The 55692-nt window shown below is 52.7% G+C and carries 58 protein-coding genes (2 of these 58 running past the window's edge); 35 read left to right on the top strand and 23 right to left on the bottom strand.

Annotated elements, in window-relative coordinates; all coding sequences use genetic code 11:
* Both JOE25_RS12660 and JOE25_RS12655 read right to left on the bottom strand, forming a co-directional pair.
* Nucleotides 1-510 carry the 5' portion of a Kdo hydroxylase family protein gene (locus JOE25_RS12660; RefSeq protein ID WP_209635704.1) on the bottom strand. It extends 393 nt beyond the left edge of the window, so 510 of the gene's 903 nt are visible here — the first part of the coding sequence; it begins with the start codon at nt 508-510; its stop codon lies off the left edge, out of view.
* Between the two features lie 342 nt (nt 511-852).
* Nucleotides 853-2403: a GGDEF domain-containing protein gene (locus JOE25_RS12655; protein WP_209635702.1), complete on the bottom strand. Its 1551-nt coding sequence runs from the start codon at nt 2401-2403 to the stop codon at nt 853-855.
* A 257-nt stretch (nt 2404-2660) separates the two neighbouring features.
* Between JOE25_RS12655 and JOE25_RS12650 the strand changes: the two genes are divergently transcribed.
* A complete protein-coding gene (locus JOE25_RS12650) occupies nt 2661-2855 on the top strand; it encodes a hypothetical protein (protein ID WP_209635700.1) in 195 nt (64 codons plus the stop codon).
* Between the two features lie 55 nt (nt 2856-2910).
* Here JOE25_RS12650 and JOE25_RS12645 read toward each other — a convergent pair whose 3' ends face one another.
* Entirely contained in the window at nt 2911-3327 is a 417-nt protein-coding gene (locus tag JOE25_RS12645; protein ID WP_209635698.1) for a VOC family protein, read from the bottom strand.
* Nucleotides 3328-3595: 268 nt separating this feature from the next.
* On the opposite strand from JOE25_RS12645, the gene JOE25_RS12640 reads away from it, so the two are divergent.
* The 4 genes from JOE25_RS12640 (at nt 3596) to JOE25_RS12625 (ending at nt 6571) form a co-directional block, all read left to right on the top strand.
* Complete coding sequence (locus tag JOE25_RS12640; RefSeq protein WP_209635696.1) at nt 3596-4369, top strand: SDR family oxidoreductase; 774 nt, start codon at nt 3596-3598, stop codon at nt 4367-4369.
* A gap of 53 nt (nt 4370-4422) precedes the next feature.
* Entirely contained in the window at nt 4423-5325 is a 903-nt protein-coding gene (locus tag JOE25_RS12635) for a LysR substrate-binding domain-containing protein (RefSeq protein ID WP_209635694.1), read from the top strand.
* 518 nt (nt 5326-5843) lie between these two features.
* Nucleotides 5844-6092 carry a GlsB/YeaQ/YmgE family stress response membrane protein gene (locus JOE25_RS12630; RefSeq protein ID WP_135317107.1) on the top strand — a complete coding sequence of 83 codons (249 nt, stop codon included), beginning with the start codon at nt 5844-5846 and terminating at the stop codon, nt 6090-6092.
* A 92-nt stretch (nt 6093-6184) separates the two neighbouring features.
* Nucleotides 6185-6571 carry a YidB family protein gene (locus JOE25_RS12625; RefSeq protein ID WP_209635692.1) on the top strand — a complete coding sequence of 129 codons (387 nt, stop codon included), beginning with the start codon at nt 6185-6187 and terminating at the stop codon, nt 6569-6571.
* 3 nt (nt 6572-6574) lie between these two features.
* Here the strand turns inward: JOE25_RS12625 and JOE25_RS12620 are convergent, their stop codons facing one another.
* Nucleotides 6575-7507 carry a LysR family transcriptional regulator gene (locus JOE25_RS12620; protein ID WP_209635689.1) on the bottom strand — a complete coding sequence of 311 codons (933 nt, stop codon included), beginning with the start codon at nt 7505-7507 and terminating at the stop codon, nt 6575-6577.
* 112 nt (nt 7508-7619) lie between these two features.
* Between JOE25_RS12620 and JOE25_RS12615 the strand changes: the two genes are divergently transcribed.
* Nucleotides 7620-8672: an SDR family oxidoreductase gene (locus tag JOE25_RS12615; protein WP_209635687.1), complete on the top strand. Its 1053-nt coding sequence runs from the start codon at nt 7620-7622 to the stop codon at nt 8670-8672.
* Nucleotides 8673-8780: 108 nt separating this feature from the next.
* On the top strand, nt 8781-9860 hold the full coding sequence (locus JOE25_RS12610; RefSeq protein WP_209635685.1) for an endonuclease/exonuclease/phosphatase family protein: 1080 nt from the start codon (nt 8781-8783) through the stop codon (nt 9858-9860).
* A 44-nt stretch (nt 9861-9904) separates the two neighbouring features.
* Here JOE25_RS12610 and JOE25_RS12605 read toward each other — a convergent pair whose 3' ends face one another.
* From JOE25_RS12605 to JOE25_RS12590, 4 genes are all read right to left on the bottom strand, one after another.
* Nucleotides 9905-10912 carry an NAD(P)H-quinone oxidoreductase gene (locus JOE25_RS12605; protein ID WP_209635683.1) on the bottom strand — a complete coding sequence of 336 codons (1008 nt, stop codon included), beginning with the start codon at nt 10910-10912 and terminating at the stop codon, nt 9905-9907.
* A 159-nt stretch (nt 10913-11071) separates the two neighbouring features.
* Nucleotides 11072-11281, bottom strand: a complete 210-nt coding sequence (locus tag JOE25_RS12600) for a hypothetical protein (RefSeq protein ID WP_061806577.1) — start codon at nt 11279-11281, stop codon at nt 11072-11074.
* Nucleotides 11282-11425: 144 nt separating this feature from the next.
* On the bottom strand, nt 11426-11542 hold the full coding sequence (locus tag JOE25_RS26675) for a FeoB-associated Cys-rich membrane protein (protein ID WP_209635680.1): 117 nt from the start codon (nt 11540-11542) through the stop codon (nt 11426-11428).
* 248 nt (nt 11543-11790) lie between these two features.
* The gene (locus tag JOE25_RS12590) at nt 11791-12159 is read right to left on the bottom strand and encodes a hypothetical protein (protein ID WP_209635678.1); all 369 of its coding nucleotides are present in this window, start codon (nt 12157-12159) and stop codon (nt 11791-11793) included.
* Between the two features lie 151 nt (nt 12160-12310).
* On the opposite strand from JOE25_RS12590, the gene JOE25_RS12585 reads away from it, so the two are divergent.
* The 3 genes from JOE25_RS12585 (at nt 12311) to dsrB (ending at nt 14220) form a co-directional block, all read left to right on the top strand.
* On the top strand, nt 12311-13177 hold the full coding sequence (locus JOE25_RS12585) for an ion transporter (protein WP_209635676.1): 867 nt from the start codon (nt 12311-12313) through the stop codon (nt 13175-13177).
* Nucleotides 13178-13461: 284 nt separating this feature from the next.
* Nucleotides 13462-13674, top strand: a complete 213-nt coding sequence (gene cspE, locus JOE25_RS12580) for a transcription antiterminator/RNA stability regulator CspE (protein ID WP_004946278.1) — start codon at nt 13462-13464, stop codon at nt 13672-13674.
* Between the two features lie 345 nt (nt 13675-14019).
* Nucleotides 14020-14220 (top strand): protein DsrB, encoded by a 201-nt coding sequence (dsrB, locus tag JOE25_RS12575; protein ID WP_209635674.1) that lies wholly within the window; start codon nt 14020-14022, stop codon nt 14218-14220.
* 234 nt (nt 14221-14454) lie between these two features.
* On the opposite strand, the gene rcsA is transcribed toward dsrB, so the two are convergent.
* Together rcsA and JOE25_RS12565 are read right to left on the bottom strand one after the other, a co-directional pair.
* Nucleotides 14455-15084, bottom strand: coding sequence for a transcriptional regulator RcsA (rcsA, locus tag JOE25_RS12570; protein WP_209635671.1), 630 nt, complete (start codon nt 15082-15084; stop codon nt 14455-14457).
* A gap of 734 nt (nt 15085-15818) precedes the next feature.
* Complete coding sequence (locus JOE25_RS12565; protein WP_209635669.1) at nt 15819-17234, bottom strand: pyridoxal-dependent decarboxylase; 1416 nt, start codon at nt 17232-17234, stop codon at nt 15819-15821.
* A 101-nt stretch (nt 17235-17335) separates the two neighbouring features.
* On the opposite strand from JOE25_RS12565, the gene JOE25_RS12560 reads away from it, so the two are divergent.
* Nucleotides 17336-18214 carry a LysR substrate-binding domain-containing protein gene (locus tag JOE25_RS12560; protein ID WP_209635667.1) on the top strand — a complete coding sequence of 293 codons (879 nt, stop codon included), beginning with the start codon at nt 17336-17338 and terminating at the stop codon, nt 18212-18214.
* Here the strand turns inward: JOE25_RS12560 and JOE25_RS12555 are convergent.
* Both JOE25_RS12555 and JOE25_RS12550 read right to left on the bottom strand, forming a co-directional pair.
* Entirely contained in the window at nt 18211-19596 is a 1386-nt protein-coding gene (locus JOE25_RS12555; protein WP_209635665.1) for a CoA transferase, read from the bottom strand. The two genes, JOE25_RS12560 and JOE25_RS12555, sit on opposite strands and share 4 nt — an antisense overlap.
* A gap of 105 nt (nt 19597-19701) precedes the next feature.
* Nucleotides 19702-21885 carry a glycoside hydrolase gene (locus JOE25_RS12550; protein WP_209635662.1) on the bottom strand — a complete coding sequence of 728 codons (2184 nt, stop codon included), beginning with the start codon at nt 21883-21885 and terminating at the stop codon, nt 19702-19704.
* Nucleotides 21886-22400: 515 nt separating this feature from the next.
* Between JOE25_RS12550 and JOE25_RS12545 the strand changes: the two genes are divergently transcribed.
* Nucleotides 22401-23099 carry an MgtC family protein gene (locus JOE25_RS12545; protein WP_037417310.1) on the top strand — a complete coding sequence of 233 codons (699 nt, stop codon included), beginning with the start codon at nt 22401-22403 and terminating at the stop codon, nt 23097-23099.
* 198 nt (nt 23100-23297) lie between these two features.
* A complete protein-coding gene (gene mgtA, locus JOE25_RS12540) occupies nt 23298-25997 on the top strand; it encodes a magnesium-translocating P-type ATPase (protein WP_209635660.1) in 2700 nt (899 codons plus the stop codon).
* Nucleotides 25998-26067: 70 nt separating this feature from the next.
* Here mgtA and JOE25_RS12535 read toward each other — a convergent pair whose 3' ends face one another.
* From JOE25_RS12535 to JOE25_RS12520, 4 genes are all read right to left on the bottom strand, one after another.
* Nucleotides 26068-26841 (bottom strand): DUF3307 domain-containing protein, encoded by a 774-nt coding sequence (locus JOE25_RS12535; protein ID WP_209635658.1) that lies wholly within the window; start codon nt 26839-26841, stop codon nt 26068-26070.
* Between the two features lie 2 nt (nt 26842-26843).
* Complete coding sequence (locus tag JOE25_RS12530; protein WP_209635656.1) at nt 26844-27440, bottom strand: SatD family protein; 597 nt, start codon at nt 27438-27440, stop codon at nt 26844-26846.
* A gap of 100 nt (nt 27441-27540) precedes the next feature.
* Nucleotides 27541-28017 carry a DMT family transporter gene (locus JOE25_RS12525; RefSeq protein WP_209635653.1) on the bottom strand — a complete coding sequence of 159 codons (477 nt, stop codon included), beginning with the start codon at nt 28015-28017 and terminating at the stop codon, nt 27541-27543.
* Between the two features lie 5 nt (nt 28018-28022).
* Nucleotides 28023-28487 (bottom strand): DMT family transporter, encoded by a 465-nt coding sequence (locus JOE25_RS12520; RefSeq protein ID WP_209635651.1) that lies wholly within the window; start codon nt 28485-28487, stop codon nt 28023-28025.
* Between the two features lie 103 nt (nt 28488-28590).
* On the opposite strand from JOE25_RS12520, the gene JOE25_RS12515 reads away from it, so the two are divergent.
* Entirely contained in the window at nt 28591-29508 is a 918-nt protein-coding gene (locus tag JOE25_RS12515) for a LysR family transcriptional regulator (protein WP_209635649.1), read from the top strand.
* Nucleotides 29509-29595: 87 nt separating this feature from the next.
* On the opposite strand, the gene JOE25_RS12510 is transcribed toward JOE25_RS12515, so the two are convergent.
* The gene (locus JOE25_RS12510) at nt 29596-29775 is read right to left on the bottom strand and encodes a hypothetical protein (protein ID WP_209635647.1); all 180 of its coding nucleotides are present in this window, start codon (nt 29773-29775) and stop codon (nt 29596-29598) included.
* 228 nt (nt 29776-30003) lie between these two features.
* On the opposite strand from JOE25_RS12510, the gene JOE25_RS12505 reads away from it, so the two are divergent.
* The 3 genes from JOE25_RS12505 (at nt 30004) to arsC (ending at nt 32146) form a co-directional block, all read left to right on the top strand.
* Nucleotides 30004-30336, top strand: coding sequence for a metalloregulator ArsR/SmtB family transcription factor (locus tag JOE25_RS12505; RefSeq protein WP_209635644.1), 333 nt, complete (start codon nt 30004-30006; stop codon nt 30334-30336).
* A 72-nt stretch (nt 30337-30408) separates the two neighbouring features.
* Entirely contained in the window at nt 30409-31692 is a 1284-nt protein-coding gene (locus JOE25_RS12500; protein ID WP_209635642.1) for an arsenic transporter, read from the top strand.
* Nucleotides 31693-31714: 22 nt separating this feature from the next.
* Entirely contained in the window at nt 31715-32146 is a 432-nt protein-coding gene (gene arsC / locus JOE25_RS12495; RefSeq protein WP_209635640.1) for a glutaredoxin-dependent arsenate reductase, read from the top strand.
* A gap of 194 nt (nt 32147-32340) precedes the next feature.
* Here arsC and JOE25_RS12490 read toward each other — a convergent pair whose 3' ends face one another.
* Together JOE25_RS12490 and JOE25_RS12485 are read right to left on the bottom strand one after the other, a co-directional pair.
* The gene (locus JOE25_RS12490; RefSeq protein WP_209635638.1) at nt 32341-33309 is read right to left on the bottom strand and encodes a Dyp-type peroxidase; all 969 of its coding nucleotides are present in this window, start codon (nt 33307-33309) and stop codon (nt 32341-32343) included.
* Between the two features lie 205 nt (nt 33310-33514).
* A complete protein-coding gene (locus tag JOE25_RS12485; RefSeq protein ID WP_209635636.1) occupies nt 33515-34741 on the bottom strand; it encodes a Xaa-Pro peptidase family protein in 1227 nt (408 codons plus the stop codon).
* 737 nt (nt 34742-35478) lie between these two features.
* Between JOE25_RS12485 and JOE25_RS12480 the strand changes: the two genes are divergently transcribed.
* The 10 genes from JOE25_RS12480 (at nt 35479) to sbmC (ending at nt 44455) form a co-directional block, all read left to right on the top strand.
* Nucleotides 35479-36567, top strand: a complete 1089-nt coding sequence (locus JOE25_RS12480; RefSeq protein ID WP_245209864.1) for an MFS transporter — start codon at nt 35479-35481, stop codon at nt 36565-36567.
* Between the two features lie 42 nt (nt 36568-36609).
* A complete protein-coding gene (locus tag JOE25_RS12475) occupies nt 36610-37467 on the top strand; it encodes a cupin-like domain-containing protein (RefSeq protein ID WP_209635633.1) in 858 nt (285 codons plus the stop codon).
* On the top strand, nt 37464-38687 hold the full coding sequence (locus JOE25_RS12470; RefSeq protein ID WP_209635631.1) for an aminotransferase class I/II-fold pyridoxal phosphate-dependent enzyme: 1224 nt from the start codon (nt 37464-37466) through the stop codon (nt 38685-38687). The genes JOE25_RS12475 and JOE25_RS12470 overlap by 4 nt, the downstream gene beginning before the upstream one ends.
* On the top strand, nt 38684-39547 hold the full coding sequence (locus JOE25_RS12465; protein WP_209635629.1) for an aldolase/citrate lyase family protein: 864 nt from the start codon (nt 38684-38686) through the stop codon (nt 39545-39547). The genes JOE25_RS12470 and JOE25_RS12465 overlap by 4 nt, the downstream gene beginning before the upstream one ends.
* Nucleotides 39544-40431, top strand: coding sequence for an acetylating acetaldehyde dehydrogenase (locus tag JOE25_RS12460; RefSeq protein WP_209635627.1), 888 nt, complete (start codon nt 39544-39546; stop codon nt 40429-40431). Before JOE25_RS12465 ends, JOE25_RS12460 begins: the two co-directional genes overlap by 4 nt.
* The gene (dmpG, locus tag JOE25_RS12455) at nt 40415-41416 is read left to right on the top strand and encodes a 4-hydroxy-2-oxovalerate aldolase (RefSeq protein ID WP_209635625.1); all 1002 of its coding nucleotides are present in this window, start codon (nt 40415-40417) and stop codon (nt 41414-41416) included. The genes JOE25_RS12460 and dmpG overlap by 17 nt, the downstream gene beginning before the upstream one ends.
* Nucleotides 41417-41418: 2 nt before the next feature.
* Complete coding sequence (locus JOE25_RS12450; RefSeq protein ID WP_245209892.1) at nt 41419-42369, top strand: ornithine cyclodeaminase family protein; 951 nt, start codon at nt 41419-41421, stop codon at nt 42367-42369.
* Nucleotides 42363-42872: a MaoC family dehydratase gene (locus JOE25_RS12445; protein ID WP_209635621.1), complete on the top strand. Its 510-nt coding sequence runs from the start codon at nt 42363-42365 to the stop codon at nt 42870-42872. Before JOE25_RS12450 ends, JOE25_RS12445 begins: the two co-directional genes overlap by 7 nt.
* Before the next feature lie 238 nt (nt 42873-43110).
* Nucleotides 43111-43953, top strand: a complete 843-nt coding sequence (gene kynA, locus JOE25_RS12440; protein WP_209635619.1) for a tryptophan 2,3-dioxygenase — start codon at nt 43111-43113, stop codon at nt 43951-43953.
* Between the two features lie 31 nt (nt 43954-43984).
* Nucleotides 43985-44455 (top strand): DNA gyrase inhibitor SbmC, encoded by a 471-nt coding sequence (sbmC, locus tag JOE25_RS12435; RefSeq protein ID WP_209635617.1) that lies wholly within the window; start codon nt 43985-43987, stop codon nt 44453-44455.
* Nucleotides 44456-44478: 23 nt separating this feature from the next.
* Here sbmC and JOE25_RS12430 read toward each other — a convergent pair whose 3' ends face one another.
* Nucleotides 44479-45411 (bottom strand): LysR family transcriptional regulator, encoded by a 933-nt coding sequence (locus JOE25_RS12430; protein ID WP_209635615.1) that lies wholly within the window; start codon nt 45409-45411, stop codon nt 44479-44481.
* Between the two features lie 98 nt (nt 45412-45509).
* On the opposite strand from JOE25_RS12430, the gene pcp reads away from it, so the two are divergent.
* Entirely contained in the window at nt 45510-46157 is a 648-nt protein-coding gene (gene pcp / locus JOE25_RS12425; protein ID WP_209635613.1) for a pyroglutamyl-peptidase I, read from the top strand.
* Nucleotides 46158-46199: 42 nt separating this feature from the next.
* Here pcp and JOE25_RS12420 read toward each other — a convergent pair whose 3' ends face one another.
* From JOE25_RS12420 to ydgT, 3 genes are all read right to left on the bottom strand, one after another.
* A complete protein-coding gene (locus JOE25_RS12420) occupies nt 46200-47234 on the bottom strand; it encodes an NADP-dependent oxidoreductase (RefSeq protein ID WP_209635611.1) in 1035 nt (344 codons plus the stop codon).
* A gap of 77 nt (nt 47235-47311) precedes the next feature.
* Nucleotides 47312-47731 carry a universal stress protein UspC gene (gene uspC, locus JOE25_RS12415; RefSeq protein WP_209635609.1) on the bottom strand — a complete coding sequence of 140 codons (420 nt, stop codon included), beginning with the start codon at nt 47729-47731 and terminating at the stop codon, nt 47312-47314.
* A gap of 150 nt (nt 47732-47881) precedes the next feature.
* Nucleotides 47882-48097, bottom strand: a complete 216-nt coding sequence (gene ydgT, locus JOE25_RS12410) for a transcription modulator YdgT (protein ID WP_012145712.1) — start codon at nt 48095-48097, stop codon at nt 47882-47884.
* A 1462-nt stretch (nt 48098-49559) separates the two neighbouring features.
* Between ydgT and flhD the strand changes: the two genes are divergently transcribed.
* The 7 genes from flhD to JOE25_RS12375 all read left to right on the top strand — a co-directional run.
* Nucleotides 49560-49910: a flagellar transcriptional regulator FlhD gene (gene flhD / locus JOE25_RS12405; RefSeq protein ID WP_209635607.1), complete on the top strand. Its 351-nt coding sequence runs from the start codon at nt 49560-49562 to the stop codon at nt 49908-49910.
* On the top strand, nt 49910-50494 hold the full coding sequence (flhC, locus tag JOE25_RS12400; RefSeq protein ID WP_209635605.1) for a flagellar transcriptional regulator FlhC: 585 nt from the start codon (nt 49910-49912) through the stop codon (nt 50492-50494). The genes flhD and flhC overlap by 1 nt, the downstream gene beginning before the upstream one ends.
* A gap of 216 nt (nt 50495-50710) precedes the next feature.
* Nucleotides 50711-51601 (top strand): flagellar motor stator protein MotA, encoded by an 891-nt coding sequence (gene motA, locus JOE25_RS12395; RefSeq protein WP_037418923.1) that lies wholly within the window; start codon nt 50711-50713, stop codon nt 51599-51601.
* Nucleotides 51598-52563: a flagellar motor protein MotB gene (gene motB / locus JOE25_RS12390; RefSeq protein ID WP_209635603.1), complete on the top strand. Its 966-nt coding sequence runs from the start codon at nt 51598-51600 to the stop codon at nt 52561-52563. Before motA ends, motB begins: the two co-directional genes overlap by 4 nt.
* Before the next feature lie 4 nt (nt 52564-52567).
* Nucleotides 52568-54550 (top strand): chemotaxis protein CheA, encoded by a 1983-nt coding sequence (cheA, locus tag JOE25_RS12385; protein ID WP_209635601.1) that lies wholly within the window; start codon nt 52568-52570, stop codon nt 54548-54550.
* A 31-nt stretch (nt 54551-54581) separates the two neighbouring features.
* Nucleotides 54582-55082: a chemotaxis protein CheW gene (gene cheW / locus JOE25_RS12380; protein ID WP_012145706.1), complete on the top strand. Its 501-nt coding sequence runs from the start codon at nt 54582-54584 to the stop codon at nt 55080-55082.
* Nucleotides 55083-55293: 211 nt separating this feature from the next.
* Nucleotides 55294-55692 carry the 5' end (the start) of a methyl-accepting chemotaxis protein gene (locus JOE25_RS12375; RefSeq protein ID WP_209635599.1) on the top strand. Its footprint extends 1272 nt past the window's final position, so the window shows 399 of its 1671 coding nt (coding positions 1-399); it begins with the start codon at nt 55294-55296; its stop codon lies off the right edge, out of view.

The following is a 55692-nucleotide window of genomic DNA, read 5'->3' as shown; positions in this document are numbered from 1 at the left end:
GTTCGGGTTGATGTTGGTAAAGATTCGCAGGATGCGTTCCCCGTGATTTGGACGAGAAGGGAAGGCATCAACGTGCAGCCGGCTGTCGTCTTTACGCCATGAACTGGTTGCACGCCAGGCCGAAACCGGATGCAGACGCAAGCTGTTGGTGGGCGAATGCAGCGTTTGCTGGTAGTGCGGCAATAACCCGGAGATCAACTGACGGCAGGACTGATAATAGCGTGCCAACAGTGCCTGGACTTGTGGTTGTTGTCCCGCGACCGCCACGCCGGATAATTTATCCCTTTCTGGCCAATAACTGATGTTTTTACGTTTGGCATCGACCAGTGTAGGGTCAAGTAACGTTATTTCCTCTGGCGATAATGAAAAAGCCAGCTCCGGTAAAAAGAGGATCTTACCTTGCTCCAGTGCCTCTACGGCGGAGAAGGAAAGGGATGAGGGAGCCATATCCCACTGCCGTTGTGGCAAGTTCATCACTGCCTGTTCAGGCGTAAGGCTATCCGCACGCATAATATCTCCTTGCGAAGGGTTGATGCTTTAATTGTTTTTACTTTGAAAGGAATTTATAACCAAGGGGGATTATTTCATTGGGTTTTATTAATTATTATTAATAGGAACGCGTTTTTAAGCGTAGCACTATTAAAATGCGGTAAATAGTAAACAGACATTAAACGAAGATGCCAAGCGCACGAATAGGTAAAAAAAGAGTGGCTGAGCGTTAATTCTTCCCATATAAAAACAAATCAAAAGGTTAATTATATTTTTTGTTTTTAATCAGTGGATTGTGTTTTTTTGGTGTGTTGGGCGGTTATTTTATCGCTGGGCCACCTCCTGCGGAGGCGGCCCAGAATGTTAAGCGGAATAAATGCAGTTTTTACCCTGTTCTTTGGCTTGGTACAGCGCACTGTCTGCCTGGTTGATAAAACCAATAGGTGTGTCGTTATACATATGCGGAACCTTGGCATAGATACCAATACTGATGGTGACGATGCCATGAGGGTTGCCCCGATGCGGTATTTTCAAATCACGCATTGCTTCGATAACGCGTTCAGCGAAGATAAACGCGCCTTGAGCATCGGTATCCGGCAGAATGATGCCCATTTCTTCACCACCGTAACGGGCCATAATGTCGTTACTGCGGCTGGCTAACCCTTTAAGCATCTGCCCGATCTGCTGCAGACACTGATCGCCGGCGACGTGGCCGTAGATGTCGTTATACTGCTTGAAATAGTCGATATCCAGCATCAACAACGCCACGCTGCGATAATTGCGTGAAGCGCGCATCAGCTCATTTTTTAACGCGATATCAAATTGACGGCGGTTGGCCAGGCCAGTCAGGCCATCCAGCAGTGCCAGCTCTTCCAGCGTGCGATTGATGCTGGTGAGCTGATCTCGGGTGCGCATGAGTTCAGCTTCGGTTCGTACGCTGTGATTGATTTGGCGCATCAGCACGAGGCCCAACGCCAGCAGAATAGCCAGTAGGGTGAACCCCCCCAGGGCAAATACGCCAGAGTCATTGCGCCAATCGGCCAGTGCATCTTCTTTCGACAAGCCCGCCGCAATCACCAATGGGTAACGGTTCACTCGCGAATAGCCATAAATCCGTTCCACCTTGTCGTAGCGCGAGATAATGGTGGCATTACCGAATTCGGAGTGCGGCAGAATTTCGCGAAACAGCACGCCATCAGAGATGTTCTTGCCGATGGAGGCAACGGAATAAGGGCGACGGTAGAGAATGGTGCCGTCCGCCAATAACAGGTTGAGTGATGCATCGCTGTTTAACGCAAAGGTATCGTAAAACTGGCGGAAATAATCGACGTACAGTGTGGCCAAGATTACCCCGGCAAAACTGCCGTCCGGGTTATTAAAACGCCGCGACACCGGGATGATTAAATCGCCGGTAGAACGGCTACGCACGACTTTACCGATATAGATCGTGTTGCTGTTGTGATCGAGGTGATATTTAAAATACTCGCGATCGGCATTGTTGGCGTTTTGTACGAATCTTCCCGATGAAGTGACGATCCAATTTCCTTTAGCATCGTAGACAAACAGACCGTGCAGTTGAGGCAGGTTACCGACCTGGGATTGCATGACTCTTTGCAGCCGCAATTGTTGCAGTTGGCCTAACCCATCGTGTTGAATCCGTTCGGTAAGATCAGCCAGCGTGCTGTCTGTCTGCATAAAGGTATCATCAGCATGCTGCGCCAAAGAGCGTGCCAGATTAGCAGATTCATGGTTGGCGCTTTGCAGGTCACGCTGGTGCGCATTCCAAATCTGCCAGGCGTTAAACAGGATCAACGTGGCGGCAACGATGACGACAAATACGCCGGCCTGGAATAATAACGGGGAATTTTTACCGTTGTGCGGCTGCTCGGCATTCTGAGGTTGCTGCTGTGTCATGTCACCCTTGCTATACAATCTTCAAATCGTGTTAAGAACAATCCTACATCTTATTCGTTAATCCGGCAGACCACTACTCCCTTACGCAAAATGAGCAAACTGCCATGCGAACATATTCGTTCCCGATTGCGTAGGTGTCGTATGCGAGTCCCATTCAAACATGGCGATGAGCGGGGTGTTCCTCTAGAGACAAGGTGAAATTCATCGGTATACAATTCGCCATAAAACCGGATTAGAGAATAATAAGGGATCCCGGCATGTCTGATTACATCATTATTAGTTTATTGACGTTGGTTGTTTATTATCCAGTAACCTTGGGGGTGCTGGCGTTATTGATTGGGTTTGCCTGGCGGCGGCGTAAATCGCCTTACTGGCGTTTAGGGCTGGTGCTGTTGGCTGCCATGTTTGTGTTGTTCGCCATGGCGGCGTACGACTGGTATCACTACAACTGAGCGTTGGCGGTACGATGGCCGCTATCGGCGGCGGACACCGCACCGAGATGACGCGTTATTCAACGTTAACCATCCAATTAACACCAAACCTGTCGGTCAGCATGCCGAAACCCTTGGCCCAGAAGGTGGGCTGGAAAGGCATGGTCACTTGACCGCCCTGTGAAAGCTTTTCAAACAGCTCACGCCCTTGTTCGACGTTGCTCGGATTGAGTGACAGCGCAAATCCTTTGTGCGATGCGTCGGCGCCATCTTGTGGGCAACCGTCGGAGGCCATCAACGCGGTTTCACCAATCAATAACCGCGCATGCATGATGGCCTCTGGATCGACATCTTGCGGGTTTCCTTGCTTGGCCTCTTCCGGCATCTCTTTGTAACGCATCATCATTTCAAGTTTAGCGCCCAACTGCGCCACGTAGAAGTTAACCGCCTGCTCACAGTTACCGCTAAAAAATAAATAGGGTTGAATCAACATGACATTGACCTCTGTTATGGCCCGTCAGAACCTTTGAGTGCCCACGGGCGGGAAGCAATAGTTTCTGTTTGCGACTATTGCCGTTGGCAACTTACAAGTGTAGTGCGATTAGCGCTGAATGCCTTGTGGGCGATCACGCTGTAAGAATTTCATGCATTGCGGGGGCTATTGGCCAAAAAACCGGGACAGTTCATCCCAGTTTGGACAGATTATCTGAGCGGTCACAGTTTCTATACTCGTTACACCCTTCACTAACGGAGTGACTGTAATGAGCAAGCAATCTTTAAATGGAAAAGTCGTTTTGATCGCGGGCGGCGCGAAGAACTTGGGTGGCCTGGTAGCACGCGATCTGGCGGCTAACGGTGCGGCGGCCGTGGTGGTGCATTACAACAGTGATGCGACTCGAACGGCAGCGGAAGACACGCTGAAGGCAGTGAAAGCAGCAGGTGCACAGGCGATAGCGGTACAGGGCGATCTGACGCAGCCTGGTAACGTGGCACGGCTGTTCGAAGAGGCGGTCACGGCGTTCGGCAAAGTGGATATTGCGATCAATACAGCGGGTCTGGTGATCAAAAAACCGATTGCCGACGTCACCGAAGCAGATTACGACAGCAGTTTTGACATCAACGCCAAGGCGGCGTTTTTCTTTATCCAACAGGCGGGTAAACATCTGGCCGACAACGGGCGCATTGTGACGATTGTCAGTTCATTGTTGGCTGCCTACACGCCATTTTATGCGGTCTATCCTGGCAGCAAGGCGCCGGTAGAGCACTTCACCCGCGCTGCATCCAAAGAATTTGGCGAACGCGGGATCAGCGTGAATGCAATCGGCCCAGGGCCAATGGATACCCCGTTCTTCTACGGCCAGGAAAGCAAGGAAGCGGTGGACTATCACAGCAGTGCTGCTGCACTGAGCAAGTTTTCGAAAACGGGTCTGACCGACATCGAAGACATCGCGCCAATCGTTAAATTTTTGGTCACTGACGGCTGGTGGATCACCGGTCAGACGCTGTTTGCCAACGGTGGCTATACTACTCGTTAATCTCAATTCTGCTGCGGCCTGTGCCGCAGCCTGTTTATCAGGATGCACAATCGGTGGATAAAATAGGGAGATTACGGGTTTTTATCCAGGTTGCCGAGGTAGGCAGTTTCATCCGAGCCTCGCAAATCTTGATGATGCCGAAAACCACGGTGTCGGCGGCAATACAGCAACTGGAACATGAAATGGGCGCTCGTCTGTTTCATCGCACCACCCGGCGGGTACAACTGACCAGCGACGGTGAACTGTTACTTGAGAAAGCACGCAACCTGCTGGGTGACGTGGAAGAATTGGAAAACCTTTTTCACCGCCAAAACGGCCCCATTGATGGTCGTCTGACCGTTGATGTCCCCAGCCGCATAGCCCGGCGGATGCTGGTACCCGCATTGCCCGATTTCTTTTCTCAGTACCCCGATATTCAGTTATTTCTCAGTGCCAGCGACCGCTCAATCGATTTGATTCAGGAAGGGGTCGACTGCGTGGTACGCGTGGGTAGCCTCAGCGACAGCAGCCTGGTCAGCCAGCCACTGGGCCGACTCAGCATGATTAACTGCGCCAGCCCGGACTACCTGCAGCGTTACGGTATCCCGCATACGCCTGCTCAATTGGACGATCATTGGGTGGTGGGCTATGCGCAACCTACGCTGGCAGGGGCAGATACCTGGTCGTGGCAACAGGGGGAGCACTATGGTGAAAAAACGCTACGCAGCCGGGTTACGGTTAACAATGCAGAAAGCTATATCGGGTGTTGTTTAGCAGGGCTGGGGTTGATGCAGATACCCCGATTTGATGTTCAGCATCATCTGGATAACGGCAGTCTGTGTGAAATCTTGCCACAGGCTCGTCCGCCAGCGATGGGCATTGCGTTGCTTTACCCGCACCGCCGCCAGCGTTCGGCACGTTTCATCGCGTTTGCCGAGTGGTTTAGCCACTTAATCAAGCCGTTTTGTGAACCCTAAAGCCTGATGGCCTATGGGATTTTTATCTAAACGCGGCGGAATTTATTATTGGTTTTCAGCCAATTAAATTTGCTGAAAAAACAAGACACAATTAAAGCCAACAATAAAGTGACAAAGGATGTGTAACATTACATAAGCAGGAGGGTGGCAGAGCCATCCCAGACGGCAGCCAGGGCGTATAACGCGGCCAGTATCAGTAAAAAGGGTGTGTTGGTCATGGTCTGTCTCCCGCAGGAAAATTCATCCTTGTTATAGCGCGCAGAAATGACAGTTAGATGAATGTGGTCGTTTTATGTACAGGCAAATTCAGACAGACGGAAATGTGTAAACTGCTGATATTTGTCTATAGTAACAGTGTGAAGATGCGTGTTTAGCGCGATTCACCCTGTATCGCGCTGCCGGTCACGGCAAGCACAGGGAAATACCAGTGCGAAAATATCGATCAGGGTTGGAGCAGGCGCCGTCGTGGGTCTGGTGATAGAGTTTCTTTTAGGCAAAAGGTAATAGGGAGAGTAAAAATGGGCATCATTTCCTGGATCATTTTTGGTTTAATCGCCGGTATCTTGGCTAAATGGATCATGCCGGGCAAGGACGGTGGCGGATTTATCATGACCGTCATCCTGGGGGTCATCGGTGCTGTTGTCGGCGGCTATATCAGTACCTTCTTCGGTATGGGCCGTGTTGACGGCTTCAACCTGGGCAGTTTTGTTGTCGCGGTAATTGGTGCTCTGGTAGTACTTTTTGTCTACAGAAAGATCAGAAACTGATTCGGTGCTGATCAATAGGGTCGCTACGGCGGCCCTTTTTCGTTAAGTCACAGGGGCGTGCGGCTTATGCCGACGGCCTGAAGGAGATTACCATGGGTCTGTTTGATAGCGTATTGGGCAACATTCTGGGCGGCGGTAACGGTAAAGGCCTGGATTACGTTGCTATCATGCAATGGGTTGAGCAACAGGGTGGTCTGCAGGCGATTCTGGACAAGTTCCGTCAGGGGCAATTCGGCGATGTGGTCGGCTCATGGCTGGGCAACGGTGAAAACCAGCAGATAAGCGGCGATCACGTGCAGCAGGCGCTGGGTAGCGATGCGATTAACCAGTTGGCAGAAAAGCTGGGGATCGATCCTGCTCAGGCATCAGCGACGATTGCGCAGTTTCTGCCAACGGTCACTGACGCGGCGTCACCCAATGGTGAAGTGCAGCAAGACAGCAACGAACTGGGCGACATGGTCGGTAAACTGTTCAAATAATGCTTATGCCCTCGGCGCATTGCCGGGGGCATGATTCACGCTTATTCCCTCAATGTCTCCCAACGCTTCCTGCAGGTAATCCACCCAGGCCCGTACTTTGCGAGGAATGAACCGCGCGCCGGGATAAACCGCATGCAATGCCATTGCTGGGTAGTGCCAGTCAGGCAAAACCGGCACGAGCGCACCGGTAGACAGTTGCCGACCAATCAGCGGCCGCTGCGCACCACCAATCCCCAGCCCTGCCTCGATAGCGGCCAGCAGTGAAAAGGTATTGTTCGCGCGAAAAACCGGACGCAAATTTACCATCTCGGCACCCTGAGGGCCGATTAACGTCAACGAGTCACCGTCGGTGAGACCGCTGTAGCGTACATGCGAATGTGCTGCCAGCTCTGCCAGCGTTTGCGGTGTGCCATGTCGTGCCAGGTAAGCCGGTGACGCAACCAGCATCCGTTGCAATCCCCCCAATCGTCTCGAGACGATGCCTGGGGCATTGAGTTCACCAAAGCGAATCGCTACGTCAACGCCTTCCCCTATCACGTCGGCGCGGCGGTCATCCAACAACAGCTCGATATTCAGTGCCGGGTGGAGTTGCTGAAAGGCAATGACCAGCGGTGTCAGGTGCTGCTGGCCGAAACCCGTTGGCGCGTGAATACGCAACGGGCCATACAGTTTCTGGTTCAATCCCTGCAACGCTTCTTCAGCGTCGTTCACCGCCGCAAGAATCGGTTTGATGTGTTGGTAATAACCGGCACCGGCGTCGGTCAAGGTTACGGCTCGGGTACTGCGAAACAGCAACTGCGCCCCCAGCTGCTGTTCCAAACCGGCTATTTGCTGGCTGACAGCCGGCTGAGTCAGGCCGAGATCGCGGGCAGCGGCAGAAAGATTGCCGAGTTCGGCCACGCGGACGAAGGTTTTCATTGCGCTCAGTTTGTCCATTGCTGTTCCACCTATAGAATTTACTTATAAGTGTTAGTAAGAAAGGCCTTCTACCGCAAGCGTTGCTTATCACTCACAGTGAATACATCAATTCATACTGAGTGGGGCATATATGCAAAACGATAAAGTGGCATTGGTGGTAGGCGCTAACGGCGTTATTGGCAGCAGGCTGATTGATGAGCTGGAGCAACAAGGCTGGCAGGTGATTGGCCTGTCCAGGCGCGGGGGCGTCGATCGGGCGCGAGTGCGTTATCTGGCCGTCGATCTGTTGGATGCGCAGGCAACGGATAACGCTTTGCGTTCGTTGACCCGGGTCAGCCACATTTTCTACGCGGCTTATCAGGATGCGTCGGACTGGGCGGGGTTGGTTGCGCCGAATGTGGCGATGTTAACGCATGTTGTGGAGGCATTGGAGCCGTTTGCACCGGGACTGGAACACATCAGCCTGATGCAGGGCTATAAAGTCTACGGTGCCCATCTGGGACCTTTTAAAACGCCAGCGAGGGAGAGTGATGCTGGACACATGCCGCCGGAGTTTAATCTTGCGCAACAGCGTTATCTGGAACGGCGTCAGCAAGGGAAGAGTTGGCATTGGAGTGCAATCCGTCCAAGCGTTGTTGGCGGTTTCTCACTGGGCAATCCGATGAACCTGGCACTGACCATCGCCGTTTATGCCTCTATCAGCAAGGCATTGGGGATACCGTTGCGTTTTCCCGGTAAACCGGGTGCTTATCACAGCCTGTTGGAAATGACCGATGCCGGGCTACTGGCGCGCGCTACGCTTTGGGCGGCGACAGAACCGGCGGCGGCCAATCAGGCGTTTAACATCAATAATGGTGATTTGTTCCGCTGGAGCGAGATGTGGCCAAAAATTGCCGCCTATTTTGACATGGAGATAGCACCGCCGTTACCCCTGGTGCTGGACTCGGTGATGGCGGATAAAAGCGAGTTGTGGCAACGCCTTGTGCAACAGCATGACTTGGCCGAGACTGACTATGGCGCGGTGGCGAGCTGGCGCTTTGCCGACTTTGTTTTTTCGTGGGATTACGACATGTTCGCGGATGGCAGTAAGGCACGCCGCTTTGGCTTCCACGCATTTATCGAGACGGAAGCGATGCTGTTTGCGCTGTTTGATGAGTTCCGCCGTCGCAAGATTATTCCTTAAGCTGGCTGGCGGGGCAGGCGTTTTTTATGGCAATCTTTGGCTGCCGCTTGATGTGGCAGTCAGAAGGCCGTCATTCCGACAGGCCACGCCGATGATGAGGAATTAAACGTGACAGGGATTACCGCCATACTGACGCTTTTGCTGGCGCTGGTGACCATTGCGCCACTGTCGAAGCAGGCAGCCTGGTGGATTCGGGTGTGGGATTTTCCCCGCCTGCAAATACTGGTGCTTTCCCTATTGGTGTTGTTGCTTAATTTGCTGTTTGTGCCCTTGTCACCTTGGGTGTGGGGCATGATGACGGTAAACCTGGCCTGTGCCCTGTATCAGGCCGCATGGATTTACCCTTATACCCCGTTGAGCAAACCCCAGGTGCTGGACTTTACCGGTTATCAGAAGAAGCCACGTATCCGCATTTTGGTATCAAATGTGTTAACCCCTAATCGCCAGGCTGAAAAACTGTTGGCGTTGGTGGCTACCGAGCGACCGGATGTGCTGGTCGCTGTAGAAACCGACAACTGGTGGGAGCAACAACTGTCGGTGCTGGAACAAGACTACCCGTACACGCTGAAATGCCCGCTGGATAATCTGTACGGTATGCATGTCTATTCACGGCTGAAACTTAGCGACGCCCAAATTCAGTACCTGGTGGATGAGCAGATCCCGTCGATGCACATGATGGTGCATTTGCCGCAGGGGCCGCAGGTACGCTTGCACTGTGTGCATCCGATGCCACCAAGCCCGACAGAAAATGAAGAGTCAGAAGATCGCGATGCCGAGTTGGTGATGGTGGGCAAAAGTGTGGACAAATCGACGTATCCGGTCATTGTGACCGGCGATCTCAATGATGTGGCGTGGTCGACTACCACTCGGCTGTTCCTCAAAGTCAGCGGTTTGTTGGACCCGCGCCGTGGCCGAGGTATGTTCAGCACCTTCCATGCAGGCTATCCGTTCCTGCGTTGGCCGTTGGATCACGTGTTCCACAGTGATGATTTTGTGCTGGGTGCGCTGCGTCGTTTACCCCATGTAGGATCGGATCATTTCCCGATTTTGGTAGAACTGGTGTATTCGCCAAAACAGGGGGAGCAGCAGGAAAGCCTGGAGAAAGACAGCGAAGATGAAGCGTTGGCACAAGAGAAGTTGGCCAATACCGGCTCTACGCCTGACGATGTGCATACGCCCGGCGCTTGACGTTTCAGGTTTACCCCGCAGCGCGGACTGCGGGGTGTTGTACTCTAGAGCGTCAGCATAATTTTCCCAATATGCTGGCTGGATTCCATCAGCGCATGGGCTTGTGCCGCTTGTTCCAATGGGAAGGTTTTAAATATCTGCGGTTTCAACGCCCCGCGCTCCAGCAGTGGCCAAACTTTTTGCTGTAAATCGGCGGCAATCTGCGCTTTGTCCTCTACGCTACGTGCGCGCAGGGTCGAGCCCGTGTGGGTCAGACGCTTAATCAGCAACGGCATCAGGTTCAGTTCCTTAACCACGCCATTCTGGGTGCCGATTTGCACAATGCGGCCATCCATCGCTGCCGCCTGGTAGTTTTTCGCCACATAGTCCCCGGCGATCAGATCGACAATGACGTCTGCTCCCTTGCCGTCTGTGGCGAGTCTTGTTTGTTCAACAAAATCTTCGCTGCGGTAGTTGATCGACACATCTGCGCCCAATGCCAGACTCGCCTGGCGTTTTTCTTCCGAGCCGACGGTGGTGATCACTCGGGCGCAGAAAGCTTTCGCCAGCAAGGTGGCGACAGTGCCAATGCCCGACGTACCGCCATGAATCAATACGGTCTCACCGGCCTTCAGGTGGCCACGTTGGAACACATTGACCCAAACGGTAAAGAAAGTTTCTGGGATGGCTGCGGCCTCTATCAAACTGAAGCCCTGCGGTACCGGCAGCACGTTGGTTTCATGTACCTTGCAATATTCTGCATACCCACCGCCGGCAATCAGGGCACAAACGTTATCGCCAATGGCGTAATTTTGTACTCCAACGCCGGTGGCGACCACAGTACCTGCGATCTCCAGACCAGGAATATCGGAGGCGCCAGGCGGTGGCGCGTATTGGCCGCGGCGTTGCAGGACGTCAGGACGGTTAACCCCGGCGGCGGCGACTTTCACCAGGATCTCCCCCTGTTGCAGGACCGGGAGTGGCCGTTGGACGACAGCTAAAACCTCGGGTTCACCTGGCTGGCTGATTTCGATGGCTTTCATGGTGCTGGGCAGCTGTGGGTTGGCTGACATGGTGGTTCTCCTCAGTTGGCGTTCAGGTGCAGTAACCAGTGTAGGTAACCGCCTGCTGTAATTCATGTTTATCTTACAGAAATGCCGAAGAGGGGATGTAGCGCATTGAGCGGTTTAACACGGGGGAAAAGGGGCGCCGCCGCAGGGGCGGCAGGGGGATTAATCGTTCGGAGGGATACGGAAACCTTTCAACGACACGATAAAATGCTCTTTCCCTTTGGAGATTTTTGCGCCTCTATCGCACCACAGGCTGGCGAGCTGGAAAAAATCATCACTGTCGATGTCATAAGCCAGTTCAATTTTTTTGGCTGTGCCGTAACGGATCAGCTTTTCTGCTTCCTGGTGGTTTGTTGCTTTGATGGTGGTCATAACGAAATCCTTGGTGTTAAGCCAGTACGGATAATCGCAACCATCATATGGCCATATTGTGACAATTTTGTGATAAAAAAATGACAGGGTGCAATTCTGTGGCCTGAGGCAGGGTAGGGAGACCCTGCCTCAGGAGCGCGTCCGTCAACGATCGTGCGGACGCAGCAGGGTGTTTTTCTTCTGTGATTTAAAGTGCTTATACAGTGCGAACCCTGCGATGCCGGCTAACACCGCCAGCAAAGATAGATATTCAGTCGCCATCTGGCCAATCTCCAATATAGCGTGGCTAAGGAGCGGCTATTTGTGACAGTAATCACGTTATGGCGCAATGAGACCATTCTGTAAGGCTACAGGTGACTGATATATAGGCATAAAAAAAGCGCCTATAGGGAGGCGCATAAAAAATTGCAACACAGCTTGTTGTGCTCAGCACCAGGAGAAGTGGTGAACACAAGCGCATTGTATGAACCCTGTGCTGCCGCAGATATAGGGTAACTCTTAAAGCGCAGTTACCACTGATAACCCATGTTTACGCTGTAATCGGGATCCTGATTGGTGGAGTAGGGATCTGACTGACGGCGGCGATCGGTTTTTTTCACCGGCCCGTTAATGCCTGAATACACCTTGGGGCGTTGGCGACTGCAGCCAGGGTGGTCACACTCCATATCAAGGCGAAAACCGGTTTTGTCTTCTGACTCTGACCAGACCACAGGCGGTTTACCTGTTTTTTTTGCCGGGCCAAGTGCAGCTTGCGGAGCAGGTGCCGGTGTGATGCTCGGCTCCGGAGCGGTATAAGACAGGTCCAGCGCCAGGGCTGGGGCGCTCAGTATCAACAGAGCGCTGCAGCAAGAGGCTGCAAGCGTAGGCCATCTCAGCATGGTCGATCTCCCTTTATAGTTACGCAGCGCAACTATAAAACAGCGAGACGAGAATTACTATCATTTGTAACGCCTGTTGGCGTTGGGGATTTGGCTGTGCTCAGGTTCGGGTCTAGTATATGAGCAACTTCTCTTTATAAGACATTGGGCTATGACCATTGACACCCCGGCGCTCGGCTGGCGCCAACGCAGCTATCGGCTGCTTTTCGACAATCATTTCCGTTCTGGCCGAAGAATGGAAACGTTTTGGGTCTGCACCGCATTACTCAGCGTTGTTCTGTTGTTTCTTGAACCGGGTGGCAGTGCCTTGTATTTTCCTGGCCAGGAAGCCATTTATCTTTTCTTCTGGGCTGAGGTGGTTTTTACCTTCATTTTTACGCTCGAGTATCTGTTACGGCTGTGGTGCACACCGCGCGAGCAACACTATGCCTTCAGCTTTTTTGGCGCAGTTGACTTACTGACGGTACTGCCGTTGTACATCATTTGGCTGTTCCCACATATGACGGTCGAGTTTGTGATGCTGTTGCGCGTTATGCGTATACTGCGTGTGCTGCGGGTCCTGAAGCTTCTGCGTTACATGAGCGAGATGGGGATGATTTGGCGCAGCATTAAGCTGGCGCGTCATAAGTTGGCGATGTTTTTTGGTTTTGTCGCCGTGGTGCTGTGCGTGTTTGGTGGCCTCATGTATGCCGTTGAGGGCGGCACCGGTGGTTTTACCAGCCTGGCGGCCGCCGTGTATTGGGCTGTCGTCACGCTGACCACGGTAGGGTACGGTGATATCGTTCCCCATACGCCGGTGGGGCGCTTATTGACCTCGGTGCTTATCCTGTTGGGGTATTCGATTATCGCGGTACCGACAGGCATTCTGACGGCCTACATGTCACAGGAGCTGCAACGCAACCGTGAAAGGCGGAATTGTGAACAATGTCAACGGGGTGGCCATGAGAAAGAGGCCTCATTTTGCAAGTTTTGCGGCTTTGCATTGCCGCCGTTATTCGGAAAACACCGTCAGAAATGACGATAAATTAAGCAAAATGGACTGAATCCTGTGCGTTTAGCCCCGTTTCCACAAAGGGGCTAACAAAAAGAGTTGCTATTAAAGTCCCATCATGAGTTAATGCTTCTCGGCCTGTGGTACAGACCTATTTATGCACGACATTTTGAGTAAAGTAGTTCAAATTTAAAGCGTTATCCTAGATAGCTCTTCTCTGACGAATTTCCTTTCTAGTGCCTCCATAAGTAACTGATGACCGGCTATATCTTGCCCATGGTGGCGTAAATTTAATATTGAAGGAATTAGACATGTCTAACATGATCAAAGGTCAAGTGAAGTGGTTCAACGAGTCTAAAGGTTTTGGTTTCATCACTCCAGCAGACGGCAGCAAAGACGTGTTCGTACACTTCTCTGCTATCCAGGATCAAGGCTTCAAGACCCTGGCTGAAGGCCAGAACGTACAGTTCTCTATCGAGAACGGTGCTAAAGGTCCGTCAGCGGCTAACGTTACCGCTATCTAATCGGCCTCTTGCTGATTAATAAAAACCCGCCAAGGCGGGTTTTTTTGTGTCTGTAATTTGTCGCAGGCAAAAAAATGCCCGCAAGTCTGCGGGCAAAAGTTCCTTGTTACTTCTTCATTTGCTGGTACTTCTCTGGGGGGAAGCACCGAGGAACAGACTACCGGTTGCGGGCTTAAGATTCTGCGGGCAAAACGTTAAGAAAGTGAAAAGCCGCTCGCACGCTCGCCTGCTACGCTTTAGGAAGACACTACGCAGATGAACAGCAGATTAACTGACGGTGTACGGGTATTCTTCCCACCTCATTCTGTAATACACTGACATCAATGATAAATGATGGGGTAAGGCATGAAAGTTAACGATCTGGTCTCGGTAAAGACTGACGGTAAACAGCGGCGTGAAGGCGTGATCCTGGCGGTAGAAGAGTTTAATGAAGGTGTCATGTATCTGGTCTCTTTGGAGGATTACCCCGCGGGTGTGTGGTTCTTTAACGAGATTGATAGCCGAGATGGCACCTTCGTTGAATTGCGTCAGGCCGAATCCAATTGATTGTTTCGCAAAACGCGATACTTCTTAGTGCATTAATTTAATTTGCAAGGTTTTCGGAGGGTGATGATTCCGGGGAGGCATTAATAAACGGATTTTTACTGCGGGAATACCCGTCGCGGCCGAACGTGTCGTCGCGAGCAGGTATTTAGGTTATTTAAATGCGAGATTTTCAGTACAATTGCCTGAACAACATTTAAAACCAACGTTTGGCAGAGTATACGACAAGCTTTATGCCTAGCGGCTATTGACAAATATTCCGCTGGTCAGTGTGTCGGTCAAACGAACAACATGGTAGATAATCTGCTTGTTGTGCGTTTTAATTTTTCTCTTGATATTTCCCTTGTGGGAAGAGACGGTCTTGGCTTTAATTTGCATCTGGTCGGATATCTGGATAGTTCCCTGACCTGACATCCACATGCGTAACATATTTGACTCAGTCTGGCTCAGCGTCACGGGTGTTTGGTCGAATGAGCTTTTTTCCGAGCGAGGGGCTTTTCTCTCCAGATAGTGACTAAGTAGTTGATTCATAGTCTCTGGTTTTATTGATTTTGACGAGATGATGACATTTTTACGAACATATAAATAATCGTCAAAATGTACGTTGGTGATAGCCATGAAGATGAAGAATAAAGTATCAGGGTGCAGTGAAATCACCCCTTTTATACGTTCGGTAGCATTGGCTTCATGTATGAAGCAGTCTTCGTTAATAAAGACCAGACTGGGTTTCAACTTGCTGCATTTTTCATGCAGGTCGTCAATATTGCTAATCGCATTAATTTGGCGTTTTTTTACTCCGTGTGTTGTCAGGTAGTCTGTTAAACCTAATCTGGTATAGCTGCATGAATCCATAATGATCGTTGGCATATCGCACCCCCACTTAAATCCGTTTTACCGCGGTAACAAAAAGAAAAAGCCTGAAGCCTAAATGGCAAAAAAAAGGAACAAAAAAATCACGTATATGCAGTGTTCTATCAATAAATTCGACGGTACTCAACGATATTTTCTTTCTAAACTAATTAACACTGTGAACCTATAAGTTTAGCTTAAGTCAGAATAATCTGCTGGTATCGGCGCGACGAGGGTGTGACGTCAATTGGTGCTTGAGCCGCGTGCCTGCTGGTATCTTTATCATTGAATCTGCCCATCATGTCACGAAACGAAATTTTAGATTGCTAGGAAAATTCTTAAAAAAAATTCATGTGTTGTTTTTTTAACATTTTCTCGCTTACTTCCTGGGCGAATTACATTTCGTCGACTACGTGTGTTTTTATTTTTAATAATATTATCATAATGTTATCATTTATTCTTTTGTTTTTGATAATGATAATTCTTTCATTTCTTATCACTTGCGATATCCAATAATCACATTGAGTTAACATTAATCCGTTTTTTTGTTACAGAAACTGACGATATAACAAAGGGTTGATGTGACTATTCGTGCTATTTCGGCAAATGTGAAAAATGTCAGTGAGTGATTAATTTGTTTTGCTGAACTATTTTCGTGTTACCGACTGGGAGCCGCTTATCAAGGGCAGGAAAGGGCAGGTTTTGGCGGTAATAATAGCGCGGTGCGTATCAGCACACCGCGAGTTTCAATTTCAGACCAATGCTTGCCGACAGTGTTCCATGGACTCCAGTGCAAGATGAATATCGGCCTCTTGCGTCATCCAATTGACCAGCGCTGCGCGGATCCCCGGTTGCCCGTTATAGTGGGTGGGGGTGCAGCGTACGATACCGTGGCGGTCGAGTAGGGCGATAAAACGATCGCGTGCGGCAGTCGCATCCCCCTCCACGTTCTTGAGTGCAAAACACACGACGTTCAGATTAACCGGTGCCAGCAGCTGGAAGCCCATGCTGGCGTCCAGCTCTGCACCCAATCGCTGCGCCAGTTGCACATTACGCTCAACCATATCTTGCATACCACTGCGGCCATAGGCTTTTAGCGCCATCCACAGCGGCAATGCGCGGAAACGTCGCGAGTTTTCTGGCGTCAGGTGCAGATAGTTGTCCGGCCGCAGCGTCGGTGCTTCCAGGTAGGCAGAATGGTTTTGAAAGACCTGCATCTGTAACGCTAAATGACGGCTGAATTGAATCGCACTGTCGTAGGGGACATTTAACCATTTATGTGCATCGACGGTGATGGAGTCTGCCTGTTCCCAGCCTGCAAGCCGAGGAGCATATTGCGGTGAGCAGGCCGCGACACCGCCAAATGCAGCATCAACATGCAGCCAGAATGGATAGCGTTCACGCAGTGCCAACAAGCGGGGTAGATCGTCGAAGGTCACGGTATTGACGGTTCCGGCGCTGGCCAGCACGATGGTTGGCACACCACGGTTGGCAACCAGATGGCGCTCCAGCGCTTCTGGGTCGATAGCCTCAGAATGGGGCTGGCTGCCGATAATATTAAGCGCGTCGCGACCGATACCGAGCATGCTGAGTGCCTTCACGCTGCTTGAGTGCGCATTTGCCGATAACACCTGAATGGATCCTAATGCTGCCAGCCCTTGTTCGGCGATATCAATCCCACGCTGTTGTCCCAACCACTGGCGGCCGATGGCCATTCCGACAAAGTTCGCCATGGTCGCGCCGCTAACAAAACTGCCGTTAAATGCCTCGGGCAGGCCTAGCAACGTTTTGAGCTGCACAATGGTTGCCAATTCAATCGCTGCAGCCACGGTGTCGTGGCTCAATTGGCTATTCTGGTCGATAGCGCTAACCAGCCAATCCGCGGCCAATGCGGCCGGGGTCGCGCCACCGGTGACAAAGCCAAAGTAACGTGGCCCGGCACTGCCCGAAAGCCCATCCGCGTAACGTAGCCAGAAGTCGTTCAACGCCGCCAGCGCGCCGTCGCCATTTTCTGCCAGCCGATCGTCCCCTTGCTGCAATTGTTGTGCAGCCAACGGAGGGCAAACCGGGCGTTGTTTAATCCCCGCCAGGAAGCTGTCAGCCAACTGGCGGGTGTGCTCGAGTATTTGTGGAAACTGGTCAAGATCTTGCTGTAAACGTGGGTGCATGGGGAGATCCGGATATAAAGAGGTTAAAAAGCTACCCTAGACCATTTGCGTTGTGGCGAAAATCGATGAAAAATAGCCTTTTTGGATAGCAGGGCTAACCAATGTTGAGTGAACGTATTCCGCTGCATCTCCTGCCAACCTTTGTGATTGCCGCCCGGTTAGAAAATCTGCGCGCAACGGCCCAGCAGGTGCATCTTACCCACGGCGCCATTAGCCAGCAGATTCAACAGCTCGAGCAAGCGATCGGCTGCCCGTTGTTTGAACGCCAAGGCAGGGGGCTGCGTTTGAATGCTGCCGGCCGTGAATTGCTGGCGGTCGCCGAACCGGCGTTGCTGGCATTGCAACAGGGGATAGGGCGGGTCAGACGCCTTGCGCAAAGCCAGTCACTTCGTATCAGCGTGCTGCCTTCTTTTGCGCATTACTGGTTAATGCCGCGTCTACCGTCTTTTCATGCGGCTTATGCCGATATTGCATTGGATATCGATGCATCCTTGGCAGTGCAGGATCTGTCGCGAAAAGGGTTCGATGCGGCGATTCGGCTGGGTAATGGCCAATGGGCAGATATGCAAGCGCAGCGCATTGCCTCGGGCGAAGTGATACCGGTTGGCACTCCCGCTCTGGCGCATCAGTGGCAGATAGCTTTCGACAGTGGAGCGCAAGGTATGCCGCTGCTGGAGCATGACGTCACTCCGTGGCGCAGTTGGTTTGTCGCGCATCAGCAAATGGCAAGTGAGCGCCCGTTGGCGCTGTTCAATGATGCGGGGTTATTGATCCGTGCAGCTGAACAAGGCTTTGGTATCGCACTGGTAAAAAAACGGCTGGTGAGTGATGCGCTGGCAGAAGGCCGATTAGTGGCTCTGGCACCTGCGCAGTGTCTGGATCAGACGGACTTCTATTTGGTGTGGCCGCAGACCGCTGGCTTGACGCCAGCGGTTGAGGCCTTGTTGCACTGGTTGCAGCATCAGCTAGCCGGGCATTAGCGCCGTAGCCACTCCGGCTGTGAACTGCCCAAGGTGGTGGCGGGCAGTGCCCAGCGCAGCGCTGTGCCGTTCAGCCGCAGCGGAGCGATGAGGCGTTGCGCTGGGCCCCAGTGAGTGAGTTCAGTTTCAGGGTTTTCATCCGAGGTATCGACGGGCGCCAAAGGTTCCAGCGGGTGTGGCTGTGGGTAAGGATAATCGAGCAGCAGTTGCGCTGTCCGCGCCAGAGACAGCCGAGCACTATAGCCGGTGCCCTGTTGTAGACGTTGACGCATGCCGTGCAGTACCGCTGCGGCCATCAGGTAACCTGTTGCGTGATCCAGCGCCTGCACCGGCAGCGGGACAGGCGTGGCGGCAGGCTTCCAGATCATGCCTGATTCCGCCAGGCCACAACTCATTTGTACCAAGCTGTCGAACCCGCGTCTTCCACGCCATGGGCCCGTCCAGCCATAGGCGTTCAGACACACGTCAATCAACCCAGGCGACAGAGCACGCCGTTGTTCAGCGCCATAACCCAGTTTTTCCAGCGCCCCGGCGCGGTAGCCGTGTACGATGACGTCAGCGTTTTTCAGTAGATGCTCGAAGGTGTGGCGATCGTGGGCATTGGTCAGGTTCAGCCTCGCACAGCGCTTGCCGAGGATCACGTCATGTTCCACGCCGGGTTCATCCCACCCGTAAGGATCGATACGCAATACGTCTGCACCCAACCCGGCGAGAAAGCGGGTGGCAACGGGCCCGGCGATAATCCGTGTCAGGTCCAAAACCCGTACGCCGTGCAGTGGCCTGGCTGTTGGGAGGCCCCAGTTCGGCGGCGAGGCCTCCGCTTGTTGTGCTTGATGGATCAGTGGCTCCAGTGCAACGCTCTTGCCCTGTACGTGTTGCCGCCAGGCCTTGGCCGAACGCATTTCTGCCGCGCAGCCGCCTGCTTCGATGACGGCCTGTTCCAGGTCACCTTTTTTCCACGTAAGCACCTTTTGCGCCAGTGCATTTTTATCCTGATGTGGACCGAGCACGTGCTCTACCGCGCGGCGGTGATGCGGTGCATTGGTATGCAGACGGATCCAACCGTCGCAGGTGGCATAGTCACCGGCCAGAGCATCCCAGGCTGCGGGCAATGCCCACCCCAGCGGCCGTAATGTCCAGCCGAACCATAATGACGCCAACCGACGATCGACAAAGACGTGTGGTGTATCGGCCTGATTGTGTTGCCGCAGTTCAGCACAGGCTAACCCCGCGGCACTCCAGCAGGCAGTTGCCAGTTCGCTGACGGGGAATGCGCTGTTCAGTGCGCCTTTACCACTGACTGTCAACGGGCTCGCCGGGGTGGTGTGTCCCCCCAGATGTTGTCTGATCTCAGAGAGCAGCGTTTGCGTAAAGGTATCCATCATCAACTCCAGGTTGCTGGCCGGGACTGCGTCACGCGTCGAACACCCCGTTCAATGTGAGAACGGGACAGTTCGTCATGTCTCGCGAGTGCCCCTGGCATTCAATTACGGGGTATAGTCCAGGATACGGCCGTCCGCCAGTTTGGCTCGCAGGGTTTGGGCGGCGATGCCGTTGAACGGCTGCTTGCCAAAGTTGGCGGTCAGCGTTGAGCCATCGCTGAAAGTGGTTTGCTGCACCCAACCCGCTTTATCCAACCAGCGGAAGTCGGTCAATGCCTTATCCCACAACGCTTGGTGCAGCGGACGGAAAGCGGCATCGGCTTGTTTGATTTGCGGCAAGCGCGTCTGCAGCGTCGCGCGGCTGAGATGGAACATCGGGGCCGTGTTGTACAGCTGGCTAAGCAGGCTACGCGTGGTTTTAACATCGCTGAATTTCAGATTGTCATAATTCCAGTGGTGGCTGCTGACCACCGCGTCGTGAAAAACGGCCTGGTACATTGGCAGGCGATAACGTGGATCGAACTCCACGGTGCGGTAGGGTTCTTTCACCTTGGCCGGGCTGAAGAAGAAGGCCGGTTGGGCATTGGGCCACCACGCACCGAGATAATAAGGAGAGGATTTGTCCTGGTTCATTTGCTTATCGCCCCAGCCAAAGCCCCAGGTTTCCATGCCGTGGGCAAACATAATGTGGCGTGCGGTTACCGCATTACCGTCTTCGGAACCGAGCGGCAACCGAAGGGTATTGCTGAACCAGGCAAGCCGCGCATTGCGGGCCTGCGCCATTTGTTCTGCGCCCGTGGGATGATTGGGCTGATAGTCGTCGGACACCATTCCGGTGCCGTCAACGTCCAGAAACAGGCTGTTCAGACCAGCCAGTTGCACCAGGTCACGCATGCGCTGTTGTGAGTAGGGCAGCACACAGCCTGGATTCAGGTAATAGCCCTGTTTGCCGAAACCGGGTTTTTTGCTTCCGTCAGCGCGCACGATGGCGCACTCTTCACGCAGTGCTGCCGGCAGCTGAGCTGTCAGCCAACTGTCGTTGACTCCGCGGGGAATGGCGGTGTCGTAAGAGTCATAACTGGCAATCAGGTACCCCGATTTTTTTGCGCTTTCGACCGCCTGCGGATGCAGGAATTCAGCAGTCCAGTTATCCGTTCCCAGCCACAGTCGAGGAAGGCCGGCCTGGTGCAGTGTGTCGATCAGCGGTTTCGCCAGCCCCTGGCCCCAACTGTCCGCCGGTGCGAGATAGGCCCCGAGCTGACGTTGCGCCAACGCCCTGACGTCAGCGGCTTGTTGGTATTGTGCTTGCAGGAACCCCGTTTCGTCTGGCGTAGCGTTTAGCGGTTTCAGCGCCAGCAGCGCTTGGTTTAGAGCATCAACCAAGGTTTGCTGTTGCCAGCCTTCCGGTGTTTTTCCTGCCAGTTCTCGCACGGTTTTCTGGCTATCGGCATCGATTTTTTTCCACAGCGTTTTCCCTGCTGGAGAGACCAGCCAGGACAAAATGCCCGGCCAGTTTTTCACGTCAGCCGGCGCCAACAGTTTGTCGCCCCATAAATAAATGTGTGTCGCGCCAATCAACTTTTCGCCTTCCGGCGCGGTGCGAATTTTATCGCGCAAGGTGCTGAACTGATCGCTTTGCTGCAAATACTCGCGGTAGCGATGCGCACCTGATAACAGGGTGTCTCCCACGTGCAGTAATACGTCAAAAGCTTGTTGTTGATTAAACCGATTGAACTGATGACTGGCGTGCATAGTGAGGGTGTCTTTCGTACTGGCGAAGGTGACCTGATTGCTGAAGGGGGTAAGCAATAGCCAACTATAAACCTTACCCTGCTGCTGTTGGCTCCACAGTGGCAGCTTAAGATCCCAGTTGGTATCCAGCGGTGTCATCTCTTTGACCAGATAATGTTGCCAAACGGGATTGTCCAACGGTATGCGGCTGCCTTCGCCAATGGGCAACAGCAAGGTGCTCGCCTGCGGTGGCAGGGTGAACCACGTCATTGTCTGTGCTCGGTTGCTGCTGAAGCTCAGCCGCAGATCGCTGCCGTCCAACCGGGCGCTGATGCTTATCGCGCTGTTTGGCCACTGCCAGCTTGCCTGTGTGGCGGTGCTTTGCAGATCAGCCACGGTTTGCACGGCCTGAGCCTGGTTGACCAGGGTTTTGTCTGCTGTGATCTTTAACGTGGCCGGATCGATATCGAACCGGACTGCCCCCTGCTCCAAAAGGAGTGCCTTAACGGGAAAAGCGGTAAGCAGGGCGAGGCTAATGGAAAGTCGAAGTATGCTCATCGAGCGGGATGTCCTTAGGGTTGATTGTCCTGTTAGGGGATGAGTTTATCGGTAATCACCGGCTTGCCCAATGCGAATCCGTTATAATTGTGTGACGCATCAAATATGCAGAATTATTGAGTTTAATTTTCGTTTAATAAATTCGTCTTTACATCATCACTCCGCGTCACTATACTCAGCCAAAATTTCAATGAGGAAACACAATTGGACAGTTTTAGTTGCAGTGATATAAACAAGGCAAGCTGACCAATCCTCTTTTGATTTGTTGCTTGCCGAAAACGGCGGGCAGCACCCCTCTCACGTTATTCCGAGCTGTGCAAACCCGAATCTTATAGTTGTTCCTGCTGCCTATTGGCATCGGGCGAATTGATTTGGACGTTATTATGGCAACTTTCAGCCACAGCCTTTTCCCTCCAGGCACTGATACGCTCAATCGCTGATTTAATATCGGCGCAATTTTGCGTGTGCTAAAAAGCACATGATTTTATCTCCTGCAGTTATTTAAGGGGAAAGTCATGGCTATGACTCCTTTTGTTTTAAATTTATTACTGGCGATGAGCCTGGGCGCGATTATTGGCGCTGAACGGCAATGGCGCCAGCGTATGGCTGGCCTGCGTACCAATGCGTTGGTCGCGACCGGTGCCGCCGTATTTATTCTTAGCTCCATGTCCACCGATCCGTCCAGTGCCGGGCGGGTTGCTGCACAGATTGTCTCGGGTATCGGTTTCCTGGGTGCGGGTGTGATCATGCGTGAAGGGCTGAATATCCGCGGCTTGAATACTGCTGCGACGCTGTGGTGTTCAGCGGCGATTGGTGTGCTGTGCGGCCTGGGGCAATATTGGAATGCCGTGTTGGCGACACTGGTGATCCTGTGCGCGAACATCTTATTACGTGAGGCAGCCCAGCGCATTAATCTGCAGCCTCAGCAGCAGGCGACCGATCTCGAGGTGTGCTACCGCATTCAGGTTACCTGCGGCGAGCAAGATGAAATATTGGTGCGCACCTTGATATTGCAGGCGCTGAATGGCGTGGCATTAAGGCTGCAATCATTGCGCAGTGCCGATATTTCCATTCCTGGCCAACTCGAGGTGTGTGCAGAAATAACGGCAAATCCTTCCGTGCAAAAAGAAATTGAAGGCATTGTCTGTCGAGTCAGTCTCGAGAAAAGTGTTAGCGCCGTGCGCTGGCGTATCGCGTCTGAATTACCTGTCTAATTATTGATAAATATTCACTGCATACAGTGATAAGGAGGCGTCATGGACGGTGACCCCGAAACGTTAATTGCTCAGCGTTTATGGCGCGGTAATAAACCGCGTTAATTACGCTAACTAAATAAATTCCACTCTGCGTTTATTCACCTGTTAATCGGGCGGGGTATTCCTGTGCGCAGAGTAAAATAAGAGAATAGCGTTATGACCTATATTAATGAAACAGCTCGCCGTCGCGATAAAATAAAGGCGCCTTACGCCATCGCACACGAGGCGAAAAACAGCGTTGAGCAGACGCTGGCTAATTTAAAATGCAACCGCAACGGCTTAACCCAGGATGATGCGGTTGAACGTCTCGAGCAGTTCGGTGTTAACCAGGTTGCTCACGAGAAAGCGCCGCACGCGTTGGTACAGCTCATCGCTGCGTTCAATAACCCATTTATCTTTGTACTGATGGTGCTGGCTGCGATCAGTTTCTTTACCGACTACTGGCTGCCTGCCCGGCGCGGTGAAGAAACCGATCTCACTGGCGTGATCATCATATTGGTGATGGTTTCACTTAGCGGACTGCTACGTTTTTGGCAGGAATATCGCACCAACAAGGCGGCGGAAACGTTGAAGTCGATGGTGCGTACCACCGCAACGGTATTGCGCCGCAGCAGTTACAGCGCGCAGCCATTGACGCTAGAACTCCCCATCCGTGAACTGGTACCGGGCGATATTATTACGCTTTCCGCCGGGGATATGATACCGGCTGATGTGCGCCTGTTGGCCTCGCGCGATCTGTTTATCAGCCAGGCGATCCTGACCGGGGAGGCAATCCCGATCGAGAAATACGATGCGATGGGCAACGTCAGCCAAAAATCGAGTGAGAATGACGTTTCCAGTGAGCATGCCTTGTTGGAACTGTCGAATATCTGCTTGATGGGCACTAACGTCGCCAGCGGCACGGCCACGGCGGTTGTGGTGGCGACGGGCGGCCGCACCTATTTTGGCTCACTGGCTAAATCGATTGTCGGTTCCCGTTCGCAAACGGCGTTTGACCGTGGGGTGAACAGCGTCAGTTGGTTGCTGATCCGCTTTATGCTGGTGATGGTACCGATTGTGCTGTTGATCAATGGTTTCACCAAAGGCGACTGGAGCGAAGCGGCGCTGTTTGCCCTGGCGGTGGCCGTTGGGCTGACGCCTGAGATGCTGCCGATGATCGTCAGTTCTAACTTGGCGAAAGGTGCCATTGCGATGTCACGGCGCAAAGTGGTGGTCAAACGCCTGAACGCCATTCAGAACTTTGGCGCGATGGATGTACTCTGCACCGACAAAACCGGCACACTGACTCAGGACCGCATCATCCTCGAACATCATCTGGATGTGAGCGGGGCCAGAGACAATGAGGTGTTGCATCTGGCGTGGCTGAACAGCTTTCACCAGAGTGGAATGAAAAACCTGATGGATCAAGCGGTGATCCGTTTTGGCCGCGGCAAGCCGGGCATTGAGGCTCTGGGGCGTTTTAGCAAGGTTGACGAGCTGCCGTTTGACTTCGTGCGTCGCCGTTTGTCGATTGTAGTCGAGGATGAAAACTACCAACAGCGCCTGATTTGCAAAGGGGCAGTGGAAGAGATGCTCGAAATCGCTACCCATGTGCGTGAAGGGCAGCAGATTTTACCCTTGGATCAGGCACGACGTGACGCATTGCAGGCGCTTGCCGCTCAATATAACGAGGATGGGTTCCGCGTGCTGGTCTTGGCAACGCGGGAACTGGGTGAGCAGAAAAACGCCTTGCCGCTGAGCGTGGCCGATGAACGCGATATGGTTATCCAGGGGCTGTTAACCTTCCTCGATCCGCCAAAAGAAAGTGCGCAGGAAGCGATAGCCGCACTACAGGAAAACGGCGTGGCCGTGAAGGTACTGACCGGTGATAACCCGGTGATCACCTGCAAAATCTGTCGTGATGTCGGGCTGGAACCGGGTGAGCCGCTTTCCGGTCCGCAAATTGCCGAAATGGATGACGCGACCTTAGCGCGAGAGGTCGAGCAGCGTACTGTCTTTACCAAACTGACGCCGCTGCAGAAGTCGCGGGTGCTGAAGATGCTGCAGGCGAATGGCCACACCGTCGGCTTTCTTGGTGACGGCATTAATGATGCACCAGCATTGCGTGATGCCGACGTGGGCATTTCGGTAGATACCGGTACTGATATTGCCAAAGAGTCGGCGGACATCATTTTGCTGGAAAAAAACCTGATGGTGTTGGAAGAGGGGGTGATCAAGGGGCGTGAAACCTTCGGGAATATCATCAAGTACTTGAACATGACCGCCAGCTCCAACTTCGGCAACGTGTTTTCCGTGTTGGTGGCCAGCGCATTTATCCCGTTCCTGCCGATGCTGGCGATCCATCTGTTAATCCAGAACCTGATGTACGATATTTCTCAATTGTCTCTGCCGTGGGACAAGATGGACAAAGAGTTCCTGCGTAAACCACGCAAGTGGGATGCTAAAAACATTGGCCGCTTTATGCTGTGGATTGGACCAACGTCGTCAATATTTGACATCACCACTTATGCATTGATGTGGTTTGTCTTCGCTGCCAACAGTGTTGAACACCAGGCGCTGTTCCAGTCCGGCTGGTTTATTGAAGGGTTGTTATCACAAACGCTGGTGGTGCATATGCTGCGTACCCAGAAGATACCCTTTATTCAAAGCACCGCAGCATTGCCCGTTCTGTTGACCACGATTTTGGTGATGGCGCTGGGTATCTATCTGCCATTCTCACCACTGGGTGCATTGGTCGGGTTGCAGCCACTCCCTTGGGAATACTTCCCGTGGTTGGCGGGGACCTTGATCAGCTACTGTGTGGTGGCGCAGATGATGAAGCGTTTCTATATTCGCCGCTTTGGTGAGTGGTTGTAATTCCTCAGAGGCGTTTCTGTCGCGGCGATGTTTTTCGCCGCGATGCATTCGGGCGCAAAACATTGCGCCCCTACAACAACTTTTTCACCAGCAGGCCAAGCATAATGGTCAGCGTAAAGGAAAACAGCGTACCGAGTAGCACATACTCAGTGCGCATTTTGTCATCACTCTGCCGCAAATCGCCAAAGCGAAAAATGGATTTGGCCGCTAACAAAAAGCCGATTGCCGGAATCTGCCCAATCAAAACAAAAGTCAGGATCAGCGTTCTTTCCAGATAACCGATTTGTTTGCCCGCACGTAACAGGGAGTCATTATCGGCTTTGGCAGAAGGCGGCATTTGTGGTGTCCAGTGCGCCAGCAATTGTCCAATCAAAATACCCAGTGGCATATAAATTAAGAGATACGCCAATACAACCAGGCCAGACTGCCAACTGATGAGGGTCGCGCCGAGCGCGGTGAACAAACTGGAGGCGTTGGGGGTCAAGAACAGCCACAGCAAAACAATCACTGCCAGATGCAGACATTGGTCGAGGAGAAACCCACCTGCCTGGCTGAGAGGCGTCAACAGCGTGACTTTTAGCAAATCAATGAGCCAGTGACTGATGGCGATAACCAATAACGTGGTGAGGATCTGGAGGGAGGACAGCCCACCGTGCAGCAGCGCAAACCCGGCCACGACCCAAGCGGCAAGGACACCGTGCAGTAAGGCGTGTAGCAGCAGGAATCGGGAACGCCCGCGATGAACAATTTTATCCTCAACCCAACTTCGTGGTTGCAGCGAAAAGTCTGCAAGCACGTGGGCGATCAGCAACCAGGTCAGCAAAGGTACGTAACTCAAATCCATATTCAGGTGATCCTGTTAATCGCGTGAATAAACCGCATGATTTCCTCGTAGGCCGCGCGTTTAAGCGTTGCGGAGACCGTCGAGGCGGCCTTTTGCAGCTTTTCTGCCACTTCCTGATTGGTTGTAGCCAATATACGCGCCCGGACTATCCGCGCTTCGGTCTGGGAAAGGCGGCTAACCACATGATCTAGCATTGGTAACAGATCGCTGACAATGGCATTTGTTTGGTCATTATCATTTTTCAGAGCTAACCGGCAATTTTTCGTCAGGCCATCCAGCGCCTGGCCCGAATTCACAAAAGCGCTGCCATAGCCGGCGTTTTTTGCCTCCCCCGCGCCCAGACCCACGGCGATGCGAGCGTCCCAGTGTCGGGTATCCATTGCTTTGAGTGCGATGCGGATATAAACCGCCAGCAGTAAACCGGATTGCGGTTCCGCCACGGCTTGAAATGCATCCCCGCGGAAAACCTCAAACGTTTGAATAAGCTTAGCCTGTTGCAGCTGGGTCAGCAGGGCATGTAACTCGGTTATGTAGTGAGTGGTATCTAACTGCCGGGAGTTGACCAGATCGCCAGTGATCACGCTGATTTGTGCGGGCATGTTATTGGCTCGTAAGCGGTAGGGTGTCACTAAACTTCGCACCTAAATACGAATATGTCAACAATTCGTACTTAGATGCGAATTTTTATGATATTCGTATCTAGATACGAAATTTACAGGATAACGACATACGTTCATAGAGCCACGTAGTCAGGGGTTTTTTCATTCGTGCCAGATAAATACCCAGTATGATCAGGCTAATGGCAAGGAGTTGTACACTGGCTGAACCCTCGTTGTCGCGCAGACGATCTATTACCACCCCCGTCAGCATTTGACCGCTGATAATCAGTAATGCGGCGCGAAGGGTCCCCAGACGGGGTAGCACGTAGCTGTTCAATGCGACAAACAACGCCCCAATGACCCCACCCAGATAAGCTCCCCAAGGCGCCTGACCGAAGGGGCTGGCAGTGAATCCGCCAATGACTGCCAGCAGCAGGCTGAGGAACACAAAGCCGACAATGTGATTGCAGAGTGAGGCGTGGAAAGCTCCACGACTTAGCGACAGACGGCCATTAATTGCACGGCTGATGCTGATGCAAATGCCGTTAAAGAGCGCGAGGAGTACCAAGGTTAGCATGACAATTATCTCAGGAAGATGAGGAGGGCGCAGCCGGAAAGGATCAGCAGCGTGGCAATAACGTCGTTGACGCTGAGACGGCGTTTAATTACGCCAAACCAGCCGCAGCTGTCGGACACCATGCCAAATAAAACCTGGCCGGTAAGCATGAGCGCAAGGCTGCCGGAAAGTGCCAGAGGGCTATTGACGGTAATGGCAGCTAACACCACCGTCAGGGCACCGGGAATCCCCCCCAGATAGGCCCAACGGGGAACACTGGCAGGCGGCAATGAGGATGCCGACCTCGGGGTACGCCAGCGCAGCAGGAGCAAGAGCAACCAGGCCGTGATCGCCCCAACGCCGTGCGCGACCCATGAAGCAAACAGTGGGGAGTTAAAGCTGGCCAACAGGCTATTGATGCCTATCATCAGCGCCAATAATGCGCCAGCGGCCAGCGCTAGCAGAGGGTTGGAGAAACGCTCGTGTATCATCGTGTCAGATCCTATTTTGGGCTGACAGATAGGCTATATTGTTTTTGTTTTCGGCATAATCCATTAAAATGGAAACTCATTGTTGAGTAAAAGTTGACGAAGAATGCAGGATAACTTTGCGGCGATCCCGGTATTTGTGGCAGTAGTAGAATGCGAGAGTTTTTCAGCGGCTGCCCGGAGGCTGGGTATCACCAAATCAGCGGTAAGCAAGCGAATCGCCCAGTTGGAAAACTCACTTGGCGTACAATTGCTACAACGCACTACGCGTAGCCTGAGCCTTACTGAAGCGGGAGAGCAGTATTTTGGCTATGCCCGTAATGCCTGTGCCGTGGCACGCGAGGGAGAGGATGTGGTCACCCGGTTACAAGGGCAACCGCAGGGTTGCTTGCGGATCAGTGTGCCTATGGTTTTTGGCCGTTTGCATGTTGCGCCGCTGATCCCCCGTTTTCTGGCGGCTTGCCCGGACGTGGAGATCACTATGATGATGGATGATCAGGTGGTTGATCTGGTCGATGGGGGTTTTGATCTGGCTATTCGCATTGGTCAACTGGCTGATTCGAGCTTGATTGCCCGGCGTATTGCCCCTTGTCACAGCCTATTATGTGCCGCCCCCGCTTATCTGGCCTGCTACGGTACACCGACAGATCTGGAGCAGCTGTCACGGCATAATTGCCTGTTTTACAGCTATTTCCGGGGTGGCAGCGAATGGCAATTTGAGGGGCCAACGGGAAGGGTGCGCTTTCAACCACGCGGTAATTATCAGGTAAATAACAGTGAAGCTTTGCGCGAGGCGTTACTCGCCGGCATGGGGATTTGTCAGATGCCGACCTTTATCGTCGGGGATGATATTGCTCAGGGGCGGCTGATTGAGCTAATGCCTGCTTATCGGCTACCAGAACATGCCATCTATGCCGTATATCCACAGCGTAAATACCTGCCAGCCAAAGTATCGGCTTTTGTCGACTTCTTACTTGCACAACTGGGCGGAGATCAGCCCTATTGGGATGTTCCACGGCAGTGATAACCCATTCACTGCTCAGCCGGGAATACGCGGGCCTGATGGCTCGCCACCGGCGTGGAGCGGGTTGTTAGGGTTACGGCCTGGCATTCAGAAGCTTTTTACCAGCACTTCACGCGGCTGCTCACTGCCGTGCTTCAGCAGATAATCAAATGATTTTTCGCTGGTCTTCAGTTGCTGCAGGAATTCCTGCGGCGATAAGTCGTGTTTTTTGCCGCTCATATACGCCAGCGCCAGTTCTTTTGCCTGATAACGAGAGAAGTTGTACATCGTGCCTCCGTTGAGAATGAAGTGTTTTCGTTACAGGCTGATTGTAGGGGAATAGCACATAATGAACAGTCGCTTTGGCGTATAGAATCGATAGCCAAAACTTAACCTGGCTTTGTGTCTGGTGAAGTAATCGCCTGTTTTAGTCAAACACATATGATTTTTCATATGTATTGTTGACATCCTTTCGCTGCGGATTATGATGCTATCAATGACCCTGGAGCCCCATTTATGACATCAATAACACCGCTGCAATTGTTTAAAAATCTATCGGAAGAGACGCGTCTCACAGTGGTGCTTTTACTGCGCCAGATGGGGGAGCTCTGCGTGTGTGAGTTATCGGGGGCGCTGGCTGAATCACAACCCAAAATTTCCCGTCATCTTGCCATGTTGCGTGAAAGTGGTTTGCTGCTTGATCGCCGTGAAGGAAAATGGATCTATTACCGGCTGTCGCCGCATATGCCGGCATGGGCAGCAGCAGTCATTGAACAGGCTTACCTTAGCCAGCAACAGCAGGTGACTGAACTGGCACAACGCGCGGCGGGGAATGAGGCGGTGTGTTGATAACGTAAAATTTTTTAATTTTATATATATGAAATTTCATATGTGTCTGGCATAAGCCACTAAGGAGTTGTGATGGTGCTGGCCGGGGTAATATTCATCCTGACTATCATTTTGGTGATCTGGCAACCCAAAGGGTTAGGCATCGGCTGGAGTGCTTCACTTGGCGCGGGGCTGGCATTGCTGACTGGCGTGGTGCATCTCAGTGATATTCCTCTGGTCTGGCAGATCGTCTGGAATGCTACTGCCACGTTTGTCGCCGTGATTTTGATCAGCTTGCTGCTGGATGCCTCTGGTTTTTTCGAATGGGCGGCGCTGCACGTAGCGCGCTGGGGCAAGGGGAAAGGGCGTTGGTTATTCACCTATATTGTGCTGCTGGGGGCAGCGGTGGCGGCACTGTTCGCCAATGACGGTGCGGCGTTGATCATGACGCCAATTGTGATTGCTATGTTGCTGGCATTGGGTTTCAGCCCAGGAACTACATTGGCCTTCGTGATGGCTGCGGGGTTTATTGCCGATACCGCAAGCCTACCGCTGGTGGTGTCCAATCTGGTGAATATTGTTTCCGCGGACTACTTCCAACTGGGTTTCACTGAGTATGCCGCCGTAATGGTCCCGGTGAATATTGTCGCTATCGTTGCCACACTGGTGATGCTGCATTTGTTCTTCCGTCATGATATTCCCGTGAACTATGACCTGTCGCGATTACGGCGGCCACGGGAGGCAATTCGCGATTTACCGACATTTAAAGCCGGCTGGGGTGTATTGGTATTGTTGTTGGTCGGTTTTTTTGGACTGGAACCGCTCGGTGTGCCGGTTAGCGCAGTAGCTGCCATTGGCGCATTGATTCTGTTGGTTGTCGCGAAAAGAGGGCGGGTCATAAATACCGGGAAAGTTCTTCGCAGTGCACCTTGGCAGATTGTGGTTTTTTCTTTGGGTATGTATCTGGTGGTTTATGGCCTGCGCAACGCAGGATTAACCGGTCTGTTGGCGGGTGTGCTTGATACGCTGACAGAACGCGGGATATGGGCGGCAACGCTGGGGACGGGGGTTCTGAGCGCCTTTTTGTCCTCTATGATGAATAACATGCCGACGGTGTTGGTGGGAGCACTGTCGATTGACAGCAGCAACGCTACGGGGGTGATTAAACAGGCGATGATTTATGCCAACGTGATAGGCAGCGATCTGGGGCCGAAAATTACCCCAATTGGCAGCTTAGCCACGCTGCTGTGGTTGCACGTGTTGTCGCAAAAAAATATCGCTATCACCTGGGGATATTACTTCCGCGTGGGCATCGTGATGACGTTTCCGGTGCTATTCGTCGCGTTGGTCGCTCTGGTGCTGCGCCTGTTGCCTTAGTCTTAATCCAAGAGAGAACGTCATGAGTATCATCAAGATTTACCATAACCCGGCTTGTGGCACGTCGCGCAATACATTGGCGTTGATCCGCAACAGTGGGGTGGAACCGGCTGTCATTTTGTATCTGGAGACACCGCCAAGTCGCGAGCAACTAATTGAATTGATTGCTGATATGGGTATTTCTGTACGTGCCTTGTTGCGAAAAAATGTCGAGCCCTACGGCACGCTGAATCTTGAGGATGTGGAGTGGCGCGATGATCAGTTGCTCGACGTTATGTTGAAGCACCCGATATTGATCAACCGGCCGATCGTGGTAACGCCGCTCGGCACCCGACTGTGTCGTCCGTCGGAAATGGTATTGGATATCCTGCCGGATGCACAACAAGGTCCCTTCAGTAAAGAAGATGGCGAACCTGTCATTGATGCCCAGGGGCAGCGGATAACGGAAAAGTAACCCCCTGGTCCGCATCGCCGAACCCTGTTTTCAGCGCAGTTGAACAATCAAAATACTTAGCCTGAACCCTTGCTTGCCACAGGTCGCACTCTGGTATTGACGTGGTGAAAGGGTTTAGGCAAGTTCAGCGCTTAAAGGCGCTCAAAATGAGGAAGAAAGACGCCACGCTGGTTTGGCCGTGGCGCCATGGGCATTTACTGGGCCGCGTTTTCGGTGGTGTTGCGGTCGGCCAAATCTTCTAACAAGGTCGCCGAGGGGACAAAGAACAGGCTGCCGGTAACCGCGTGGCTGAAATCGAGCAGGCGATCATAGTTGCCAGCCGGGCGGCCAACGAACATGTTTTCCAACATTTGTTCGATGGGCTGAGGGGAACGTGCGTAACCAATAAAGTAAGTGCCAAACTCGCCCATGCCGGGTTTACCGAAGGGCATATTGTCACGCAATATTTTGACTTCATCGCCATTTTCATCCACCAGCGTCGTCAACGAACTGTGCGATGACGAGGGTTTGACGTCCTCGTCCAGTTCAATATTGGATTGCTTGTGACGACCAATAATGTTCTCTTGCGTTTCAACGGTCAGTGAATTCCAGCCTTTCATATCATGCAGATACTTTTGCACCAACACGTAACTGCCGCCGGAAAACGCGGCGTCTTCATTGCCAATCACCGTGTAGTCGAAAGCGTCATGACCCTCAGGGTTTTCGGTGCCATCGACAAAGCCAATCATCGCCCGTTGATCGAAGTAGCGGAATCCGTGTACTTCTTCAATGACTGTCACGGCACCACCGAGTTTGTTCATCAGTTGTGTTGCGAGCTCAAAGCACAGATCCATCTCATCGGCACGGATATGCAACAGAATATCGCCGGGTGTGGAGACGGCAATACGGTCACCGGAGCCTATTGCGCGAAAAGGATGAAGTTGTGACGGACGAGGCTGACCGAATAGCCTGTCCCAGGCCGTGGAACCAAAACCGCAGACGCAGGTTAAGTTTCCTGCCGGAGCTCTTTTGCCGACGGAACGGATCACGCCGCTGATATCGGCGCACCAGCCACGCACTGTCGCGAGGTGTGCAGGTTCGGTCGACAGCGTGGCGACCAGGAAGATCGCATGGCGTGTAACAGGGCTGAAAACAGCCTGAGGTTGTTGCGTATGGGTAGTCATAGCATCCGGTGCATAAGAAAGTCGGAACTTAAAACTAATCTATTTTCGCGCCAACGCCAACCGATTAACCGCAGTTTGTCAGTGGGCATCTGTGGTGGCGGAATGAGGCCATTGGTGCAAGAGGGGCTTCTGAACCACGTCCGGTGTTTACCGGTTATTTGCCGCGATATGTAAATCCGAGCGGTATAACCGCCCGGGTGGGGGTTCAACGTGCGATATCGAAAGGATCGTCAATGGATTTTGCCGGCGTTGTAAACCAGCGAGCCCCGTCCTCAGTGACGTAAAAATGGTCCTCAAGGCGAATACCGAACTCGCCTGGCAGGCATAACATGGGTTCGATACTGGCGCACATGCCGACATCGAGCGGCTGCGTCTGTTTACGGATCAGATAGGGGGCCTCATGAATGTCCAGCCCAATACCGTGCCCGGTACGGTGTGGCAAGCCCGGCAACTGATAATCTGGCCCGAAGCCATGAGAAACCAGCACGTCGCGCGCGGCATCATCCACTTTATGGCAGGGCACGCCCGGTGCAATAACCGCAAATGCCGCGGCCTGGGCTTCATGTTCGGCCTGCCAGGCGAAACGTTGTCGTGCGCTGGCGTCACCGTACACATAGGTGCGGGTAATGTCAGACAGATAATCCTTGTAGCGGCAACCGGTATCCAGCAGTACGACATCGTTGTGTTGTAATGGCTTTGGCTCTTTCACACCGTGCGGGAATGCACTGTCCGAGCCAAATAGCGCAATACAAAAGTAAGACCCTGATGTGCCCATTTTGCGATGGGCTTTGTCCACGAAATCGACCAGCTCTCTGGCGGTGATACCCGGACGCAATATACTTGCCGCGGCCTGCTGGACACGCAACGTAATGTTATTGGCCGTCTGCATCAGTGCGATTTCCGTTGCTGATTTACGGCTACGGCAGTGCCCGGTGACAGGCTGTGCGCTGATCAACGTCATGTCGCCCGCATGCTGCTGCAAACCGAGGAACAACGTCACTGGCGCCGTTTCGCAAATGGCTATTTTGTGCCCGCGCCCGGTGCCCGCCAACCCACGAGAGGCCAGAAGGGTGAAGAACAGCCGATAGGGATCTTCCTCTTCATGCCAGCTGAATATCTCGGCCTCAATAACCTGCGCGTCTTTGAACGTGCCTATTTCAAACCAGGGCACAATATAGGCGATATCCCCTTCGGCCGGGATCACTGCGCCGACCATGCGTTCACTGGGCGACCAATGGGTACCGGTAAAATAGAGCAAATTGCTGCCAGCATTGATGTAGCAGGCGTCGATACCGTTTTGACGCATCAGGTGCTGTGCTTGCTGAATGCGCTGTCGATACTCACTGGCGGCAATGTCAGGCGGATTATCCGTTAACGGTTGCAGCTGTTCCAGGGCGTCTTGAGGCGTGCAACCGCCAATGCCTGTAGCCATGCGTTTCTCCTTGCGAAATGTGAAATATCTGGGGGCAATGTTCCGGCGCTAAACCTTCATCATAAGTAAAGCGCAGCGCGAATACTTGGTTCAAATAGATAAGAAAACTGTCGAATACAGCACAGTTTTCCCCGGGAGGCCGATATGCCTCAACGTTGTCCAACAGAATTTGTTGTAAACGGCGTTATAAGCTAACCAGAAATTATATTTCCGCATGAATGTTGAGTTAACTCATTGTATTTTAAATTGAATGCATAATTGCATTCATATGATGCAAAAACGCTCTTGATAATATTGATTAGCGTTGCTAATTCTTAATGCCCATCCTATTAAATGTTCTTATTTGATTGTTATAATTTTACACGATGGTGTGTTAGTAATTACTAATCACAACGATGTTGATATTAAAAATACTACATTGCCTGTGCTGTAGGCAATGTGGGGGTGTTTTGGGTTTTATTATACGCCAGCGGCTATGTGAAAACGTATCAATTAAAGACTGGCCGCATTGTGCACATCTTCTTATAAGCGGATGGATATATCTCAATAGATATATTTATTTGTCTGGGTATACGTGATTTTATTAACGAGAGTCCTTTATGGAAACAAATGACATTGAGTCTAAATTCAGTTTTGCTTCCTATACCCGATTACTGTCCGGGCCTGGGCATGCTACGCTTTCATTATTTGGGCTACTCGTTCGCTTTCCTGTGGCGATGCGGTCTATTAGCTGCATCATGTTAATATCTGCAACCACTAACTCACTGTGGATGGCGGGTACCGTTGCTGGGGCGTTAATGATTACACAGGCCTTGGCCAGTCCTGTGCTGGGTCGATTTGCTGACCAAATGAGTCAGCAAAAGGTACTTATTACCACCAGCTGCTGTCATGTCATGGCAATAACGCTGCTTATCGTCTTGGTGTTATTTAATGCACATTTATGGGCGATTATGGCTGCGGCTATTGCTATTGGTTGTTCATCGGTACCGGTTGACGGTTTTATTCGGACGCGCTGGGCGTCAATGGTTACCGATGAGGCACTGCGAACGGCGTATGCATTAGAGACGGTTCTCGATGAGATTATTTTCTTATTGGGGCCGTTAATCGCCATTGTTTTAGCCACTGTATTGCACCCTGCCGCAGGTTTGGTGTTGTGCGCCATGCTCACGTTCAGTGGTTCTATGGCTCTGGTGCTGCATCGACGTTCGGAGCCCGTGATTGTGCAGCGGGCCGATAAAGATACCCGCAAAGCCATTAGCATGGCATGGGTTCGTCGGCTGATGATCTCCTATGCCGCAGTGGGCATCTTTCTCGGTGCTATCGACGTCATGATGATCGCCTTTGCAAAAGAGGCGGGCAATCCGACTCTGGCTGGCGTGCTATTGTCGCTTTGTGCGGCGGGCAGCCTGGTCGGCGGTATCTGTTATGGTGCGATGCACTGGTCTGTACCGCAGCCACGGTTGCTGCTGATCACGTCCGCAACGCTGTGTGCGGGGACGCTGCCTCTGGTGTTCACCAATGCCCCCATCATTATGGGGATCTCTGCATTTGTTGCAGGTATATCGGTGGCTCCCTTATTAATCACCTGCAGTAACCTATTGGAATCCTTAACCCCGAAAGGCTGCCTGTCCGAGGGGTTTTCCTGGTTGTCCAGTGCCGGATGGTTGGGGTTTTCCTTAGGGGTATCGCTAGGCGGGCAGCTTTCCGATCAGGCAGGCGCCGCTCACGTTGCCTGGATCGCCGTTGCTGCCGGTGTACTCGCCTTGTTAGCCAGTCTGTTCAGCCAGTCATTACTCAGTGAGAAGTCAACGCCAAGCCCAGTTTAACGGGCTATCTCAATATTATTACGAGACAGGAAAACGGCAATCGTGAACCAGTTAACAACGGGTATTCCCGTTCCCCGTATTACCTTTAATGAATTCGTTGCTATGGGTGTTGAGGCTATATTTAGAGCCGATGTTCCGGTGATTATCACGGATTTACCGCTGGATGTCAGCCATAGCGCAAATGACCTTATTGCACAGCGGTTAGGTGATGATAATGTCACCTTGTTCCGGGAGGCCAGCAATAAGGAAAATACCGAGCGTTGGAAAACCATGAAAATACAGCTGCGTGGTTTTTTGGGGAATGAGGAATATCAGAAAGACCATAATACGTGGTATCGCGTGGTTTCCAATATTATGCACCGACCGGAAGATATTAATGCCATCCTCGGATTCGACGCATTTTCGTTGTTGGCTTCTCGGCGCGGTTTGAATGCGGCTAATTTGTGGATCAGTTATCATGGCGTTTTCACACAGAGCCACTTTGATGAGCTGGAGAATTTCAATATTTCTCTACAGGGAAGAAAAAGATTCGTTCTTTTTCCGCCTGGTCGCCGCGATTACTACCCGCGATCAATTCTCAAGGGGTTTGGCGATAAGTCCCAGGTTTTTGACTTCAATAATATTGACCCTCAACGTTTTCCCCGTTTGGCGGCGAAAATCTCACAAAAGCGTGATTTCATTTTAGAACCCGGCGAGATGCTTTATTTGCCGCTGGGGTGGTGGCACCAGGCCGAATCGTTAGACGATCTAAACATCAACGTGAATTTTTGGCTGTGGGATCTAAAAATCCTGCGCCGGCCCTATGTCTTGTATTCCGCACTCTACACCGCCGCCTATCGCAAGTTCAAAGGCATCTACAACTATCAACCCGAACCTACCAAGAAGGAAGGTACTCGATGACCAGCCGTAAGAGAATTGTCCCAACTAACCAGTTTCGCAACAATGACAAAGCTATCGGTATTGGTAACCCTTTCTGGGATATGTCAGAGAACAATGGGCTCGCGGGGATCATCGCCGGGCTCGACAATGACCTTCTGTCGACCCAAAGTGGCCATCAGTTTATTAACTTTAGCTGTTGTTCTTACCTGAATCTGGACTCCCACCCGAAGGTCATCGAGGGGGCTATCGATGCTATTCGTCGTTATGGCGTGCTGGATCACTGTATCGCGCGTAGCCGAGTCCAGCTTCCTGTCTTGAAGGCGTTGGAAGAATCCCTGGGTGAGTTGTTCAAGGCCGATGTTCTCAGCGGTGTCTCAGCGAGCAGCATCAGCGGTGGTTTACTCCCTTTGATTGCGTCAGGGCATTTGGGTAACGGTGTGCGGCCTTTAATGATCTTCGATAAGCATGCTCATGTGTCGTTAGCGGCGGCTAAACCTGCCTGTGCCGATGAAACCGAGGTTGTCACCTGCAATTACCATGATCTCGACTTTATCAAGGACTGCTGCAAGAAATACGAACGGGTCTGCTACGTGGTTGACGGCAGCGATAGCCTGGGGGGATATGCACCGGTCAAAGCGCTGGCCGAGCTGCAAGATAAATATGGCCTGATGGTGTTTTACGATGATTCCCACTCTATCTCGGCCTATGGTGAGCGCGGAATTGGCTATGTTCGTTCGCACAGCCCGGCGCTGAATGAGAACACCATTATGGTGGTCACGCTCAACAAAGCTTTTGGCACCAGCGGTGCGGCCATACTGCTCAACGGTTATTCCCAGAAGATGCTACGCCTGGTTGAACGTTTTGGCGGTGGGCTCAACTATTCACAAAATCTCAATACGGCAGCGATCGGTGCCAGCCTGGCCTCGGCAGACATTCACCGAACGGCTGAATTGCCAATGTTGCAGAAGAAACTGTACGACAACATTGCGCTTTTTGACTCACTGATACCGACAGAGCAAAGCGGTAATACTTACCCGATCCGTTTGGTGCCGATGAGTGATGAGACGGTGATCAGCGAAGGGCGTCGCGTAATAGAGGCCGGTTTTTACGTCTCACCGGTATTTTTCCCTATTGTCGCTAAAGGCACCGCGGGTTTGCGGGTCATGATGCGTGCCGGGCAAACAGAAGATCAAATTCGCCGTTTGTGCAAGATTCTGGCTGATGTGAGGGCACCTCAATGACGGATACCGCACGCGCTATTCCCCGCAGCATTCTGTACACGCCGGCCTTATCACTTAACCGTGTCGTTAAGGCGCTGTCTTATGATGCCGATGTTCATTTGATCGATTTGGAGGATTCCGTTCCCGGCCCAGCCAAAGCCGAAGGACGGGTGATCTGCCGTACCGCCCTCGATAATGCCCCCGCATCTGCAAATATTGCCGTGCGCATCAACGCACTGGGTACGATTGATGCGTTGCATGACATGGTCATGCTTTGCAGCGGCAGCACGACACCGGGTTTTATCGTCATGTCCATGGTCAGGTCGCCTGCCGAAGTCATTTTTCTACGTGAGACGTTCGCTTCCGCGGGCAAGTACCCAGAAATTTATCTGACCATAGAGACCGTAGAAGCCATTACCGATCTTGATAACGTGGCCTCGGTGGCTGACGGATTGATTTTTGGTTCAGCAGATTTGGCCGCCACCCTTGGCGTTCAGATTACCTGGTCCGGGATGTTGGCGGCTCGCCAGGCGATGGTGTTGGCGAGCGCCAGACATGGCATTGGTTGTATTGATACCGCCAATTATCGTCTTTCTGAACCCCAGGTATTGGCTCAGGAAATTCAAAGCGCCAAAGATCTGGGTTTCCACGGCAAAGCCACCGTGCATCCTAGCGAACTTGAGTTGATCAATACTGCGCTGCGGCCTAATGAAGAAGCGTTATTGATCGCACGTCGTATCACCGATGCCGTCCAGGCAGCCGAAGGGGGAATTGCCCTGCTGGATGGACACATGGTGGGGCCACCTTTTGCCCGTATGGCCCGGACAACGCTGGGATTAGGCAAGGCGTGGGCTGCGCGTTTCGACAGGAGCAACCCATGACGCTTTCCGTTGCCGTTATCGGGACCGGCGCCATCGGCATGGATCTGGTCAATAAGATTCACCGTTCACCCTTGCTTACTTGCCAACTGCTCGCAGGGCGTAACAAGGATTCAGCCGGTCTTGACATTGCGGCCCGCTTGGGCTGCCCGACCAGCGCTGGCGGCATTGACGCCATTTTGGCCGCGCCAAAACCCTTCGATGTGGTGTTCGACGCGACTAACGCGATGTCACATGTAAAACATTGGGAACTGTTACGCCCGCTAGGCACGTTACTGATCGACTTAACACCCAGCCATGTAGGGAAAATGATCGTACCGACAGTGACGGGAACAGACGCACTGACCGATCGCAATGTCAGCTTAATCAGCTGTGGTGGGCAGGCATCGATACCTATCTTGCATGCGCTGAGCCAGCACTTCGTCATGAACGATATTGAAGTGGTTGCGACGGTTGCCAGTGACATTCTCGGGCGAGCAACCCGAATCAACATCGATGAGTATGTGGAAACAACGCAGATTGCACTCAGCGCCTTCACCGGCGTGGCAAACACCAAGGCAATCCTCAACATCAGCCCAGCGGCACCGCCTGCCATGTTCAGAGTCACGATTTTTGCCGATATCCCGGGCGCGACAACGGAACAGATCACGCCAGTCGTCACCGCTGCGGCTGCGGCGGTGCGTGAATTCTCCGTGGGCTATACGTTGACAGCGTACAAGGTCACCGAAGGGCGCGTGTCGATTTCTCTGGAGGTGGTCGCCAGTAGCCGTGTGATGCCCGAATACGCAGGGAATCTGGATCTGATCAATTCAGCCGCCATTTTGGTTGCAGAACAGTACGCCGCTTATCGAAACAAAACGGAGGGTGCAAATGGCTATCCTAATTAACGATTCAACCCTGCGCGATGGACAACATGCGGTCAAGCACCAACTCACGGCGGATCAGCTGCGAGACTACGCGACCGCAGTCAATAAAACGGGTGTTTCGATTGTCGAGGTTGGCCACGGTAATGGGCTTGGCGCTTCTTCCTATCAGGTGGGGCGTGCCGCATTGAGTGATGATGCGATGCTGGCTATCGTGCGTGAGTCATTGACGAACACCAGGATGGGGGTGTTTATGCTGCCCGGTTGGGGAACCATCGCTGACTTGTCAAAAGCCCTTACCCTTGGCACAGACGTGGTCCGCATCGGCACCCATTGTACGGAAGCGACTCTTGCCGAACGCCATGTGGGATGGTTGCGTGAGCAAGGGGCGGAGGCACACGCAGTGTTGATGATGAGTCACATGGCAACGCCTGAGGAACTGGCTGCGCAGGCCGAGCAGTTAGTGAGGTACGGCGCTCAGGCTGTCGGCATCATGGATTCGGCTGGCAGTCTTTTGCCACAGGATGTGACTGCGCGCATCACGGCGATGCGAATGCAGGTCGATGTGCCGCTGATTTTCCACGGGCACAACAATTTGGGGATGGCGGTGGCTAACTCGGTGGCTGCTGCACAAGCTGGCGCCACCCTTATTGATGGTTGCGCACGGGGATTCGGCGCTGGAGCGGGGAATACCCAACTTGAAGTTTTGGTGCCGGTGTTAGAGCGTCTGGCGTTTAAAACAGGCATAGATCTTTATCGCTTCCTTGATGCTGCCGAACTGGCTGCCCGCGAGTTAATGGTGACTCCGCCGATGATCGACTCCCTGGGCATCGTCAGCGGCCTGGCGGGCGTGTTCTCGGGGTTCAAAAACCCGGTCATCAACCATGCAGGTAGCGCAGGGGTCGATCCGCGAGATGTTTTCTTCGAACTGGGGAAACGCCAAGCCGTTGCCGGGCAAGAAGACCTTATCGTTGAGGTGGTGGCCGAATTGAAGCGGGTGGCCATGTGACGATGCAAATCATCAACGAAGACGACATGTCTGGAAATACCCCACTTCGGCATGTGATGGCCAGCCTGAGCGAGGTCTTCCAGGATTTACGCGGCGGGAAAGCGCAATCGCCGTCGCGAACGTTATTGAACCATGGCCCCTCCGAAATGTTAATCAGCCCCGCGGGCTGGATTAAACGCGGTGTTGCCAGTGTCAAGATAACCACGCTGACGCCCGGCAATTCCATGCAGGGGCTTCCGCTCATTCACGGCGTGGTGGTGCTGACGGACATCAATACCGGTCAGATGCTGGCGTTACTCGACGGCGCCGCCTTAACCGCCGTGAGAACCAGCGCGGTTGCAGGTTTGGCAACCCAGTTGTGTGCGCCTGCGCGGGCCGCTGATCTGGCCATTTTGGGGGCAGGTGTGCAGGCTCGGGCAACCCTGCTGGCGATGCTTGCCGTGCGTCCGATTACCCGAGTGCGGATTTATTCCCGCACAAAGGCCAGAACCGAGGCGTTCGCACAGTGGGCCAGAACGGTAACGACGGCGGAGGTTGTCATCTGTCAGACCTTGTTCGACACAGTGCAGGGCGCCGAGATTATCTGCACGACCACGTCCACGTCTTCTTGCGAGCCGTTGATTGCCGCCGATTGGGTCGCGCCAGGCGCTCATCTGAATATTATCGGTGGTACCCACGAAGAGGCGATGGAAGTGGATCCCGCGTTGCTGAAAACGGCGTTGGTGGTGGTGGAAACCGCCTCTGCCGCGCAGGAGGACGCGGGGGAAGTGCGCACAGCGCTCACGCAAAGGTATATCCAACCGGAGCAGCTTCATGAACTTGGCGCGCTGATTCTTGGCGAGGTTGCGGCTAATAAAGGGCAGACCACGCTATTTCGCAGTGTGGGGCTGGCTATTGAAGACACGGCGGCGGCGATCGCGCTTTACGAATCCAGGGAGAAAACGGCATGTTAAAACGGATTGGCGACAATGAATATGTGGAAGAACAGGGTGGCGATTACGAGGATTTCGATCCTGGCATGACGATCAAACATTGGCCTGGCCGTACTCTCAGCGAGGCTGATAACACCTGGTTGACCCTACTGACGATGAACCAGCACCCCTTGCATTTCGATCAGGTTTACAGCGCCCAGGCCGAATATGGCCGCGTTCTGGTGAACAGCAGCATTACGTTGGCTCTGGTCAGCGGTATGACGGTACAGGCATTGTCTGCCCGGGCAGTCGCCAACCTCGGGTGGGATAAAGTACGGTTAAAAGATCCGCTTTTTGTCGGCGACACACTCTATGCAACCAGCAAAATCCTGGCGAAACGTCCCTCAAAGTCTCAGCCCAATAACGGCATCATCACGGTGGAAACGCGGGGGATCAAATCCACAGGTGAAACGGTGATCACCTTCGAAAGGTCTTTCATGGTACGGCGTCGGGAGGCTATTCAACCTTCACCGGGACGGGACTAAAAAAGGATTTTCATGTGCATGATTCACTGATGAAACCCCGCCGATAAGCCGTGCGGGGGCAATTTGCTCAGCGGATAAACAGAAAGCCCTCGCAGGGATGAAAGCCGTCTCCCCAAGGTTAAAAACTGCGAGGCAACTCTCGTTTATAGTCATTCGGAGCGAGGGGGGATGTACTATTGTTTTCTGGTTGCAGCACGCTACACACCGCTTCCGGTCGTGGGCGCAGCGGAGAGAACAGATGAACAAACGGGAATTAGAAAGCGCGATTGTCACCGACTTTTCCAAACGCATGAGTTACGGCGACTACCTGTGCCTGGACCAACTGCTGGACTGTCAGCACCCGCTGTCCAACCCGCAGCATCATGATGAGATGCTCTTTGTGGTGCAGCACCAGACCTCTGAACTGTGGATGAAATTGATGCTGCACGAGCTGCAAGCGGCACGAACCTTGGTGCAGCAGGACAAGCTCAGCCATTGCTTCAAGATCCTGGCGCGGGTTAAGCAGATCCAGCGTCTGTTGTTTGAGCAGTGGGCGGTGTTGGAAACCCTGACGCCGTCGGAATACGTTGAGTTCCGCGACGTGCTGGGCAACTCTTCCGGTTTCCAGTCTCACCAATACCGTTCCATCGAGTTTTTACTAGGCAATAAGAATGCGGCAATGCTGGCAGTGTTCAGTAACGACGCGGAAAAACACGCTGCGCTGAAGGCGATCCTCGAGGCGCCAAGCCTGTACGATGAATATTTGCTCTATCTGTCACGTCATGGCCTGCCTATTCCGCAAGCGTGTATCGAACGTGACTGGACACAACCTTATCAGCGCAATCCAAATCTGCTGCCTGCGTTTAAAGAGATCTATGACAACCCGCAAAAGTATTGGGAAGCCTATGAAATGGCGGAGAAGCTGGTAGATATAGAAGAAAGCTTCCACCTGTGGCGTTTCCGACATATGAAGACGGTGGAACGTATCATCGGTTTCAAAATGGGCACCGGCGGCTCAAGCGGCGTCAGCTTCCTGAAAAAGGCGTTGGAATTGACTTTCTTCCCTGAGTTACTGGATGTGCGCACCGAAATTGGCGCGTAGGTTGAGCTCAACAGGGTGTCAGGAGCGGGTAATGACGTTAAGAATTGAAGATAAACGGGCAGAAAAAGTGGCTGGCGTGCGGGTCGTTGGGCCTTACCCGGAAACCGTTCCCCAGGGCGTCAAACAGCTGGTGGCCTGGCAACGGCAACATGGGGTCCCGATAGGCAAATGGCTGGTGTTGTATTGGGACGATCCGTCGGTGGTCGCGCCTGAACAACTGCGGGCCGACGTGGTGTTTACCGTGCCGGATGACTTTGTGCTACCAACGCCGATTCATGACGGATTCGCACTGCAAACGCTGCCTGCCGGGTTATACGGGATCTATCACGTGCAGATCACCGATGGCGATTTTGGCAAAGCCTGGGCAGATTTCTATCAGCGAGAACTGCCGGCCAGTGGCTACAAGCCCACCGCAGGCGTGTGTTACGAGCATTACCTCAACGACTGTGAGGCCGATGGCTATTTTGATCTTGATATTTATCAGACGGTGCAGAAAATGTAGGGCCTAACCCCGGTGTACTGGGGTTAAATCAGGATGTCACCCACGTTTAACTGGGCGATGGTATTACAGAGCCAGGCCAGCGCAGGATCTCGCTTGGCCTGTCGGCCCGCGATCAAATCGATAGAAAATTCAGCCACTGCCAGTTCCGAGGGCAGTGGTAAGAAACAGACCTTTTCAGGATCGGAAAAGCGTCTGGCGACGCTGCACGCAAGGGTGGCGATCAGATCGCTGCCGGCGACGACCGCAGGCAACGCAATAATGTGAGAGAACGTCGCTGCAACCCGCCGCTCCAACCCCATGTCAGCCAACCGCCGGTCTATGATCCCACGTGCAGATCCGTCATCCGACGGCGCGTAAAGTGCGTGGGGTAAGGTGAGGTACTCTCGCAAGCCCCAGTGCCCGGCGGCCAACTGCGGGTGCTGTTGGTTGGCAATACAGACGAAGCTCTCGTTAAACAACGGTTGCACCAGCATGCCTTCCTCCGCGTTGAGATGCCCACCCAGGGCTACGTCTATTTCTCCGCGCTCAAGTTGCTGCACTATCGTGCGGCGATCCAGCCGCGAAACGCGAATATCAATGCCGGGGGCGTCCTGGCGCAGTCGGCTTATGATGAGCGGCAACAGCGTGATATCGGCATAGTCGCCGGCGGCTAACCTAAAGCGGCGCTGGTTTGCCGTGGCGGGATCGAAGTGGGTCGGCGGCGTCAACGCATGACGTATTTGTTCCAGTACGGGGCGTATTTGCGGCATCAACTGGTGGGCACGTGCGGTTGGCATCATGCTGCCGCCACTGCGGACGAATAGCGGGTCGCCAAACAGGGTCCGCAGCCGGGTCAGGGCATTGCTGACGGAAGGCTGGGCGCGGTTCAGCGTGCGGCCTGCCGCGGTGACATTACGCGTTTGGTACAACGCTTCAAACACCACCAGAAGATTGAGATCGACGCTTGATAAATTCATTTTATGAATACTCTATATACCGATAATCCATTTCCAGAATCATACCGCGTTGTTTAGGCTGAGAGCACGCTGATTCAATAACAACATAAGGTGTGATGATGGAGAGGGTATTGGTGACCGGCATTGAGCCGTTTGATGGGGATCTGATTAATCCGTCATGGCAGGTTGCACAGGCTTTGGCGGGGGAACGGATCGCCGGTGCTGAGGTGGTCGTCTGCCAATTGGCGTGCGTGTTGGGGCTGTCCAATCAGCAGTTGATGTCGGCTATCGACAGGGTGCGCCCAAAGGCGGTGATCTGTCTTGGGCTGGCCGGCGGACGAGCCGAAATATCCGTTGAGCGGGTAGCCGTCAACCTGATCGACGCCCGTATTCCTGATAATGCCGGCAACCAACCCATAGATATACCCATAGTGGACGGCGGGCCGGTGGGCTATTTCTCCACGCTGCCGGTAAAAGCGATCGTGCATCATCTGCGCCAACGGGGGATTCCGGCAGGGGTGTCACAGACAGCGGGTACCTATAACTGCAATCAGCTCTTTTATGGTTTGAGTCACCACATCGCTCAGCAGAATCTGGCAATAAAAGGAGGGTTTATCCACATCCCTTATAGCCATGAGCTGGCGGTGAATCACCCCGGCAAACCGAGTATGGCATTAGCGACCATGATCGAGGCGGTGCGCAGTATTGTGCATACCACATTGACCGTCGGAGAGGACTTATCGATGACTGGCGGTGCAGTGCATTAAGGCAATATGAGGGCGCAGCCTAAGACTGCGCCCTGTCTGAGGTTAGTCCTCGCCTACGCGGATCACTAACTTGCCGAAGTTCTTGCCTTGTAACAGACCGATAAATGCCTGTGGTGCATTCTCAAGTCCGTCAACCAGGTCTTCGCGGAATTTGATTTTCCCTTGCTCAATCCACTCGCTCATTTGCCGCAGGAATTCGTCAAAACCTTCTGCAAAGTCATCAAAAATAATAAAACCTTGCATGCGGATGCGCTTACGCAAAATCAGCCCTTGCAACATCGGCAGGCGATCGGGCCCGGCAGGCAAGTTGGTTGCGTTATAGTGGGCGATAATGCCGCAGACAGGAATACGTGCCTGGGTGTTCAGCAGCGGAATCACGGCATCGAACACGGCGCCACCGACGTTCTCATAGTAAATATCGATGCCCTGTGGGCAAGCGGCGGCCAACTGTGCAGCAAAGTCAGGTGCCCGGTGATCGATACAGGCATCGAAGCCCAGCTCTTCCACGACATACCGACATTTCTCTTTACCGCCAGCGACGCCGACGACGCGGCACCCTTTCAGTTTTGCGACTTGCCCGACCACCGATCCCACGGCGCCGCTGGCCGCTGCGACCACCAGGGTTTCACCGGGTTTCGGTTGGCCAATCTCTGTCAACCCCATATAAGCCGTAAAGCCAGGCATGCCCAATACGCCTAGCAGACGTGTCGGGTGAGCTAGGTGGGGGCCGAGGTTGCGCAAGTCGCTGCCGTCGGACAGCGCGTAATCCTGCCAACCGTCATAGCCTAATACCCAGTCGCCGGGTTTGAAGTCGGGGTGTTGTGACGTGACAACACGTGATACCGTGCCGCCGACCATGGCTTCACCGATCTGCACGGGGGGAGCATAAGAGGGGGCATCGCTCATGCGACCGCGCATATAGGGATCAAGTGACAGATAAACGGTGCGTAACAGTACCTGGCCCGCAGCGGGCTGCGGCGTGGGGACGGTTTCCAGACGGAAATTGTCAGCGGTAGGTTCACCGTGTGGGCGTGAGGCCAGCAAAAAACGGCGGTTTTGGTGCATAGACTGAGACATCAGAAGCTCCTTATGCGGACAGGGAACCTAAGTCTAGCCAATCATCATGAAGGGCGAATAGCCTAATGTGCTCAGCGTTAAAGAGGGATGATCAGCACGTCTATGTGGCTGGTATTGATAAAGCGCGCCGCAGAACAAGAGACTTTGTTCATCATGCTGTCACTGTGATTGCCGCATACCACCAGATCAAACGTCTGTTGTCGACTGGCGTAGCTCAGGCTGTCACCCAACTCACCGTGTACGATTAACGTATCGGCAATCGGATAATCGGCCCGCAGGCGCAATTCCTCCATAAACAGCAGCGTTTCTTCCTCCATCAATGCACGCAAATCCCCCAGCATCGGCCCTGCGAAGTTATTGTAGATTTCTGGATTGGCGATCATGCTAAGCAGGGTGATTTTACCGTTGTAGGGTCGCACGATAGAGACGGCTTTTTCAACCAGGCGGTGGCTGTCTGCCGCCACCGCGACGGTAACCAAAACGTTTTGATATCCCATCTTCCACTCCTGTTTCCTGTTCTTAGGGCAAAGGGTAGAGCCTGGTGACGTTAATAAATGTGTTTTGTATCACGCGCGTCAATAAATCCCGGGTTATTGCCGTTATTTAGCAATAAAAGATAAAGGGCACGCGTGAGTAATTAAGGGCAATTATAGCACTTGCGCCCACAGCGTTTTTGGCACCTTACCCAAATCGAACAGTTTACCCGCAACCAACTCGGCGCGACGGTGATCCGCAGCACGATACATATTGCTGATTTCAATATCATTATCAATAGAATAGTTAAGCTTATCGTACACTTTTTCTACGCTGTCCAAGCTGGTGCATTTACGGAATGTCATCAGGTAATCCAGGGTATCAGTCATGATTAAAATATAGCCTGTTAATAGTTGTAGCCGGACGAAGAAACATCACCCTGTCATCATGACAGCAGCAAAAATGTGATGTGCGACCTGAAAAATTAATTTCAAATAAATAAATTGCAATACGGTAATAATTGGCTGTGCGCAGGCGATCCTGCCTCAGAATAATAATATGCCTGTGCGCTATCGGCAATGCCATCCTGCTGATCAAACTGCTAAATAAGGAAAGTCTCAGGCACATGAATCCGGATCGCAGGGCTGGATGGCGCTGCCAGCACCTACCGGCAACGGCGTTGGCTAAGGTTTTGAGGGCGACGACGCGGGTTTATGTGGGCACCGGAGCCTTGTCTTGCTCCGCTGGGTACATTCGGCTTGTCGGAAGATCCGCTCTTTCAGCAATGGCAGGAGGCGAATAAATTTCCACAATGAATATGATACTCAACCCTACCTGGGGATGAGCGTATGCTCTGCTGGCCGTGATGTGAAATCCACGAGGTATAATGAAACCAGTACATAAAATAAAACGAAACTATGTTTTATTTTATAAGGGCGGTGAATCAAGCAGGGCGGTTTTAATTGGAATGTCGGTATTTGATGAGATTTAACTATTTTTAAGCAGTAACGATAAATTATTAAAGTTTTAATTAACCCTGCCGATAAATCGTTTTGGGATACTTCAGTCAAAAATCTTCAAGAACCTGCCGTTTTTACTCAGTTTGTCCAGAAACATATCGTTACGTCTGTTTTCTTGTTCGCAACGTAGGTGAGACCTTGTTAACCGAACGTGAGCATTCGTTGAAAATTAAAACAGCGAATACGGCAAAGTTTAAGTCAAATCCGAAACCTAATAACCTTATAGTTTACATGCGTTATTTTTCAATGCGGATAGTTTATTGTTTATTAAACGGTTATTTATACTGTCTTTATCGCCTACGAACAGATTTTTGTTCTGTTATTTTAGTTTGGTAATGCTTTTGTTCGAATTGATCTAAAAAAGATATTTTTTTGGCTTATATACATTGTTTTTAAGACGTTTTTTTACTTATGGTTGTTTTTTGAGCAAAAACAAGGTTAAAAAACGTACTGGCTACGTGATATTTGGCTTAAATATTTTTTATTTTTGTGATCTAGATCACATTGTATTTAAAATTGCCGCTTACTTACATTGTGTGTGCTAATGGTTCGGGGGTAGAGTTGCGCTGCATTAGGAATAATCTTATTAATTTTGTAAAAATAGTTTCACGGTGGCTAAACACTGCTGAAGCAAAATGCTGTACATCCATACACGTTGGTTTACGCACGTATCAAATACTGAATGATGGTCCGAATTTAGTGATGTGGAAAAATTTATAACGACTGTTATTCAGAGATTCATTTGCCAACTTCGGGAACAAACCCAGGTCACGGGCGATAAAAATTATCACCCAGCGTATGTTTTTAAACATAGTCTGTCGGGATGGGGAATATGGGTACGTCTGAATTACTTAAGCATATTTATGACATCAACCTGTCATATTTACTTTTAGCACAGCGTCTGATTAATGATGAAAAAGCCTCGGCGATGTTCCGTCTGGGTATTGATGAAACTATGGCTGACGCGCTTGCTCAACTCACGTTACCGCAAATGGTCAAACTGGCTGAGACTAACCAGTTGGTCTGTCACTTCCGTTTTAACGATCACAATACGATTGAACGCCTGACGAAAGAGTCACGCGTGGACGATCTGCAGCAAATCCATACGGGCATTTTGCTATCAAGCCATTTACTGCAAGAACTATCGAGTAAAGACGGTAGTGTAACGAAGAAAAGAGCTTGATGATGGCAGAGAAAAGTATCGTTCAGGAAGCCAAGGACATTCAGCTTGCTATGGAGCTGATTACGCTGGGCGCCCGCTTGCAGATGCTGGAAAGTGAAACACAGCTCAGCCGCGGGCGTTTGATCAAGCTCTATAAGGAATTGCGCGGCAGCCCGCCGCCAAAAGGTATGTTGCCGTTCTCGACTGACTGGTTTATGACCTGGGAACAGAACATCCATTCATCGATGTTTTATAACGCTTATAGCTTCTTGATGAAGAGTGGGCACTGTACCGGCGTCGAGGCTGTGATTAAAGCCTACCGTCTTTACCTGGAACAGTGTCCTTATCAACCGGGTGAGGCGCCGTTGTTGGCACTGACCCGTGCCTGGACATTGGTACGTTTCGTCGACAGTGGCATGCTGCAGCTTTCCGCATGTAACTGCTGTGGCGGTACTTTTATTACTCACGCACACCAGCCGTTGAACAGTTTTGTTTGCAGTTTATGCCAACCCCCATCCCGCGCAGTAAAAAGACGTAAACTTTCGCCGCAACTGGCCGATATTATTCCTCAACTGCTGGACGAGCAGGTTAAACGCGCGATTTGAGCCGGCGACAGCGCCGGTTTATCCAGACCTATACCCTCAATGGTTCAGGTTGCAGTCAACACCACTGCAACCTGAAGATGACGGGCATAAACAGAGTTGTTAAACACCGGGTTCGGCAGAACGAACCCATAGGCGCAGCCCAGCCGGCTGCGCCGATACGGCTCAACAGCGCGCTTATCCCACCTTCCATCCACATTGTTAATTTAAGGAATGCGTGTGTTAGTTATTTTGGGTTATCTCGTGGTATTGGGTGCGGTCTTTGGGGGCTACCTGATTGTGGGGGGCCATCTGGGTGCACTTTATCAGCCGGCAGAGTTCTTGATCATCGGCGGTGCGGGCATCGGCGCTTTTATCGTGGGCAACAACGGTAAGGCGATAAAGTCTACCCTGCGCGCCATTCCCAAACTGATGCGTCGTTCGAAATACAGCAAAGATTTGTACATGGATCTGATGGCGCTGCTGTACCGGCTATTGGCCAAATCCCGCCAGCAGGGCATGTTGTCCCTCGAGTTTGATATTGATAATCCGCAGGAAAGTGAAATTTTCTCTAATTATCCGCGCATTCTTGCCGATAACACCCTCGTAGAGTTTATTACCGATTACTTACGGCTGATGGTGAGCGGCAACATGAATGCGTTTGAGATCGAAGCGTTGATGGACGAAGAGATCGAAACCTTTGAGCAGGAAAGCGAGGTGCCGGCAGGCAGCCTGGCGATGGTCGGCGACTCATTGCCGGCCTTTGGTATTGTTGCGGCGGTCATGGGGGTGGTGCACGCACTCGCCTCAGCCGATCGTCCGGCAGCGGAACTGGGCGCGTTGATCGCCAACGCGATGGTCGGTACCTTCCTCGGTATTTTGCTGGCTTACGGCTTTATCTCTCCGTTGGCGACGTTGCTGCGACAAAAAAGTGCCGAAAACGTGAAAATGATGCAATGCATCAAGGTCACGTTGTTGTCTAGCCTGAATGGTTACGCCCCGCAGATCGCGGTCGAATTCGGCCGTAAAACGTTGTACACCACTGAACGCCCGTCCTTCGTTGAACTGGAAGAACATGTGCGTCGGGTGAAAGCGCCGGCACAGCAGGCGACGGAAGAAGAACAGGCATGAAGCAGAATCACCCGGTTGTTTTGGTCAGAAAGCGCAAGTCGCATCATGCCAGCCATCACGGCGGCTCATGGAAAATTGCCTATGCCGACTTTATGACGGCGATGATGGCATTTTTCCTGGTGATGTGGCTGCTGGCAATCGCCAGCCCGCAAGAGCTGACACAAATCGCCGAATACTTCCGCACACCGCTGAAAGTGGCGTTGACCGCGGGCGATAAGAGCAGTTCGGAAAGCAGCCCGATCCCTGGCGGTGGGGATGACCCTACCCAACAGGACGGGTTGGTGAAAAAGCAAATTGACACCTTGGAAAAGCGTGACGAAGAACTGCGACTGAACAAACTGCGTGAAAAGCTTGATGAGCTGATTGAATCCGATCCGCGCTTGAAGGCGCTGCGCCCGCATCTACTGATCAACATGATGGATGAAGGGCTACGCATTCAGATCATTGATAGCCAGAACCGCCCGATGTTCAAAACCGGCAGTGCGCAAGTGGAAAGCTACATGCGCGATATTCTGCGTGCCATTGCGCCTATCCTGAACGATTTGCCGAATAAAATCAGTTTGTCTGGCCATACCGATGACATTCCGTATGCCACGGGTGAACGGGGTTACAGCAACTGGGAATTGTCAGCCGATCGGGCCAATGCGTCACGGCGTGAGCTGATCGCCGGTGGGCTTTCGGAAGGCAAGGTGCTGCGCGTCGTGGGTATGGCCGCCACCATGAGCCTCAAGCAACACGGCGCAGACGATGCGATTAACCGCCGAATCACCGTGTTGGTGTTGAACAAGCAAACCCAGCAAGGCATCGAACACGAAAATGGCGAAAGCACGGCGATGGACATTGCCCAACCGGTCGAACTGAAGTCATTGGCGCCGTCGGCAACGGCCCCGGCAACCCTCATTGTTCCGGAAGCACCGGCGGCTCTCCCTTCACCAACTAACAGCGACTCACAGCAGAGGTGACCCCGTGAGCATGGATATTAGTGCGTTTTATCAGACTTTTTTTGATGAAGCAGACGAGTTGCTGGCCGACATGGAGCAACATCTGCTGGAGCTCGATCCCTTGGCTCCGGACATTGAGCCGCTGAATGCCATTTTCCGTGCGGCACATTCGATCAAGGGCGGCGCGGCCACCTTTGGTTTCTCGGTGCTGCAGGAAACGACTCACCTGCTGGAGAACTTGCTGGACGGTGCGCGGCGTCAGGAAATGAGCCTGAGTACCGAAATTATCAACCTGTTTCTGGAAACCAAAGACATTATGCAGGAGCAACTGGACGCCTACAAAACGTCGCAAAAGCCGGATGCCGACAGCTTTGAATATATTTGCCAGGCACTGCGGCAGCTTGCATTAGACGCACAGCAGCAGGATGCTCCCGCTGCACAACCTGTCACAGAACATGCCGTTGTTGCGCCTGAGGCGATCGAAGGCGGGGTGCGCGTTTGCTTGTGCGGCCTGAAGCCGAATGAAGTCCCGCTGATGCTCGAAGAGCTGGGGAATCTGGGCGAGGTGAAGAACCCGCACCAAACAGACAACAGCCTGGAAGTCACGTTACTGACTTCCGCCAGTGAAGACGACATCAGTGCGGTGCTGTGTTTTGTGCTGGAACCGGAGCAAATCAGCTTCTCCACGCCGCCGCAGGCCGAACCGTCGCCCGTTGTCTCGCCGCAGCCGGAGCCTGTCGTCGCAGCAGCCCCGCCAGTGCCTGCCGCCAAACCGGCACCGGCGATGGCTGATGCGCCTAAATCGCGTGCCAAGGCCAGCGAATCGACCAGTATCCGCGTCGCGGTAGAAAAAGTGGATCAGTTGATCAACCTGGTGGGCGAACTGGTGATCACCCAGTCCATGCTGGCGCAGCGTTCTGGCAGCCTGGACCCGGTGAATCACGGCGATCTGCTGAACAGCATGAGCCAGTTGGAGCGCAATGCGCGCGATCTGCAAGAGTCGGTGATGTCGATCCGCATGATGCCGATGGAGTACGTGTTTAGCCGTTTCCCTCGCTTGGTTCGCGATCTGGCCAGCAAGCTGAACAAGCAGGTAGAGCTGCAATTGCAGGGCAGTTCTACCGAACTGGACAAAAGCCTGATCGAACGCATTATCGATCCGTTAACGCACCTGGTTCGCAACAGTTTGGATCACGGTATTGAAGACCCGGAAACGCGTGTTGCGGCGGGTAAGTCGGCAGTGGGTAATCTGATCCTGTCGGCAGAACATCAGGGCGGCAATATCTGCATTGAAGTCACTGATGACGGCGCGGGCCTGAATCGTGAGAAAATTCTCGCCAAAGCGGCATCGCAAGGTATTGCGGTCAGCGACAGCATGAGCGATGAAGACGTCGGTATGCTGATCTTCGCGCCAGGCTTCTCCACCGCCGAACAAGTGACTGACGTGTCCGGTCGTGGTGTCGGCATGGACGTGGTTAAGCGAAATATTCAGGAAATGGGTGGCCATGTAGAAATCCACTCTCAGGCAGGCAAGGGCACGGCTATCCGTATTTTGCTGCCGCTGACGCTGGCTATCCTCGATGGGATGTCGGTCAAGGTAAACAATGAAGTGTTCATTCTGCCTCTCAATGCCGTGATGGAATCACTGCAGCCACAGGCCGAAGATCTGCATCCGTTGGCCGGCGGGGAGCGGGTGTTGCAGGTACGTGGCGAATACCTGCCGTTGGTAGAACTCTTCCGGGTGTTTGAGGTTGAGGGCGCCAAAACCGACGCGACCCAAGGCATTGTCGTTATCCTGCAAAGCGCTGGCCGTCGCTATGCGCTGTTGGTGGATCAACTGATCGGCCAGCACCAGGTCGTGGTCAAGAATCTGGAAAGCAACTATCGCAAAGTGCCGGGGATTTCCGCCGCCACTATTCTCGGTGACGGCAGTGTGGCGTTGATCGTCGATGTCTCGGCGTTGCAAACGCTGAACCGCGAACAGCGTCAGACGGACGCAGCTGCATAATAATTAATCTATTGATTTAAAGGTGAATGACATGGCAGGACTGGCAACCGTCAGCAAACTGGCTGGCGAAACGGTAGGGCAAGAGTTCCTGATTTTTACCTTGGGCAATGAGGAATATGGCATTGATATCCTCAAGGTGCAGGAAATCCGCGGTTACGATCAGGTTACGCGTATTGCCAATACGCCGGCGTTTATCAAAGGCGTGACCAATTTGCGTGGCGTGATTGTGCCGATTATCGATCTGCGCGTGAAGTTTGCTCAGCAGGACGTGTCCTATGATGAAAACACCGTCGTGATCGTACTGAACTTTGGTCAGCGCGTGGTGGGTATTGTGGTTGACGGTGTGTCTGACGTGCTGTCGTTAACGACCGAACAGATCCGCCCAGCTCCTGAGTTCGCCGTTACGCTGGCTACCGAATACCTGACTGGCCTGGGCTCATTGGGCGATCGTATGCTGATTCTGGTGGATATCGAAAAGCTGCTGAGCAGCGAAGAGATGTCCTTGGTCGACAGCGTCGCGAAAAGCGCCTGACTCGCGGATGATTATACCCGTAGGGGCGCCGCATGCTGCGCCCTGAATTTCGACGCTCGATAATGGTTCCACATACAAACGTTGCATACCACGCTCTGAACCCTACCAAAAATAGTTACCTCCCCGCATAAAGTTATTCCCCGTCGCGCCGATAACTCTGTCAATCAACGTAATCAGGGCCTGTCCGCGCGGGCGTTCAACAAGGGAAAACATGTTTAATCGTATGAAGGTGGTCACCAGCCTGTTACTGGTGCTGGTGTTATTTGGCGCCTTGCAGCTGGTTTCAGGCGGGCTATTTTTCTCCTCACTGAAGAATGATAAAGAAAACTTCACCGTATTGCAGACCATTCGTCAGCAACAGTCAGAGCTGAACGAAAGTTGGGTCAACCTGCTGCAGGCCCGTAACACCCTGAACCGTGCCGGTATCCGCCACATGATGGATACCAATAACATTGGCAGCGGTGCCACCGTTGCCGAGTTACTGGCACGGGCCAAGAGTAACCTGGTCGTCGCGGAGCAACACTATGCCGCCTATGACAAAATTCCTCTCAACGCCCGCCAGGACGCGCAAGCAGCCGAAAAACTCAAGCAGCAATACGGCATTTTGCAC

It is taken from the genome of Serratia sp. PL17 (assembly GCF_017832355.1).
Taxonomy (GTDB): Bacteria; Pseudomonadota; Gammaproteobacteria; order Enterobacterales; family Enterobacteriaceae; genus Serratia.
The sequence above is the reverse complement of the archived record's forward strand: the minus strand, read 5'-3'. Positions and strand labels throughout refer to the sequence as shown.

Excerpts from the sequence above, each read along its gene's own strand:
- JOE25_RS12655 (WP_209635702.1), bottom strand. The coding sequence starts at position 2,403 with ATGACACAGCAGCAACCTCAGAATGCCGAGCAGCCGCACAACGGTAAA.
- JOE25_RS12650 (WP_209635700.1), top strand. The coding sequence starts at position 2,661 with ATGTCTGATTACATCATTATTAGTTTATTGACGTTGGTTGTTTATTAT.
- JOE25_RS12645 (WP_209635698.1), bottom strand. The coding sequence starts at position 3,327 with ATGTTGATTCAACCCTATTTATTTTTTAGCGGTAACTGTGAGCAGGCG.
- JOE25_RS12640 (WP_209635696.1), top strand. The coding sequence starts at position 3,596 with ATGAGCAAGCAATCTTTAAATGGAAAAGTCGTTTTGATCGCGGGCGGC.
- JOE25_RS12630 (WP_135317107.1), top strand. The coding sequence starts at position 5,844 with ATGGGCATCATTTCCTGGATCATTTTTGGTTTAATCGCCGGTATCTTG.
- JOE25_RS12625 (WP_209635692.1), top strand. The coding sequence starts at position 6,185 with ATGGGTCTGTTTGATAGCGTATTGGGCAACATTCTGGGCGGCGGTAAC.
- JOE25_RS12620 (WP_209635689.1), bottom strand. The coding sequence starts at position 7,507 with ATGGACAAACTGAGCGCAATGAAAACCTTCGTCCGCGTGGCCGAACTC.
- JOE25_RS12615 (WP_209635687.1), top strand. The coding sequence starts at position 7,620 with ATGCAAAACGATAAAGTGGCATTGGTGGTAGGCGCTAACGGCGTTATT.
- JOE25_RS12605 (WP_209635683.1), bottom strand. The coding sequence starts at position 10,912 with ATGTCAGCCAACCCACAGCTGCCCAGCACCATGAAAGCCATCGAAATC.
- JOE25_RS12600 (WP_061806577.1), bottom strand. The coding sequence starts at position 11,281 with ATGACCACCATCAAAGCAACAAACCACCAGGAAGCAGAAAAGCTGATC.
- JOE25_RS26675 (WP_209635680.1), bottom strand. The coding sequence starts at position 11,542 with ATGGCGACTGAATATCTATCTTTGCTGGCGGTGTTAGCCGGCATCGCA.
- JOE25_RS12590 (WP_209635678.1), bottom strand. The coding sequence starts at position 12,159 with ATGCTGAGATGGCCTACGCTTGCAGCCTCTTGCTGCAGCGCTCTGTTG.
- JOE25_RS12585 (WP_209635676.1), top strand. The coding sequence starts at position 12,311 with ATGACCATTGACACCCCGGCGCTCGGCTGGCGCCAACGCAGCTATCGG.
- cspE (WP_004946278.1), top strand. The coding sequence starts at position 13,462 with ATGTCTAACATGATCAAAGGTCAAGTGAAGTGGTTCAACGAGTCTAAA.
- dsrB (WP_209635674.1), top strand. The coding sequence starts at position 14,020 with ATGAAAGTTAACGATCTGGTCTCGGTAAAGACTGACGGTAAACAGCGG.
- rcsA (WP_209635671.1), bottom strand. The coding sequence starts at position 15,084 with ATGCCAACGATCATTATGGATTCATGCAGCTATACCAGATTAGGTTTA.
- JOE25_RS12565 (WP_209635669.1), bottom strand. The coding sequence starts at position 17,234 with ATGCACCCACGTTTACAGCAAGATCTTGACCAGTTTCCACAAATACTC.
- JOE25_RS12560 (WP_209635667.1), top strand. The coding sequence starts at position 17,336 with ATGTTGAGTGAACGTATTCCGCTGCATCTCCTGCCAACCTTTGTGATT.
- JOE25_RS12555 (WP_209635665.1), bottom strand. The coding sequence starts at position 19,596 with ATGGATACCTTTACGCAAACGCTGCTCTCTGAGATCAGACAACATCTG.
- JOE25_RS12550 (WP_209635662.1), bottom strand. The coding sequence starts at position 21,885 with ATGAGCATACTTCGACTTTCCATTAGCCTCGCCCTGCTTACCGCTTTT.
- JOE25_RS12545 (WP_037417310.1), top strand. The coding sequence starts at position 22,401 with ATGGCTATGACTCCTTTTGTTTTAAATTTATTACTGGCGATGAGCCTG.
- mgtA (WP_209635660.1), top strand. The coding sequence starts at position 23,298 with ATGACCTATATTAATGAAACAGCTCGCCGTCGCGATAAAATAAAGGCG.
- JOE25_RS12535 (WP_209635658.1), bottom strand. The coding sequence starts at position 26,841 with ATGGATTTGAGTTACGTACCTTTGCTGACCTGGTTGCTGATCGCCCAC.
- JOE25_RS12530 (WP_209635656.1), bottom strand. The coding sequence starts at position 27,440 with ATGCCCGCACAAATCAGCGTGATCACTGGCGATCTGGTCAACTCCCGG.
- JOE25_RS12525 (WP_209635653.1), bottom strand. The coding sequence starts at position 28,017 with ATGCTAACCTTGGTACTCCTCGCGCTCTTTAACGGCATTTGCATCAGC.
- JOE25_RS12520 (WP_209635651.1), bottom strand. The coding sequence starts at position 28,487 with ATGATACACGAGCGTTTCTCCAACCCTCTGCTAGCGCTGGCCGCTGGC.
- JOE25_RS12515 (WP_209635649.1), top strand. The coding sequence starts at position 28,591 with ATGCAGGATAACTTTGCGGCGATCCCGGTATTTGTGGCAGTAGTAGAA.
- JOE25_RS12510 (WP_209635647.1), bottom strand. The coding sequence starts at position 29,775 with ATGTACAACTTCTCTCGTTATCAGGCAAAAGAACTGGCGCTGGCGTAT.
- JOE25_RS12505 (WP_209635644.1), top strand. The coding sequence starts at position 30,004 with ATGACATCAATAACACCGCTGCAATTGTTTAAAAATCTATCGGAAGAG.
- JOE25_RS12500 (WP_209635642.1), top strand. The coding sequence starts at position 30,409 with ATGGTGCTGGCCGGGGTAATATTCATCCTGACTATCATTTTGGTGATC.
- arsC (WP_209635640.1), top strand. The coding sequence starts at position 31,715 with ATGAGTATCATCAAGATTTACCATAACCCGGCTTGTGGCACGTCGCGC.
- JOE25_RS12490 (WP_209635638.1), bottom strand. The coding sequence starts at position 33,309 with ATGACTACCCATACGCAACAACCTCAGGCTGTTTTCAGCCCTGTTACA.
- JOE25_RS12485 (WP_209635636.1), bottom strand. The coding sequence starts at position 34,741 with ATGGCTACAGGCATTGGCGGTTGCACGCCTCAAGACGCCCTGGAACAG.
- JOE25_RS12480 (WP_245209864.1), top strand. The coding sequence starts at position 35,479 with ATGTTAATATCTGCAACCACTAACTCACTGTGGATGGCGGGTACCGTT.
- JOE25_RS12470 (WP_209635631.1), top strand. The coding sequence starts at position 37,464 with ATGACCAGCCGTAAGAGAATTGTCCCAACTAACCAGTTTCGCAACAAT.
- JOE25_RS12465 (WP_209635629.1), top strand. The coding sequence starts at position 38,684 with ATGACGGATACCGCACGCGCTATTCCCCGCAGCATTCTGTACACGCCG.
- JOE25_RS12460 (WP_209635627.1), top strand. The coding sequence starts at position 39,544 with ATGACGCTTTCCGTTGCCGTTATCGGGACCGGCGCCATCGGCATGGAT.
- dmpG (WP_209635625.1), top strand. The coding sequence starts at position 40,415 with ATGGCTATCCTAATTAACGATTCAACCCTGCGCGATGGACAACATGCG.
- JOE25_RS12450 (WP_245209892.1), top strand. The coding sequence starts at position 41,419 with ATGCAAATCATCAACGAAGACGACATGTCTGGAAATACCCCACTTCGG.
- JOE25_RS12445 (WP_209635621.1), top strand. The coding sequence starts at position 42,363 with ATGTTAAAACGGATTGGCGACAATGAATATGTGGAAGAACAGGGTGGC.
- kynA (WP_209635619.1), top strand. The coding sequence starts at position 43,111 with ATGAACAAACGGGAATTAGAAAGCGCGATTGTCACCGACTTTTCCAAA.
- sbmC (WP_209635617.1), top strand. The coding sequence starts at position 43,985 with ATGACGTTAAGAATTGAAGATAAACGGGCAGAAAAAGTGGCTGGCGTG.
- JOE25_RS12430 (WP_209635615.1), bottom strand. The coding sequence starts at position 45,411 with ATGAATTTATCAAGCGTCGATCTCAATCTTCTGGTGGTGTTTGAAGCG.
- pcp (WP_209635613.1), top strand. The coding sequence starts at position 45,510 with ATGGAGAGGGTATTGGTGACCGGCATTGAGCCGTTTGATGGGGATCTG.
- JOE25_RS12420 (WP_209635611.1), bottom strand. The coding sequence starts at position 47,234 with ATGTCTCAGTCTATGCACCAAAACCGCCGTTTTTTGCTGGCCTCACGC.
- uspC (WP_209635609.1), bottom strand. The coding sequence starts at position 47,731 with ATGGGATATCAAAACGTTTTGGTTACCGTCGCGGTGGCGGCAGACAGC.
- ydgT (WP_012145712.1), bottom strand. The coding sequence starts at position 48,097 with ATGACTGATACCCTGGATTACCTGATGACATTCCGTAAATGCACCAGC.
- flhD (WP_209635607.1), top strand. The coding sequence starts at position 49,560 with ATGGGTACGTCTGAATTACTTAAGCATATTTATGACATCAACCTGTCA.
- flhC (WP_209635605.1), top strand. The coding sequence starts at position 49,910 with ATGATGGCAGAGAAAAGTATCGTTCAGGAAGCCAAGGACATTCAGCTT.
- motB (WP_209635603.1), top strand. The coding sequence starts at position 51,598 with ATGAAGCAGAATCACCCGGTTGTTTTGGTCAGAAAGCGCAAGTCGCAT.
- cheW (WP_012145706.1), top strand. The coding sequence starts at position 54,582 with ATGGCAGGACTGGCAACCGTCAGCAAACTGGCTGGCGAAACGGTAGGG.